This is a genomic window from Bacillus sp. Root920, from assembly GCF_001429445.1.
In the GTDB taxonomy this organism is placed as follows: domain Bacteria; phylum Bacillota; class Bacilli; order Bacillales; family Bacillaceae; genus Bacillus; species Bacillus safensis.
In genome coordinates, this window is record NZ_LMJV01000001.1 from 692,058 (window position 1) to 749,728 (window position 57,671).

At 40.4% G+C, this 57,671-nt stretch carries 58 protein-coding genes and 1 other annotated feature (2 of these 59 cut by a window edge); of the genes, 45 read left to right on the top strand and 13 right to left on the bottom strand.

Going from position 1 to position 57,671, the window contains the following annotated elements; translation table 11 throughout:
- The 11 genes from ASE42_RS03125 to ASE42_RS03175 all read left to right on the top strand — a co-directional run.
- Window positions 1-172: the 3' portion of a hypothetical protein gene (locus ASE42_RS03125; protein WP_056765647.1), read on the top strand. It extends 416 nt beyond the left edge of the window; the window shows 172 of its 588 coding nt (coding positions 417-588); its start codon lies off the left edge, out of view; its stop codon occupies window positions 170-172.
- 199 nt (window positions 173-371) lie between these two features.
- Window positions 372-1,031 carry a sugar transferase gene (locus tag ASE42_RS03130; RefSeq protein ID WP_056765649.1) on the top strand — a complete coding sequence of 220 codons (660 nt, stop codon included), beginning with the start codon at window positions 372-374 and terminating at the stop codon, window positions 1,029-1,031.
- An 18-nt stretch (window positions 1,032-1,049) separates the two neighbouring features.
- Window positions 1,050-2,501 carry a teichuronic acid biosynthesis protein TuaB gene (gene tuaB, locus ASE42_RS03135; RefSeq protein ID WP_056765651.1) on the top strand — a complete coding sequence of 484 codons (1,452 nt, stop codon included), beginning with the start codon at window positions 1,050-1,052 and terminating at the stop codon, window positions 2,499-2,501.
- Window positions 2,498-3,682 carry a teichuronic acid biosynthesis protein TuaC gene (tuaC, locus tag ASE42_RS03140; RefSeq protein ID WP_056765653.1) on the top strand — a complete coding sequence of 395 codons (1,185 nt, stop codon included), beginning with the start codon at window positions 2,498-2,500 and terminating at the stop codon, window positions 3,680-3,682. The genes tuaB and tuaC overlap by 4 nt, the downstream gene beginning before the upstream one ends.
- 79 nt (window positions 3,683-3,761) lie before the next feature.
- Window positions 3,762-5,099 (top strand): UDP-glucose 6-dehydrogenase TuaD, encoded by a 1,338-nt coding sequence (tuaD, locus tag ASE42_RS03145; RefSeq protein ID WP_056765655.1) that lies wholly within the window; start codon window positions 3,762-3,764, stop codon window positions 5,097-5,099.
- Window positions 5,100-5,113: 14 nt separating this feature from the next.
- Window positions 5,114-6,043 (top strand): NAD-dependent epimerase/dehydratase family protein, encoded by a 930-nt coding sequence (locus ASE42_RS03150; protein WP_041108029.1) that lies wholly within the window; start codon window positions 5,114-5,116, stop codon window positions 6,041-6,043.
- A 39-nt stretch (window positions 6,044-6,082) separates the two neighbouring features.
- The gene (gene tuaE, locus ASE42_RS03155) at window positions 6,083-7,543 is read left to right on the top strand and encodes a teichuronic acid biosynthesis protein TuaE (protein ID WP_056765657.1); all 1,461 of its coding nucleotides are present in this window, start codon (window positions 6,083-6,085) and stop codon (window positions 7,541-7,543) included.
- 61 nt (window positions 7,544-7,604) lie between these two features.
- Window positions 7,605-8,279, top strand: a complete 675-nt coding sequence (gene tuaF, locus ASE42_RS03160; RefSeq protein ID WP_056765659.1) for a teichuronic acid biosynthesis protein TuaF — start codon at window positions 7,605-7,607, stop codon at window positions 8,277-8,279.
- Window positions 8,280-8,303: 24 nt separating this feature from the next.
- Entirely contained in the window at window positions 8,304-9,059 is a 756-nt protein-coding gene (tuaG, locus tag ASE42_RS03165; protein WP_056765661.1) for a teichuronic acid biosynthesis protein TuaG, read from the top strand.
- 19 nt (window positions 9,060-9,078) lie between these two features.
- Window positions 9,079-10,275, top strand: a complete 1,197-nt coding sequence (gene tuaH / locus ASE42_RS03170) for a teichuronic acid biosynthesis protein TuaH (RefSeq protein WP_056766837.1) — start codon at window positions 9,079-9,081, stop codon at window positions 10,273-10,275.
- 134 nt (window positions 10,276-10,409) lie between these two features.
- Window positions 10,410-11,477: a glycosyltransferase family 4 protein gene (locus tag ASE42_RS03175; protein ID WP_024423627.1), complete on the top strand. Its 1,068-nt coding sequence runs from the start codon at window positions 10,410-10,412 to the stop codon at window positions 11,475-11,477.
- Between the two features lie 35 nt (window positions 11,478-11,512).
- Here ASE42_RS03175 and ASE42_RS03180 read toward each other — a convergent pair whose 3' ends face one another.
- Window positions 11,513-12,604, bottom strand: a complete 1,092-nt coding sequence (locus ASE42_RS03180) for an LCP family protein (RefSeq protein WP_024423626.1) — start codon at window positions 12,602-12,604, stop codon at window positions 11,513-11,515.
- Window positions 12,589-13,257 (bottom strand): YigZ family protein, encoded by a 669-nt coding sequence (locus tag ASE42_RS03185; protein ID WP_012011434.1) that lies wholly within the window; start codon window positions 13,255-13,257, stop codon window positions 12,589-12,591. Before ASE42_RS03185 ends, ASE42_RS03180 begins: the two co-directional genes overlap by 16 nt.
- Before the next feature lie 220 nt (window positions 13,258-13,477).
- On the opposite strand from ASE42_RS03185, the gene ASE42_RS03190 reads away from it, so the two are divergent.
- The 24 genes from ASE42_RS03190 (at window position 13,478) to ASE42_RS03305 (ending at window position 35,577) form a co-directional block, all read left to right on the top strand.
- Window positions 13,478-14,653, top strand: a complete 1,176-nt coding sequence (locus tag ASE42_RS03190; protein WP_003213166.1) for a sensor histidine kinase — start codon at window positions 13,478-13,480, stop codon at window positions 14,651-14,653.
- A 64-nt stretch (window positions 14,654-14,717) separates the two neighbouring features.
- Window positions 14,718-15,407, top strand: coding sequence for a two-component system response regulator DegU (gene degU, locus ASE42_RS03195; RefSeq protein ID WP_008348273.1), 690 nt, complete (start codon window positions 14,718-14,720; stop codon window positions 15,405-15,407).
- A gap of 215 nt (window positions 15,408-15,622) precedes the next feature.
- Window positions 15,623-16,465 carry a DegV family protein gene (locus ASE42_RS03200; RefSeq protein WP_024423625.1) on the top strand — a complete coding sequence of 281 codons (843 nt, stop codon included), beginning with the start codon at window positions 15,623-15,625 and terminating at the stop codon, window positions 16,463-16,465.
- 120 nt (window positions 16,466-16,585) lie between these two features.
- Entirely contained in the window at window positions 16,586-17,983 is a 1,398-nt protein-coding gene (locus tag ASE42_RS03205; RefSeq protein WP_321164567.1) for a DEAD/DEAH box helicase, read from the top strand.
- 48 nt (window positions 17,984-18,031) lie between these two features.
- The gene (locus ASE42_RS03210) at window positions 18,032-18,325 is read left to right on the top strand and encodes a late competence development ComFB family protein (RefSeq protein WP_025093967.1); all 294 of its coding nucleotides are present in this window, start codon (window positions 18,032-18,034) and stop codon (window positions 18,323-18,325) included.
- Between the two features lie 26 nt (window positions 18,326-18,351).
- On the top strand, window positions 18,352-19,008 hold the full coding sequence (locus tag ASE42_RS19025) for a ComF family protein (protein WP_235566668.1): 657 nt from the start codon (window positions 18,352-18,354) through the stop codon (window positions 19,006-19,008).
- Between the two features lie 56 nt (window positions 19,009-19,064).
- Window positions 19,065-19,484: a TIGR03826 family flagellar region protein gene (locus ASE42_RS03220; RefSeq protein WP_024423621.1), complete on the top strand. Its 420-nt coding sequence runs from the start codon at window positions 19,065-19,067 to the stop codon at window positions 19,482-19,484.
- 79 nt (window positions 19,485-19,563) lie between these two features.
- Window positions 19,564-19,827, top strand: a complete 264-nt coding sequence (gene flgM / locus ASE42_RS03225; RefSeq protein ID WP_024423620.1) for a flagellar biosynthesis anti-sigma factor FlgM — start codon at window positions 19,564-19,566, stop codon at window positions 19,825-19,827.
- 18 nt (window positions 19,828-19,845) lie between these two features.
- Window positions 19,846-20,328: a flagellar protein FlgN gene (locus ASE42_RS03230; RefSeq protein ID WP_024423619.1), complete on the top strand. Its 483-nt coding sequence runs from the start codon at window positions 19,846-19,848 to the stop codon at window positions 20,326-20,328.
- A gap of 15 nt (window positions 20,329-20,343) precedes the next feature.
- Window positions 20,344-21,864 (top strand): flagellar hook-associated protein FlgK, encoded by a 1,521-nt coding sequence (gene flgK / locus ASE42_RS03235; RefSeq protein ID WP_024423618.1) that lies wholly within the window; start codon window positions 20,344-20,346, stop codon window positions 21,862-21,864.
- Between the two features lie 9 nt (window positions 21,865-21,873).
- Window positions 21,874-22,782, top strand: coding sequence for a flagellar hook-associated protein FlgL (flgL, locus tag ASE42_RS03240; RefSeq protein ID WP_024423617.1), 909 nt, complete (start codon window positions 21,874-21,876; stop codon window positions 22,780-22,782).
- A gap of 46 nt (window positions 22,783-22,828) precedes the next feature.
- The gene (locus ASE42_RS03245) at window positions 22,829-23,407 is read left to right on the top strand and encodes a DUF6470 family protein (protein WP_024426253.1); all 579 of its coding nucleotides are present in this window, start codon (window positions 22,829-22,831) and stop codon (window positions 23,405-23,407) included.
- 28 nt (window positions 23,408-23,435) lie between these two features.
- On the top strand, window positions 23,436-23,870 hold the full coding sequence (fliW, locus tag ASE42_RS03250) for a flagellar assembly protein FliW (RefSeq protein ID WP_056765665.1): 435 nt from the start codon (window positions 23,436-23,438) through the stop codon (window positions 23,868-23,870).
- Complete coding sequence (csrA, locus tag ASE42_RS03255; protein ID WP_008360181.1) at window positions 23,864-24,088, top strand: carbon storage regulator CsrA; 225 nt, start codon at window positions 23,864-23,866, stop codon at window positions 24,086-24,088. The genes fliW and csrA overlap by 7 nt, the downstream gene beginning before the upstream one ends.
- A 161-nt stretch (window positions 24,089-24,249) precedes the next feature.
- Window positions 24,250-24,591 (top strand): flagellar protein FlaG, encoded by a 342-nt coding sequence (gene flaG / locus ASE42_RS03260; RefSeq protein WP_024426252.1) that lies wholly within the window; start codon window positions 24,250-24,252, stop codon window positions 24,589-24,591.
- A 20-nt stretch (window positions 24,592-24,611) separates the two neighbouring features.
- On the top strand, window positions 24,612-26,141 hold the full coding sequence (locus tag ASE42_RS03265) for a flagellar hook-associated protein 2 (RefSeq protein ID WP_056765667.1): 1,530 nt from the start codon (window positions 24,612-24,614) through the stop codon (window positions 26,139-26,141).
- Between the two features lie 17 nt (window positions 26,142-26,158).
- A complete protein-coding gene (gene fliS, locus ASE42_RS03270; protein ID WP_056765669.1) occupies window positions 26,159-26,563 on the top strand; it encodes a flagellar export chaperone FliS in 405 nt (134 codons plus the stop codon).
- Window positions 26,560-26,901 (top strand): flagella biosynthesis regulatory protein FliT, encoded by a 342-nt coding sequence (gene fliT / locus ASE42_RS03275; RefSeq protein ID WP_056765671.1) that lies wholly within the window; start codon window positions 26,560-26,562, stop codon window positions 26,899-26,901. Before fliS ends, fliT begins: the two co-directional genes overlap by 4 nt.
- Before the next feature lie 13 nt (window positions 26,902-26,914).
- Window positions 26,915-27,295: a hypothetical protein gene (locus ASE42_RS03280; protein ID WP_024426250.1), complete on the top strand. Its 381-nt coding sequence runs from the start codon at window positions 26,915-26,917 to the stop codon at window positions 27,293-27,295.
- Between the two features lie 33 nt (window positions 27,296-27,328).
- Window positions 27,329-29,014: a methyl-accepting chemotaxis protein gene (locus ASE42_RS03285; RefSeq protein ID WP_056765672.1), complete on the top strand. Its 1,686-nt coding sequence runs from the start codon at window positions 27,329-27,331 to the stop codon at window positions 29,012-29,014.
- A gap of 188 nt (window positions 29,015-29,202) precedes the next feature.
- Window positions 29,203-29,766 (top strand): ribosome hibernation-promoting factor, HPF/YfiA family, encoded by a 564-nt coding sequence (gene hpf / locus ASE42_RS03290; protein ID WP_024423608.1) that lies wholly within the window; start codon window positions 29,203-29,205, stop codon window positions 29,764-29,766.
- Between the two features lie 198 nt (window positions 29,767-29,964).
- Window positions 29,965-32,490 carry a preprotein translocase subunit SecA gene (secA, locus tag ASE42_RS03295; RefSeq protein ID WP_056765673.1) on the top strand — a complete coding sequence of 842 codons (2,526 nt, stop codon included), beginning with the start codon at window positions 29,965-29,967 and terminating at the stop codon, window positions 32,488-32,490.
- A gap of 67 nt (window positions 32,491-32,557) precedes the next feature.
- Window positions 32,558-33,659, top strand: a protein-coding gene (gene prfB, locus ASE42_RS03300; RefSeq protein ID WP_098677688.1) for a peptide chain release factor 2 whose coding sequence is annotated in 2 segments (ribosomal slippage) — window positions 32,558-32,629 and window positions 32,631-33,659 — 1,101 coding nt in all. Because the reading frame shifts where the segments join, the coding sequence is not laid out codon by codon here.
- A 124-nt stretch (window positions 33,660-33,783) separates the two neighbouring features.
- Window positions 33,784-35,577: a M3 family oligoendopeptidase gene (locus ASE42_RS03305; RefSeq protein WP_025093973.1), complete on the top strand. Its 1,794-nt coding sequence runs from the start codon at window positions 33,784-33,786 to the stop codon at window positions 35,575-35,577.
- A gap of 212 nt (window positions 35,578-35,789) precedes the next feature.
- Here ASE42_RS03305 and ASE42_RS03310 read toward each other — a convergent pair whose 3' ends face one another.
- Window positions 35,790-36,524, bottom strand: a complete 735-nt coding sequence (locus ASE42_RS03310) for an alpha/beta family hydrolase (protein ID WP_056765674.1) — start codon at window positions 36,522-36,524, stop codon at window positions 35,790-35,792.
- Between the two features lie 189 nt (window positions 36,525-36,713).
- On the opposite strand from ASE42_RS03310, the gene ASE42_RS03315 reads away from it, so the two are divergent.
- The 5 genes from ASE42_RS03315 to ASE42_RS03335 all read left to right on the top strand — a co-directional run bounded on the left by ASE42_RS03315 (window position 36,714) and on the right by ASE42_RS03335 (window position 41,276).
- Window positions 36,714-37,562 (top strand): YitT family protein, encoded by an 849-nt coding sequence (locus tag ASE42_RS03315; protein WP_056765676.1) that lies wholly within the window; start codon window positions 36,714-36,716, stop codon window positions 37,560-37,562.
- A 48-nt stretch (window positions 37,563-37,610) separates the two neighbouring features.
- Window positions 37,611-37,940 carry a cytochrome c551 gene (gene cccB, locus ASE42_RS03320; protein ID WP_024423602.1) on the top strand — a complete coding sequence of 110 codons (330 nt, stop codon included), beginning with the start codon at window positions 37,611-37,613 and terminating at the stop codon, window positions 37,938-37,940.
- A 392-nt stretch (window positions 37,941-38,332) separates the two neighbouring features.
- Window positions 38,333-39,019 (top strand): cell division ATP-binding protein FtsE, encoded by a 687-nt coding sequence (ftsE, locus tag ASE42_RS03325; RefSeq protein WP_024423601.1) that lies wholly within the window; start codon window positions 38,333-38,335, stop codon window positions 39,017-39,019.
- A complete protein-coding gene (ftsX, locus tag ASE42_RS03330; RefSeq protein WP_024423600.1) occupies window positions 39,012-39,902 on the top strand; it encodes a permease-like cell division protein FtsX in 891 nt (296 codons plus the stop codon). Before ftsE ends, ftsX begins: the two co-directional genes overlap by 8 nt.
- Before the next feature lie 111 nt (window positions 39,903-40,013).
- Window positions 40,014-41,276 (top strand): murein hydrolase activator EnvC family protein, encoded by a 1,263-nt coding sequence (locus tag ASE42_RS03335; protein WP_034623763.1) that lies wholly within the window; start codon window positions 40,014-40,016, stop codon window positions 41,274-41,276.
- Between the two features lie 49 nt (window positions 41,277-41,325).
- Here the strand turns inward: ASE42_RS03335 and ASE42_RS03340 are convergent, their stop codons facing one another.
- Complete coding sequence (locus ASE42_RS03340; protein ID WP_024423598.1) at window positions 41,326-42,066, bottom strand: sulfite exporter TauE/SafE family protein; 741 nt, start codon at window positions 42,064-42,066, stop codon at window positions 41,326-41,328.
- A gap of 153 nt (window positions 42,067-42,219) precedes the next feature.
- On the opposite strand from ASE42_RS03340, the gene ASE42_RS03345 reads away from it, so the two are divergent.
- The 3 genes from ASE42_RS03345 (at window position 42,220) to ASE42_RS03355 (ending at window position 45,622) form a co-directional block, all read left to right on the top strand.
- Entirely contained in the window at window positions 42,220-43,668 is a 1,449-nt protein-coding gene (locus tag ASE42_RS03345) for a S41 family peptidase (protein WP_056765677.1), read from the top strand.
- Between the two features lie 344 nt (window positions 43,669-44,012).
- Window positions 44,013-44,366 (top strand): swarming motility protein SwrAA, encoded by a 354-nt coding sequence (locus ASE42_RS03350; RefSeq protein WP_007500014.1) that lies wholly within the window; start codon window positions 44,013-44,015, stop codon window positions 44,364-44,366.
- Window positions 44,367-44,434: 68 nt separating this feature from the next.
- Complete coding sequence (locus ASE42_RS03355) at window positions 44,435-45,622, top strand: PDZ domain-containing protein (RefSeq protein ID WP_056765680.1); 1,188 nt, start codon at window positions 44,435-44,437, stop codon at window positions 45,620-45,622.
- A 9-nt stretch (window positions 45,623-45,631) separates the two neighbouring features.
- On the opposite strand, the gene ASE42_RS03360 is transcribed toward ASE42_RS03355, so the two are convergent.
- Window positions 45,632-45,997 (bottom strand): winged helix-turn-helix transcriptional regulator, encoded by a 366-nt coding sequence (locus ASE42_RS03360; RefSeq protein ID WP_041115582.1) that lies wholly within the window; start codon window positions 45,995-45,997, stop codon window positions 45,632-45,634.
- 227 nt (window positions 45,998-46,224) lie between these two features.
- Here ASE42_RS03360 and ASE42_RS03365 point away from each other — a divergent pair, with 227 nt between their 5' ends.
- Together ASE42_RS03365 and ASE42_RS03370 are read left to right on the top strand one after the other, a co-directional pair.
- A complete protein-coding gene (locus ASE42_RS03365; protein WP_041115583.1) occupies window positions 46,225-46,899 on the top strand; it encodes an NAD(P)H-dependent oxidoreductase in 675 nt (224 codons plus the stop codon).
- Window positions 46,900-46,988: 89 nt separating this feature from the next.
- Window positions 46,989-47,215 (top strand) — a binding site (T-box leader).
- A gap of 75 nt (window positions 47,216-47,290) precedes the next feature.
- Entirely contained in the window at window positions 47,291-48,640 is a 1,350-nt protein-coding gene (locus ASE42_RS03370) for an amino acid permease (protein ID WP_056765682.1), read from the top strand.
- A gap of 44 nt (window positions 48,641-48,684) precedes the next feature.
- On the opposite strand, the gene ASE42_RS03375 is transcribed toward ASE42_RS03370, so the two are convergent.
- The 8 genes from ASE42_RS03375 to ASE42_RS03410 all read right to left on the bottom strand — a co-directional run.
- Complete coding sequence (locus tag ASE42_RS03375; RefSeq protein WP_056765686.1) at window positions 48,685-49,677, bottom strand: glycosyltransferase family 2 protein; 993 nt, start codon at window positions 49,675-49,677, stop codon at window positions 48,685-48,687.
- Window positions 49,678-49,708: 31 nt separating this feature from the next.
- A complete protein-coding gene (locus ASE42_RS03380; protein ID WP_056765687.1) occupies window positions 49,709-51,817 on the bottom strand; it encodes an ArnT family glycosyltransferase in 2,109 nt (702 codons plus the stop codon).
- 207 nt (window positions 51,818-52,024) lie between these two features.
- A complete protein-coding gene (locus ASE42_RS03385; RefSeq protein WP_056765689.1) occupies window positions 52,025-53,440 on the bottom strand; it encodes a HAMP domain-containing sensor histidine kinase in 1,416 nt (471 codons plus the stop codon).
- Window positions 53,437-54,123 (bottom strand): response regulator transcription factor, encoded by a 687-nt coding sequence (locus tag ASE42_RS03390; RefSeq protein ID WP_024426235.1) that lies wholly within the window; start codon window positions 54,121-54,123, stop codon window positions 53,437-53,439. Before ASE42_RS03390 ends, ASE42_RS03385 begins: the two co-directional genes overlap by 4 nt.
- Window positions 54,120-55,103 (bottom strand): hypothetical protein, encoded by a 984-nt coding sequence (locus tag ASE42_RS03395; RefSeq protein ID WP_056765693.1) that lies wholly within the window; start codon window positions 55,101-55,103, stop codon window positions 54,120-54,122. Before ASE42_RS03395 ends, ASE42_RS03390 begins: the two co-directional genes overlap by 4 nt.
- A 272-nt stretch (window positions 55,104-55,375) precedes the next feature.
- Complete coding sequence (locus ASE42_RS03400; RefSeq protein ID WP_024426233.1) at window positions 55,376-56,710, bottom strand: MFS transporter; 1,335 nt, start codon at window positions 56,708-56,710, stop codon at window positions 55,376-55,378.
- 40 nt (window positions 56,711-56,750) lie between these two features.
- A complete protein-coding gene (locus tag ASE42_RS03405; RefSeq protein WP_025093985.1) occupies window positions 56,751-57,323 on the bottom strand; it encodes a TetR/AcrR family transcriptional regulator in 573 nt (190 codons plus the stop codon).
- Between the two features lie 90 nt (window positions 57,324-57,413).
- On the bottom strand, window positions 57,414-57,671 hold the 3' portion of the coding sequence (locus ASE42_RS03410) for a PEP/pyruvate-binding domain-containing protein (RefSeq protein WP_056765694.1). Its footprint extends 2,274 nt past the window's final position; the window shows 258 of its 2,532 coding nt (coding positions 2,275-2,532); its start codon lies off the right edge, out of view — the gene reads right to left on this strand; it ends in the stop codon at window positions 57,414-57,416.

Consider the following 57,671-nt stretch of genomic DNA (forward strand, 5'->3'; position numbering starts at 1 on the left):
ACATACAATTGCTGTCAACATTGATGGAAAAGAAGTTGCTATTCAATTCGGAAATACATTTTCTAAACAAGTGAACAGCTTAAAAGAAGAATCAAAAGTAAAAGTAACCTATACAAAAGATGCAAACGGAACACTTCGATTAAAAACGATCGAATCTGTAAAAGCAAAATAAAGAAAAGACCCGGAGACCCGCAGAATTGCGGGTCTTTTTTACGTTCAAAAGGGCATAACTTGATATAAGTGCACATTCTTAACACAGTTTTACAAGACTTAACAGCGCATTTACATTTGCTTAATGTTGCTCTGCTAAACTGACTTTCATAGAACATCTCTTTACACAACAACTACTTTGAATGGTGAGGTGCAGGTCAGTGAGTGCAGAGAAAGCGATGAATCTTTACAGAGAATATGAAGTGAGACGAAATCACTCTTTTGCCTTAACAGAACATATGGTTCGTTATTTATTTGCAAAACGTTTCATAGATTTAATGTTCTCGTTCATCGGATTGATGTTGAGTACGCCAATCATTTTGCTGTTTGCTCTTTTGATTAAGCTGGAAACACCAGGGCCGGCCTTTTATATGCAGGAAAGGGTCGGGAAAGACGGTGTTTACTTTAAATTATGGAAGCTCAGATCGATGAGAATTGACGCAGAAAGCGGAGGAGCGAAATGGGCGCAAAAAAATGACCCGCGTATCACCAAAGTGGGGGCATTCATCCGTAAAACAAGAATTGATGAACTTCCGCAATTTATCAACGTGTTAAAAGGAGAAATGAGTATCGTAGGTCCTCGTCCAGAAAGACCGATGTTTACCGCAGAATTTAATCGGACGATTCCAGGCTTCACAAAAAGGTTGGCGGTAAAGCCAGGGCTGACAGGTCTTGCTCAAGTAAATGGCGGATATGACATGAGTCCAAGTGAAAAATTAACACACGACTTACAGTATATTCAAAACTTGACATTTTCTCTCGACACGAAGATTATGGTAAAAACGTTAAAAGTCATCATGACTGGTGACGGAGCCAGATAAGTAAAGTAGGGAAGAGAAATGGCAAGTATGAAAAAACGCATGCTAGGCGGGGCAAAATGGACAAGCTTGTCCGCATTGATCATCACCATCATCCAAATTGCACAGTTCGCCTTTTTAGGGAACGTGATGTCACTCAAGGAGTTTGGACTCGTTGGCATGATAACAACTATCACAATATTTACGCAGATTTTGCTTGATCTAGGAATTGGGGCAGCGATCATTCAAAAGGAACAAACGACAGAACGTCAATTATCTACATTATATTGGATCAACTTGCTTACAGGGATTCTCTTGTTTTGTCTGCTCATCCTGCTAAGCCCAATGATAGCCGCTTTTTATAACCGGCCAGAGCTAGAGGGTCTGCTCAAGCTATTATCGATCATGTTTCTAATCGCACCGATTGGCCAGCAGTACCAGTATATGATGCAAAAAGACTTAGCCTTTAAAACATTAAGCACCATTGAAGCCATTGCGACCATCATATCGCTGCTCGTTTTACTCGTTTTCGCCTTCTTCATGAATCCGATTGTCGCCTATGTCATTTCTCAAGTGCTGCTGCAATCAGGAAAAGGTCTCATGTATGCAGCAGCTTATTGGAAGAAGTGGCGTCCAGCACCTGTTTTTGCATTAGGAGAAGTGAAGGAATTTTTCTCATTCGGTGCATTCCAGCTCGCATCCAGACTGGTCAACCGAGCAGGATCGAACATCGACATGATTTTAATCGGCCGGTTTCTTGGAGCGGAAGCATTAGGTATTTACAGCTTGGCGTATCAAATTGTGACTATACCCGTGCTGAAGATAAATCCGATTGTGACGAGAGTGGCTTTCCCGGTTTTCGCAAAAAGTCAGCGGGATCACTCCATGCTGCGAGAGGGCTTCCTAAGTATGACGAATATGCTCGCATTGGTTAGTTTTCCATTATTAATCGGCCTTGCTGCCGTATCAGACAGCTTTATAGAAGTCGTGTTTGGAGAGAAATGGCTAGTAGCGGTTCCGGTTCTAAATATATTGTGCATTGTCGGCCTGCTGCGTGTGCTGATGAATCCAAACGGTTCAATACTTCTTGCAAAAGGGAGAGCGGACTTAGCCTTTTATTGGGATACGGGGATGCTCATCGTGTATGGCTGCGCATTATATGCAGGTGTCACGACAGGCAGTCTGCTCACAGTAGCTTGGATCTACTCAGGTGTCAGCCTGCTCAACTTTATTGTCGGCAGATGGCTTATGGCATATGTTATTCAGCTTGATATGAAGGTGTATTTAAAATCACTTGGAAAGCCTGCTGTCATGACGCTGCTCATGGCGGTCTGTGCGGTAGCTTTACATCAAGGGATGAAGCTGACGTCAGCAGATATTTCACTTCAATTACTACTAACTGTTTGTGTCAGTGCTGCATTGTATAGCTTGCTGCTCATCAAAATGTATCCGCAGGCTGCAGGCAAATTATTGAGAAGAGGTCGTTCGTCATGAAGGTACTATGGCTGACAAGTGTATATCCTAGTGAAAAACATCCGAGTGAGGGCGTATTTCATGAAACGCAAGTACAGGAGCTGCTCAAACAAGGAATAGAAGTGACTGTCATTTGTCCTAATCCAGTGAATCCGCCGGTTTTACGGATGCTCAAGGCATCCTATCGGCAGAAAAGGGATCTGCCTGAACAGGAAGTGAGAAGCGGAGTGACGGTTTACAGACCGCCTTATCCAGCGCTCCCTGGACAGCTGAAATGGGCGCAGCCGAGTAAACGAATAGCGGCTTCCGTTCTCAGAGCAATGCAGCATTATCAGCTGTCACCAGATTTTATCCATGCGCACTTTGCCATGCCGTCTGGCGGAGCGGCGGCTGTCATTCAGAATGAAACGCAAATCCCTTATCTTCTGACCTTGCACGGCAGTGATGTGAACGTATATCCGAACTATAGCAAAGGGGCGAAGGCAGCCTTTGAAACGGCGGTGAAGCAGGCATCTGCTGTTCTGACAGTGAGTGAGGAGCTGGCTAAAAAGACAAATGAGATGACGAAGGTAGAAGCAAAATGTCTTCCGCTTGGTATTCCGCTCGAATCATTTTCCAGAACGGAAGAAGATCAAAAAAGCATCAGAAAGCACTTAAGTTTACCGCTTCAAGATAAGCTCGTTGTTTTCGTCGGGCGTTTAGTGAAAGAGAAGGGCTTGCTTGAATTAGCTGATGCTGTCAGCAGCATGGATGGAGTGAAAGCAGTCTTTGTTGGAAAAGGTCCCCTTGCAAAGGAGCTCACGGAACGGGCGGGAGCATCTATTATACTCCCAGGGCAGGTACCGAATGAGCAGGTGAGAGATTACTTAATGGCAGCTGATCTGTTTGCACTTCCTTCCTACAGTGAAGGAATGCCAACCGTCGTTCTAGAAGCGCTCGCTTTAAAAGTACCTGTCATTGCAACACGGGTTGGTGGTCTCCCATCCTTATTTTCAACCTATCAACACCTGCTCGTTGAACCACGTTCGACGCGTCAGCTGAAAGAGGCAATTCACGCCTGCCTTTATGAAAACAGATGGAATGAAGCAGTGAAGAACGATCTTCATGAAATGGTTCATACAGAATATTCATCAGAACATAATGCGAAGCATCTCATTCAGCAATATGAGAAGGTGCTCAATCAATCAACACCCATCGTTTAAACAAGATGAAATGTGCAAAGAATGATAGATAGATAAACGGCTTGGAACGGACAATATGCTTTTATTGAGAGGATGAAAAATGTTGAAGAAAATTGCTGTGATTGGAACAGGTTATGTCGGGTTAGTATCGGGTACTTGTTTTGCTGATATCGGAAATCGTGTCATCTGCTGTGACATCGATGAATCAAAAATCAACAGCTTAAAAAGTGGTGTCGTTCCCATTTATGAACCAGGTTTAAAGGAATTGATTGAAAAGAATACAGAAGAAGGAAGACTGTTTTTTACAACGAATATTCCTGCCGCTATTAGGGAATCAGAGATTATCTATATTGCCGTAGGGACACCGATGACACCACAGGGGGAAGCAGATTTAACGTATGTGAAGGCTGTCGCTCAAACGATCGGTGAACACATGAATGGCTATAAAATCATCGTCAATAAAAGCACAGTGCCCGTTGGAACAGGCCGTCTCGTTCAAGCCATTGTGGAAAAGGCATCGCGCAGCAAATATCCTTTTGATGTCGTATCCAATCCAGAGTTTCTCCGAGAAGGCTCAGCGATTCAAGATACGATGAATATGGAGCGGGCGGTCATTGGGGCGACTAGCACTCATGCCTCTAGCATCATCAAAAGGCTGCATGATCCGTTTCAAACAGAGGTTGTAGAGACCAACTTAGAAAGTGCTGAAATGATTAAGTATGCTGCAAATGCCATGCTTGCCACAAAAATCTCATTTATTAATGACATTGCAAATATTTGCGAGCGTGTAGGCGCTGACGTTGAAAAAGTCAGTGAAGGAGTTGGATTAGACAGCCGCATCGGGCATAAATTTTTAAAAGCAGGCATTGGATTTGGAGGTTCTTGTTTCCCGAAAGACACGATGGCTCTTCTCAAAATTGCCGAAACATCCGGGTACCGGTTCAAGCTGATCGAATCTGTCATTGAAACGAACAACAACCAAAGAGCCCACCTGGTCAGCAAATTGATGAGTGTGTTCGGTGATATTAAAGGAAAAACCATTTCTGTCTTAGGGCTCGCCTTTAAACCGAATACAAATGATATGCGTTCAGCGCCTGCATTAGATATTATCCCAATGCTGAGAGAGCTGGGGGCTTTTGTGAAAGCCTATGATCCGATTGCTTATGTAGAAGCTGAACGTGAGCTTGGCCCACAGGCGGTTTTCAGCAACGACCTGTATGAAACAGTAAAAGATACGGATGCCTGTCTCATCCTAACAGAATGGGATGACGTACAGAAGATGGATAAAGACCAAATCAAGCAGCTGCTTCGTTCGCCGATTGTAATTGATGGAAGGAATTTGTTTGATCCAGCAGAAATGAAAGAGAGAGGATTTATTTACCAGTCGATCGGCCGCCCAAGTGTATGGGAAGCAGAATTGGTATCGAAGGCACAATAACAGGGGGAGCTTGGATGAAGAAAGTATTGGTTACTGGGGGAAGCGGATTTATTGGATCACATACGGTAGAGGCTTTACTAGAAAAAGGCTATGAGCCCATCGTTCTTGATAACTTTTCAACTGGATCTCGAGAAAATATTGCTCATCTTTCCGTGCAATGCATGGAGGCAGATGTCACAAAGCCAGCGACGATTGATTTGATCAAACAAATCGCACCGGATTATATCATTCATCTTGCAGCACAAGTAAGTGTAGCCGTTTCCGTTCAGGATTTCGTATATGACGAAGAGGTCAATATAAAAGGATCTCTGCACGTCATGAAAGCTGCGGCTGAAGCAGGAGTGGAAAAAGTCATCTTTGCCTCATCAGCAGCTGTCTATGGAGACCCGGTGTATTTGCCAGTAGACACCGCTCACCGGCTAAAGCCTGGTTCACCTTATGGCTTAGCAAAACTGACAGTAGAGCGGTATTTAGAAATGGCAAAATCACTCTATGATGTGGACTATTGTATTCTCAGGTACAGCAATGTATATGGTCCGCGCCAAGATGCACTTGGCGAAGGCGGTGTTGTCTCTATTTTCTCTGATAAGTTTGCAAAGGATGAGGCTCCTTTTATCTTTGGAGATGGAGAACAAACAAGAGACTTTATCTATGTGGGTGATCTAGCAGCAGCGAATGTTGCGGCTTTAACAGCCCAATCAAACGTTTGTTTAAATATTTCGTGTGGTGATTCCATCACTGTGAATGAACTGTTTCAAACGATGAAACGGGTAACGAGATCACAGCTTGAACCGATTTACAAGCCGCAGCGTGCAGGAGATATCGTGCATAGTACATTGGCAAATGAGGAAACGAAAAAAGTCTTAGCATGGGAGCCTGTTGTGAGTTTACAGGAAGGTTTGGCTCGTACCATTTCCTACTATAAACAGGAAGTCAAGGCTTAATCCCTCAAATCGGATGGGTTGCTTAGGAGGAAAATGGGTATGAGTGTGAAACAAACAGCATGGCAAATCATGATTGGTTGTATATTATTTGCAGCAGGGCTAGGACTTGTACAATTGGCGTCTGCGCAGCCCGCCGGGTTAAAAAAGATTGTCGCCATTCCGGTCCTGCTTTTAGTCCTGACGGCTTTTCTCGTGTTAATGAAGCTATACATGAACGGTGAGCAAGTGTTCATGTCAGCCATATATCTTTTAATTGCATTGACCTTTCTCAATAACGCTTTCTTTTCAATTAGTGCCGGGTTCTTTAGTCTTTTTCTCTACCGTATCATGCTCATTGCCGCCTTTGCTTTATTCATATGGCGGATGAGAGATAAGGGGACGTACATATCGCAGTGGCAGCAGATTCGTGTCAAAGGGATTCTTGGTTTTTTCGCTGCATGGTTTCTTTACGGGCTCATCTCACTGCTGTGGGCTCATTCGGTCACAGACGGTCTCAAATATATGTCCCTGCTTGCTATGGGGATGGGATTTGTCTTTCTTGTGGTTATGTACATTCAGCGAATCGATCAAGTGGTCACCTTTTATAGCATTTGGCTCGTCATGACTGTATTTGTCATGGGGATAGGGTTTTATAATCACTTTACTTTGAACCATTTACCGAATACTTCATTGTATCTTGGGCCGGCGTATAAACAGCACTATCCTACAGCTGTCTTTTTTAACCAAAATGACTTTGCGACGTTTTTATCGATTAGCTTTTTCTTGTATTTAGCGTGTATGCGGCAAATGAAAAATGGTTATATCAAAGCATTTGGATTATTTGGCGCCATCGCAGCACTGTATCTCATTTTGTTAACAGAATCCCGCGCCAGCCTGCTTGGCATATTTGCAGGAGCGTCCATCTATGTGTGGCTTCTCATGCCGCGCTTTCTCAAAAAGTGGTCACTCATCACAGCAGGTGGACTTGGTGTCATCTGTATCGCTGTTTTTTCAGCCAAGATTTATTCAGTCTTTTATGACTTGTTTCTCGCTTCTCAGGTGGCGCATTCTTTTAGTGAACCACTCCCATCCAACATTGCGAGAGCGAATTTGATCAAAAATGCATGGCATTTCTTTACGGATTCATACGGGTTTGGTGTCGGAGCGGGGAATGTGTCTTACTACTTAGCCCACTTTTCGATCTTTGATACAGATCAAGTCGTTGAAGTGCACAATTGGCTGCTGGAAGTGATGACGAACTTTGGATTTGCGGTCATGCTGGGCTATATCTCCGTCTACGCTTATCTCATGTTCACGCTGTATAAACAATACCAATGGGCTGACACAAGAACAGCAAAAATGATCATTGAAGGTTTGTTTGCTGCCATGCTGAGCTTTCTCGTTTCAAGTATCAGTCCTAGTTCTGTCTCGAATTTATATTTCCACTGGGTCTTTTTAGGACTCGTGATCGCAGCGGTGAATATGTTGAAAAACAAACAGCGCTTGGTAAACCATGTGTGATGCTGCGCTGGTATGGCTACACTAATGAAAAAGCAAATACGTCAATGTTGGGAGAATGAACATGTCTAGTTTCATATCTAGAATAGGGAAGCGAATCAAAAAGTATATTGTATGGCTTGTGCTGCTGCCTGTCGTATTAGGCGCTTTTGGATTCTTTTTTGCCAAAGGAACAGTGCAGCAGTCTAGTTACACAGCTGCCGTTACGCTTACACTTGGTAAATATGATGACGGAGTGTATAACAATATCGCAGAAGTGACATCTCTATTAAAAAGCGATGCATTTTTGAACGAAGCGCTCAGTGATGTGAAAGAAGAAAGGCAGGATGTGAAAAGCCGCCTCATCCTCACCAATCAATCAGATACACAATTACAGCTGTCCTTCACAGATGCTGATAAGGATCATGCTTTAGCTGTCGTGAAGCAGGTGTCGGATACATTTCTGAAGCAAGACAAAGCATTATTTACAAAAAGGCAGCAGGTGATTGAAAGTAGATTATCTGCTCTAGAAGACGAATCTGTCAGCAACGATTCCAAAGTAGATAAAGAGCGATTTTTATATGAATTGGAGTCTACAAAGCTTGGAATGAAGCAGGCGAAGATTGTTGATCCTGCTCAAGTTCTTGATGAAGGCAATAAAGGCATGTCAGCGAAAAAGCGGGCACTGCTTGGACTTGTCATTGGCTTTAGTATCTCGCTCATGTTTGTGGTCTTACCCGAAGTGTTCAAAGAATCTTAATGATGAACTGGAGATGAGTCTTAGGTGAACAATCAACCGTTAGTATCAATCATTACACCGGCCTATAATGCGGAACGTTATTTAACGGATACAGTTCATTCCGTCCTTGCCCAAACCTATTCTAATTGGGAACTGATCATCGCAGATGATTGTTCAACAGATGGAACAAGGAAGCTGCTTGGGGACTTAAGTGAAGCAGACGACAGAATCAACGTCATTTATTTAGAGCAAAATGGGGGAGCCGCCATCGCTAGAAACGCAGCCATCAAACAGGCAAAAGGCCGCTTTATTGCTTTTTTAGACAGCGATGATAAGTGGAAAGAGACGAAGCTTGAACAGCAGGTAGACTTCATGCTGACAAACGATTATGCCTTTACATTCACGGCATATGACATCATTGCAGAAAATGGAGAACCGTTAGAAAAAACCGTCACTGCACCAGCAAGATTAACTTATGATGAAGCTTTGAAAAATACCATTATCGGCTGTTTAACGGTGATGCTTGATGTACAGAAGATAGGACATATAGAAATGCCGAACATCCGCACAAGACAGGATTTAGCTACATGGCTGTCCATATTAAAAAGAGGATTTACAGCCTATGGAATGAGTAAACCGCTCAGTGAATACCGCATCGTTGGAAACTCGATCTCTAGTAACAAGTGGAAAGCAGCGAAAAAAACGTGGTTCGTCTACAGAGAAATTGAGCAGCTTCATTTTGTCAAAGCATCTTGGTGTTTTATGCACTATGCGACAAATGCTGTGAAGAAGCGCTTATAAACAGAAGGGAAAAAAGGTGATAAAGGTGAAAGCAGACTCGATCATACATGTTATCGTAGCGACGGGAGAATGGGGACAGGACGGCTTGAGGTACAGACGGCATCGACTGGCGGAATTTCTAGCATCTGATCCAGAAACGAAAGAGGTCATCTGGGTATGCCCATCTGCATCCCGTCATACAGCTCCCTTTCAACCCATAACCGATCGAATGAAGCAATTGACCATTCCTGATGTGCTCAAGAGCAAATTTTTTCGCTTTGGCCGATATCAAGACATGTTCTATATTCATAAATTGTCCCCTCTTCTTGAGCATTTGCGGCAGGAAGAAAAAAAGGGAATCGCTGTTTGCTTATGGTATACGTTTCCGGGTTTTCCGCTCTTATCTTCTTTATTTGAATGGAAACATATTGTCTATGACTGCAGTGACCTGTGGGGAGAGCCGATAAGCGGCAAAAATAATTTGCTTTCTTATATGAGACAGCGTGTCATTGTGAAAGCAGAAAATCGAATCATCAAATACGCACACAGCATTACATGCTCTTCTCAATACTTACACGATCAAATCAAAAAGCGTCTGATGGGCGAACCAAAAGATGTGTTTACAGTTGAAAATGGCGTCGAGTACGATGTGTTTGCAAAAAGCAATCTTCCATGTAAGGAGGATGTGCTGCAAGGAAGAGAAGGAACTGTTCTTGGTTTTATTGGAGGCATCAAGCCGAAGCTGGATTTTGACATGATAGCAGAAGCTGCCCGCGTGAAGCCTGATTGGACATTTTTATTTGTCGGTCCGGATGGAACAAATGGTGATCCATCTTTTCAGCATGCACTTAAACTGCCGAATGTGATTTGGACAGGTGCTGTTGCACCAGAAGAAGTGCCTGCGTATATGAAGCTGATTGATGTAGGCATGATGCCATACAAACAATCTCCTTACAATCAAGCCGTGTTTCCGCTCAAGCTATATGAATTTTTAGCCGCAGGAATACCGGTTGTTGGTTTAAATCTTCCGTCAACGGAAAGGCTAAAAGAGAATGATGTGTATGAATATTTAGAAGGCGAGGATCCTGCGCTCTTCGTAGAAGCCTGCCAAAAAGTGATCAGCAAAAAAGACGACATGACCTATAGACATCTAAGACAAAGCCGTGCGAAGAAAAAAGATTGGCACGCGCTGTTCACAAATATGGTGGAACTAACGAATATTAAAGAAAACGCATAATTCATCAGGGATTGTGCGTTTTTATTTGTTTCTTCTTCACAGGGGGAGCTTGTGATCATCCTCTATTCAATTGTATAATGGAAAGAGCGGCCAATATACAAAATACAGATTTCAATTTAGAAGGAGACTGACCTATGGATTACGAACGCGCCTTATTAGCGTTTTTTGTCTCTCTGGCTACAGTTTTAATTGTGACACCAATCGTCAAAAAGTTTGCAATTAAGATTGGTGCAGTGGACCAGCCGAATAAACGAAAAGTTCATGATAAAGTAATGCCTCGAATGGGCGGTTTGGCAATTTTTATTGGGGTAGCGGCTGGAGCATTAGCAGGCGGGCTGTTTCTACATAATAAAATTACAGCAATTTCAGTTGGTGCCGTACTTATCGTCATTCTAGGTATATTTGATGATAAATATAATTTAAGTGCAAGATTTAAATTTCTCGTACAAGTTCTTGTTGCTTGTCTGATTGTAAGCACAGGCTTAAAAATGGACTTTTTCTCTGTTCCTTTCTTAACAGATCGAATTGAGTTAGGCTGGATGGCATATCCCCTAACCGTGTTATGGATTGTCGGAATCACAAATGCCATTAATTTAATTGACGGCCTTGATGGACTGGCTGCCGGTATTTCTGTCATCGGTTTATCAACTATTGCCGTGATGGCATTTTCAGCTGATAAAATTTTGATTCTTTCTTTATCACTTGTTGTCATTGGCAGTACCATCGGCTTTCTCTTTTACAACTTTCATCCGGCGAAGATTTTTATGGGTGACACCGGCTCGCTTTTTTTAGGCTATATGATTTCGGTGTTGTCACTATTAGGGCTGTACAAAAGTGTCACTTTGTTTAGTGTTGTTGTCCCAGTGATCATCTTAGGTGTCCCAATTTTCGATACCACCTTTGCCATCATTAGACGAATATTAAACAAACAGCCGATTTCAGCACCTGACAAGTCTCATATTCATCATAGACTGATGGCCTTTGGCTTGTCACATCGCATGGCTGTTATCGTGATTTATATGATTGGTTTAGTCTTTAGCTTAAGTGCGATTTTGCTGACAAGCGCCACCATTTGGTTATCACTGATTATTATCTTTTTACTGGTCATGTTCATGCAGGTGATTGCAGAAGTCACAGGCTTGGTGAATGAAGAGTTTAAACCATTTACGAAATTTTATAAACGAATGGTCAAAAGACAGTAAAAAACAGCCCGTTCCTAGGAACTGGGCTGTTTTTATTATTGTCCAGGTGTGCTGGTCGATGAGTTAGTTGTATCAGTTGACCCTGTTTCACCAGAGGACGGATTGGTTTGTGAATCTGTTTCAGTTGAAGATTCAGTAGGAAGCTTTAAATGCGTCCGTAATTCATTTTGTACGTTAGCTAAATTGGTCGGATCTGGCTCAAAGTAATACGTGCGATTTGGCCCTAAATAAAGGTCTGATCCCTTAATAGAAAGAGTTTCTGTGTCGTCTCCTTTAAATCCGCTGTAGATTTGCTGAAGCGCAAGACCTTCTGTGATACGGAAATTGGTCGTAATGTGATCACTGACTTCTTTAGCAATGTTATCGACGTTCGCAATGTTATTTGGCTTTGCCATTTGATCAATCATTGCACGTAAAATTTGTTTCTGACGATCGTTACGTCCGAAATCACCGCGTGGATCTTGTTTTCTCATCCGTGCGTAAGCAAGTGCTTCTTCCCCGTTTAAATGCATATTGCCTTTTTTGAAGTAAATCTTTTTCGATTTTTTAACATCACTTTTTTCATTGAAGTCAAATGGAACATCGATATCAATTCCGCCGACTTCATCAATGACATCCTTGAATCCGTCAAAATCAACGGTTGCATACTTATCAATCGGAATATGCAAGAATTGTTCGACAGTTTCAATCGTTTCATCTTTACCACCTTTAGCAAATGCTGCATTGATCTTTTCTTTACTTCCTGTTGTATCACTTGCAAGCTGTACGCGTGTGTCACGAGGAATACTAACCATTTTCATCGTTTTGTCTTGAGGGTTAATCGTTGCGACAATGAGTGAATCTGAACGGCCATGATCACCCTTTGTGGCATAATCCTCAATTCCGACAAATAATACAGAGAAAGGTTTTTTCTTAATATCAATGACAGCATCACGAAGATTCGATTTCTCTCCACGGTTTAGTTCATCATATGTTTTGTCAGCAGCTTGAAGAGTATTGACGATTTTATATACTGCAAATCCGCCCATGCAGATGATAAGAAGCAAAAATAAGACCAGAATACGTTTGATAATTCTCTTCTTTTTACTTTTTTTCTTTCGTACACGCACTTTTACTCGTTGTGCCATTCATCTGTCTCCTTTATCGGACCAATGTCCTTTTCTAAATAAATCAGTTCGCCTTCTTTTGTAACACTCTTTCCATTTGTCAGCTCAGTCATCCACTCAATGAACTGCTCTGTTTGTGTTTCTTCGACATATGTCTCAAAAATAACATCTTCTGCATAATGGATTTCTTTTAGCTGAAAAGATGAGGCTCTAAGCTCATTCTCTACCTTTCCAAGCCATGTATAATCTATTGTTGTGTGCATTGTACGCATTAAACAGCGCTCTACCATTCCAACATGGTTGATAGCTTCTGATACAGATTTTCCGTAGGCACGAATCAATCCACCGGCACCTAGCTTGATACCGCCGAAATAACGAGTGACCACAACGACTGTATCTTTCAGCTTCCGTTTTTTTAGCACTTCAAGCATTGGCACACCTGCTGTACCGCTTGGTTCACCATCATCATTCGCTTTTTGAATCAGGTCATGTTCACCAATGAGATAGGCTGAACAATTATGTGTGGCATTCCAATGTTGTTTTTTAATGGATTGTATAAATGCTTGTGCTTCTTCTTCTGAGACAGCACGCTGTATATGACAAATAAAACGTGATTTTTCAATGACGATCTCATGCTCGCCACGACTTTTTACTGTAAGATAGCGATTCAGCAAAAGACATACCCTCCTGACAAGCAAATTGTAAGACTAGTGAAAATTTGCATTGGTTTTAGAATTTTACAGCGTATTTTGTTATGATGATAGGAGCGGAAAAAGGGTCGTCATAAAAACTTCATGATTATACGCATTCTTTCATTATAATTCGACATAAAATGCAGATCAATGACATTTATAATAAAAAAAGATGACATCACTGTTACGGGAGGGAAAAGCCATGACAACACCCAAAATGGATCCGAAATTATTGGATTCAATCATCATGAAAATGCTAAGTACAGTTGATGGCAGCAAGGACGAAGTATTTAGAATAGGCGAACAGTCCCGTCAACAATATGAAAGCCTAGTAGAAGAGCTGAAGCAAATCAAACAGCAAGTAAACGAAGTAATTGATTTTGGGGATAAGCTGGAAGTCCATACAAGACATGCTAGAAACCGCTTATCTGAGGTCAGCAGAAACTTCAACAAATTCAGCGAAGAAGAAATACGTGAGGCCTACGAAAAAGCACATAACTTGCAAGTGGAACTCACCATGATTCAGCAGCGCGAGAAGCAGCTGAGAGAAAGAAGAGACGATCTGGAAAGACGATTGTTAAGCTTACAAGACGTCATTGAACGCTCTGAAACGCTTGTGAGTCAGATTACAGTTGTTCTCAACTATCTCAACCAGGATTTACGCCAGGTTGGCGTTTTACTTGAAGATGCTCAGGCAAAACAAGATTTTGGGCTGAGAATTATTGAAGCCCAAGAAGAAGAACGCAAAAGAGTGTCTCGGGAAATTCATGACGGCCCTGCTCAAATGCTGGCAAACGTGATGATGCGTTCCGAATTAATTGAACGGATTTTTAGAGACCGCGGTACAGAAGAAGGTTTTAAAGAAATTAGAAGTCTCAGACAGAATGTGCGAAATGCACTGTACGAAGTGAGAAGAATCATTTATGATTTAAGACCGATGGCTTTAGATGATTTGGGTCTGATTCCGACACTGAGAAAATACTTAAACACAATTGAAGAATATGATGGGAAAACCAAAATTACGTTTCAATGCCTAGGTGATACAGAAAGCGAAAGAATTGCTTCTCAATTTGAAGTAGCACTGTTTAGACTAGCCCAAGAAGCTGTCACAAATTCATTAAAACATTCTGAAGCTGAAGAAATCTCTGTCAAAGTAGAAGTAACGAAAGACTTTGTGACCTTAATTATTAAAGACGATGGAAAAGGCTTTGATATGAAAGATGTGAAAACAAACAAAAACAAATCCTTCGGTTTACTTGGCATGAAAGAACGCGTAGACTTACTGGAAGGTAAAATGACCATAGACTCAAAAATAGGTCTAGGGACATTCATCATGATTCGCGTGCCACTAACATTGCAAAATAAAATTGTAAAATAGAGTCAAAAGACATATTGACCATAAAGTTCAGGTGTAGAACAATAAACATGGGGAGGCGTAGCTTGTGACTAAAGTAAATATTGTAATTATTGATGACCACCAATTATTCCGTGAAGGTGTCAAACGGATTTTAGATTTTGAACCTACTTTTGAAGTAGTTGCAGAAGGAGACGACGGTGACGAAGCTGCACGTATCGTAGAACACTATCATCCGGATGTTGTCATTATGGACATTAATATGCCGAATGTAAATGGTGTTGAGGCTACAAAGCAGCTTGTTGAGCTTTATCCCGAATCAAAAGTCATTATTCTATCTATTCATGACGATGAAAACTATGTAACACATGCATTGAAAACAGGGGCGAGAGGCTACCTGCTAAAAGAAATGGATGCAGACACACTTATCGAAGCAGTGAAAGTTGTAGCTGACGGAGGCTCTTATTTACATCCGAAAGTCACTCATAATTTAGTAAATGAATTCCGACGCTTGGCAACCAGCGGCGTTTCAGCACATCCACAGCATGAGGTATATCCTGAAATTCGTAGACCACTTCATATCTTAACTAGACGTGAATGTGAAGTTCTTCAAATGTTAGCTGACGGAAAGAGCAACAGAGGAATCGGTGAATCGCTCTTTATTAGTGAGAAAACAGTTAAAAACCACGTGAGTAACATTTTGCAAAAAATGAATGTAAACGACCGTACACAAGCTGTTGTTGTAGCTATTAAAAACGGCTGGGTAGAAATGAGATAATGTTCCGGACAAGTACTCCTTTTTCGCCTGTTTTTATTCTCTCACATTTTAGGTGGAGAGAAATGATAGACAGGGTAAGGAGTCTTTTTCGGATATAGCAGGCTTGCCTATTGATTAGGCAGGCTTTTTTGATTACTATTATAAATCTAATGAAAAAATGATCATTCTTTTAAAATAAAAAAGAGTAACTTAACGAATAAGGAAGGTATTTAAGAATGAAAATAGCCGTTGTAACAGACAGTACTGCTTATCTACCACAAGAGCTGCGTGATAAACATAATATTCATATGATCCCCCTTAACGTCATCTTTGGCAGTGAATCATACCGTGAAGAAATAGAAATGGACTGGAAGACATATTATGAAGAAATCAAAAAACACAAAGATCTTCCAACAACCTCTCAGCCTGCTTTCGGTGAATTAATAGCCTTATATGAAAAACTAAGTGAAACATACGACGCCGTGATTAGTATCCACCTTTCAAGTGGAATTAGCGGAACGTATAATAGTGCGGTCTCAGCGAATGATCTAGTTGACGGGATTGATATTTACCCGTTTGATACAGAAACAAGCTGTATGGCACAAGGTTTTTATGTGTTAGAAGCTGCTGAAAAAATCCAAGAAGGTGCTTCTTTAGAAGAAGTGTTAGCACATCTAAATTACCTGAAAGAAAGTCAGCGGGCGTATTTTATGGTAGACGATTTAACTCATTTGCAAAGAGGCGGCAGATTAAATGGTGCTCAGGCTTTTATTGGAAGCCTCTTAAAGGTAAAGCCTATTTTGCATTTTGACAACAAGCTAATTGTTCCTTTTGAGAAGATTCGCACACGTAAAAAAGCCATTTCACGTATTTTTGAATTATTTGATGAAGATGCATCACGTGGTGTTCCGATGAGAGCAACACTGATACATGGTAATAGAGAAGAAGAAGCAGAAGAATTAATTGCGCACTTATCAGAAAAATACCCTCATGTTGAATTTTATAAAAGCTACTTTGGTGCCGTAATCGGCACCCATCTAGGTGAAGGTTCTTTAGCCCTTGGCTGGGTGATTAGATAATTCCTAAAAAACCTCTTTTCTTATGGAAAAGGGGTTTTGTTTTTCTATTTTACCTGTTGGACGAAATGTCATGTCTTTGTGCATAATAGCCGAACATCAATTGAAAGGTGTTTGGTAATGTTGAATATGGACAAAGCAATGGAACTAATGCGGCAGCTGCATTCACGTCATCTGCTCACCGTTGAAACAAAGTGCCCACAGTCCAATTTAGATTGGCTGGAGGAGAAGGGCTTAGTCAATCGGTCTCCAGCCATTGAGAGGAAAGCAAATGGTTTTACATGCTGCCGGTGCGGTGTATCACACAAGCGGTATTTCGCTCATTCTCCATGTGAAGTGTGTCAAAAGGATTGTGTGTACTGTAGATCATGCATCATGATGGGAAAAGCAACGGAATGTGGGTTTCTTTATGAATGGACAGGTCCACAAATGGTAGAAACATGTCGAGCCGAATTAACATGGCAGGGAGAGCTGTCTAAAGGACAAAAAAGAGCGTCAGAAAGAATGATTGAAGCTATTAAAAACAAATTTGATCTACTTGTTTGGGCGGTTTGCGGAGCAGGGAAAACGGAAGTGCTTTTTCACGGAATCGAATATGCGTTAAATCAAGGAATGAGTGTCTGTATTGCGACACCTAGAACAGATGTAGTGCTTGAACTCGAACCACGGCTTACAAAAGCATTTCAAGGGGTGACAATTACCGTACTTTACGGAGGCAGTTCTCAAAGGTTTCAAATAACACCGCTTGTGATCACCACAACCCACCAGCTGATGAGATACAAAAATGCTTTTGATGTGCTCATTGTAGATGAAGTCGATGCCTTCCCTTATTCAATGGATGAGCGTCTCCAATTTGCTGTTCTAAAGGCGATGAGAAAGAACAGAGGGGTTAGGATTTATTTAAGTGCGACACCCTCTAAAAAAATGACGAGAGAGGTTGCTCGTGGAAAACTGGAAGCGATAAAAATTCCTTTGCGTTTTCACGAGCAACCATTACCCGTACCGACCTTTCATTGGATCGGTCATTGGAAAAAGAAATTAAAAAAGAACCAGCTGCCCCCTAAAGTGATGAATTGGATGCAGAGACATATTGCAAATAAGAGAAGAATATTACTTTTTGTTCCTTCAATTGCTACCATGAAGAAGGTAACGAAGATTCTTCGAGAACAATCCTTAAACGTGGAGGGGGTATCTGCCGATGATCCGGATAGGAAACAAAAGGTTCAGCACTTTAGAGATTACGTATACGATGTACTAGTTACAACCACTATTCTAGAAAGAGGCGTAACAATTCCAAATGTTCAAGTGGGGGTACTAGGTTCGGAATCTACTATTTTTACAGAGAGTGCACTTGTCCAGATATCTGGACGGGTAGGCAGACACCCGGATTATTGTACAGGAGATGTTTTCCTTTTTCATTTTGGTTTAACGAGAAGTATGAAACAAGCAAAGAAGCATATCGCAAAAATGAATGATACGGCTGCAAAAGAGTTTTCTGAAAAACGGTGTGGGTTCAACTAAATCATGGTACATTATATTCACAATACACAAATGGCAGGAGAGACAAATATGCTACTCAATGCAAAAGAAATACTACTCAAGGAAATTCTCAATCAATATCTCAACCAATTAAACATGATTTGTCATTGTGAAAAGTGTATGGAAGATGTATTAGCGATTTCACTGAATCAAGTGAAACCACAATATATAACAGATATCGATAAAATATCCTACAGTAAATCTGAGATGGTGGATAAACAGAAGAATACTGCGATGCTGGTCATTCTGACAGAAGCAACTTCCAAGGTCTCTGCATTTCCAAGGTGCGAAAATCGTCTGTTGCTGAATAAGGAATCCTATTGATTTGCCAAATTTGCGAGGGACATTTTGTGCCTGCTTTTACATGGAAATCATTCCTACTATTAAATGATGATCGCCTTTGTGTAGCATGTAAGAATCACTTAGTAAAGATTGAGCGTCCTATTTGTCCAACATGCGGAAGGGCGCAGTCAAATGGCCAATTGTGCCAGGACTGTAACAGATGGAATGAACGCTCTGATTCTATTAAAATCCTTGTAAAAAATAGGTCAGTTTATACTTACAACGAGTTGATGAAAGATGTCCTTGCCCGCTTTAAATTTCGGGGTGATACGGCTTTAGCTGAGCTGTTTAAAAAAGATGTACAAGCAGCATTTAAACATTCCTTCTGCATAAAAGACCCATTGCTGATACCGATTCCTTTAAGTCATGAAAGACTAAAAGAAAGAGGATTTAATCAGTCCGTGATAATCGCTTCTTTGCTAGATAAGCCAATATTGCAGCCACTCGTGAAAATACATCAAAGTAAGCAGTCTAAAAAAAAGAAAAATGAACGCCTAGATCAAAAAGGATTGTTTCAAATAAAGCAAACAGATGCGATTGTTCAAAGGGATATTATATTAGTTGATGATATCTATACAACGGGAGCAACCATCTATGATGCGGCAAGAATTTTGAAAGACGCAGGTGCTAAAAGTGTTTCTTCTTTTACGTTGATACGTAGTTAAAAATCATGATAATTAACCGATAATAAGAAAAGAAAATAACGTAAGGGGTTTTGGTTATGAATCAATTGGCAAACTGTCCACAATGTAATCAGCTATTTTTAAAAACCACCATCCAAACGGTTTGTAACAAATGCTTTGAAGAAGAAGAACGTTCTTTTGATATCGTATATAAATTCTTGAGAAAACAAAGCAATAGACAATCAACCATCGCTGAAATAGTAGAAGCAACAGAAGTTGATGAAGAATTAATCTTGAAATTTATTCGTTTGAAAAGACTGCAAATTAGTCAATTTCCAAATATTAATTATCCTTGTGAAAGATGTGGCAAAGCGATCAGGAAAAACAAGCTATGCAGCCAATGTGAACAGGATATTCATTCGCAAATCAGCCAAATGAACCAAGAAGAGGAGCGTAAAAGGGAGATTGAATCTAGGAAAAAAGACACCTATTATGCCATTAATCCTAAAAACGACTGATTCCCTAAACTAAGTTGCAGTTTGGTCGATAAAATGGATAGAATCAAGACAGACTGTAACGGAAAGCGAGAGGAATCCCGTGAAAATTAATCGATATGGAACACAACCAGTAAATCCTTACAAGAAAACATATGAGAAACAAACGTTGCAATCGAATCAAGCTAAATCAACTGATAAAGTCGAAATTTCTAAAAAGGCAATCGAAATGCAAAAGGTGCCGAATATTATGAGAGAACGCCAAGATAAAATTGACCAAATTAAAAAAAGCATTGAAGCCGGAACATATCAAGTAGATACAAAAGGTATTGCAGATAAAATGCTGAATTTTTATAAACAACAATAACAAAAGGGAGCAGCGTGAATGTCAGTTAAAATAATTATTGAAGAACTGCATCGTCTCTATGGATTGCATGAACAGCTTTTAAAGTTGTCTAAGGATAAAACAGAAATGCTGAAAAGCAATGAGATTGATGCTCTTTCAGAGGTCCTGAATTTAGAGCAAAAGTATATTCAGGCCATTTCTCAATTAGAAGAAAAACGAATTGAAGCGACCGTTCAATTTTTACAAAGTGATCAATCACCAACCATCACTGCATGTATCGAAAAGGCTGAAGGTACAGATCAAGAAGAGCTCATTTCATTATATGAGAAACTAAATGACATCATGGTGGAACTAAAAGATGTAAATGAACTGAACAAGCAGCTTATTCAGCAGTCACTTCAATTTATTTCACTGACATTCGATCTCGTTAACCCTAATAAAGAAAATATGAATTACGGACAAAATGGTCTTGAGAGTTCAAAGCCTAAACAGCAAAGGGCTTTGTTTGATTCAAAGGCGTAAACAAGGAGGATACCAATGGGTTCTACATTCATGGGACTAGAAACGGCAAAAAGAGGAATCACAGCCCAGCGTGCAGGGCTTTATGTCACATCAAACAACGTCTCCAATGCAAATACGGAGGGCTACTCAAGACAAAGAGTGACCTTTAAAGCAGAAAATCCTTATCCAGTCATTTCGGTTTATGACGGCAAGACGTATGGCCAAATGGGGACTGGCGTACAAGTTGGAACGGTTGAAAGAATTCGAGACAGCTTTTTAGATCTACAATACAGAGATCATAATAATAACTTATCTTACTACTCAACGAAGTCAGATGCTCTTTCACAGATGGAAGGGGTTATGAATGATTTGACGGATGAAGGCTTGAACAGAGCTTTTGATAATCTATGGAAATCATTACAGGTCTTATCGGAATCAAAAAATGCTGATACAGCTTCTGCACGTACAGTTGTTAAAACAAGTGCACAGGCTTTAGTTGACCAATTCCGTCTGCTCAACTCCTCTTTAACAACGATACAAAAGAATTTAAAAACGGAACTCGATTCAACAGCCAAAGATGTAAACACTCTTTTATCTCAAATAGATGAAGTGAACAAACAGATTGCAGCAGTTGAGCCAAATGGATATCTTCCAAATGATCTTTATGATACACGTGATACTTTGGTCGATCAATTATCCTCACTTGTTGATATTAAGGTCAGCTACAATCCTCCTGGCGGTAATGCACTCAAAATTGCTGAAGGAACTGTCAACATCGACATTATCGGTGCAAATGGACAATCTGCTGGAAACATTTTGAATGGTATTACGAACGAAAAGTCTGAACTGCAAATCTCTTATGATAATACAACGGGACTTGTTAACTCACTACAATTTGGAACAACAACAATTGCAGCGGATCAATTACAAGTGAACGGTAAAGTAAAAGCACTTGTTGAGGCTTATGGCTACATGTCAAACGGTGCTGAAAAAGGCATGTATCCAGATATGCTTGCAGAGCTGGATGAAGTAGCAAAAGTATTCATGGATACATTTAACGATGTACATAAGCAGGGGTACACGTTAAATGGTGCAAGTGGACAAGACTTTTTTGATATCGAAAATAACAATGAATTGAATAAAGGTTTGGCAGCTCGTATTAAAGTGAGCGATGTCATTTTAGCATCAACAGATAATATTGCTGCATCTCTCAATCAAACTCAAGGTGACGGTTCGAATGCTACGAAATTAGCTAATATACAAGACTTAAAGTTACCAATCGGCGGCAATACAACGACAATTCAGGATTATTACCAAAATGTTATTGCTGAGATGGGGGTACAAGGGAAAAAGAACATGACGCTTGAAAGCAGTTCAGCTGCTCTTGTCAATTCAGCCAATGAACGTAGAATGTCGACTAGCGCTGTCTCCATTGATGAAGAAATGACGAATATGATCCAATTCCAGCATGCATATAATGCGGCTGCGAGAATTATGACATTACAAGATGAAGTATTGGATAAGGTCATAAACGGCATGGGTGTCGTAGGAAGGTAGGGATAACGGATGCGAGTCACACAAGGTATGATTTCTCAAAACTCACTTCGAAATATTAGTAAAAGTTATGAAAAACTTTCTAAAATTAATGAACAGGCACAAACAGGCAAACGTTTTACAAAAACGTCTGATGATCCTGTTGCAGCAGTAAAAAGCCTTCAATATAGTACTGCCTTGTTTCGAAATGAACAATATAAAAATAACTTAAATGAAGCACAAAACTGGATTGATACATCTGAAACAAGTGTCACTGAAATCATTGATATTATGTCAAATATACGAGATAAAGTGCTTGATGCGGCAAATGGAACAAAGCAGCCCGAAGATTTAGCAGCTATCGGAGTGGAAATTGGCCAGATGAAGAATCAAATCATTGATGCAATGAACACTCAAATGCTAGGTAAGTTCGTATTTAATGGGACAAATACAAATGTTAAACCAGTTGTTGAGAATGCAGACGGAACGTATACATTTAACTTCGAAAATTATACAGATGCGAATGCTGTTCAAGCGAATATTTCTGATGGTATCACTTTAAATGTAAACTCAAATCCAATCTCAGCGTTTGGCGGACAGGCTAACGGTCAAAATGTCATTGAAATGCTGACTGATTTAGAAAACTCATTGAAAAATGGAACGTTTGCGAATTCTGATGATGCACTAGGAAGTATCGATCAGTTCAAAGAAGTGATGAGTGCTGAGCGATCCGACCTAGGAGCGCGTTCGAATCGTGTTGACTTAGTAGGAAGTCGTTTGACTTCACAATACCAAGTACTGAAAAATGCTAAATCAGATAATGAAGATGTTGAAAGTGAAAAGGCAATTCTTGATCTTCTTCAACAAGAGACGGTGAATAGAGCTGCTTTAGCGACAACAGCTAAAGTCATTCAGCCATCCCTTGTAGATTTCTTAAGATAATAAAAAGCATCCGATGGGTGCTTTTTTGCATCATGGAGGTGAACATATGCAAATCCCTAGATTGTTAATGCAGCAAACCTATGCAAAGCTTCAAATGTCGACAACTCCTTCACGGCAAGAAGTAGAGCAGCCACAAGCTGATCTTGAGATTCAGCAGCCACGAGCTGTCATGAATATCAAAAGGACACCGTCGAAATTAACCATTGATCAAACCGAGGCGTTTGCCGATATGGACATCAAGTCAATTTTTAGACGTTCTGAGGAATGGGCAGCTGAGGGGAAGCGTGCTGTTGGAGAAGGAATGGGTCGCAGAGCGGAAGAAGGAAGTGAACTCATCAAGATCGAGAATGGTGGGAATGCGATTGCTGAGTTTGCCAAAATCAATGGCAGTCCCCCAGCAAAACAATTCACCATTGGTGTGATACCTTCATTCTTTAGTGTGAAAATTCACTATCAGCCTTCTGAGCTTCAAATTGATGTGGAGCCGCAAAAAGCTATCATAGAGGCCACACCTCATAAACCAATCGTTAACTACCAGCCAGGTAAGGTCAATATTGATATGTTACAATATCCAGAATTAAAAATAGAAGTTGACGAAACGGGCCAAAATGGTGATAAGGTATAGTTAAGAAAAACGAAAAAGGTCGTGAATTATGATCATTCAAACAAAATACCATGGTGAAGTGACAATCAAAGAGGAGCAAATCATTCACTTCTCTAACGGGATACCAGGATTTCTGGATCAAAAACAGTTTGTCATTTTGCCTTTATCAGAAGAGTCTCCATTTTTAGTTCTTCAATCATTAAATAACTCGGCATTAGGTTTTATCGTCAGCAGCCCGTTTTTATTCTTCAATCAATACGAATTTGATTTAGACGAAACGGTTGTAGACATTCTGGAAGTAGAAGAAGCCAATGATGTGGAAGTAATGGTTATTTTAACAATGGAATCTTCTATTGAAAAAACAACAGCCAATTTAAGAGCGCCTATTATTGTGAACCGGAAAAACATGAAAGCCAAGCAGGTGATTTTGCATGATTCAGCCTATCATACAAAACATTTGTTAGAGGTGGCATCCTCATGTTAGTGCTGTCTCGTAAATTAAACCAGTCGATTCAAATAGGCGATGATATTGAAGTCAAGATTATTTCAATCGAAGGCGATCAAGTGAAAGTCGGGATTGAGGCTCCTAAGCACATCGATATTCACAGGAAAGAAGTGTACCTGTCTATTCAAGAAGAGAACAATCGTGCAGCGAGTTTATCCTTAGATCTTCTCTCTCAATTATCCTCACAAAAAAAGTGAGGATTTTTTTATCGCATTCAGCTGTCCTTCTCCGTGTGAAAGCGTTTCGATACAGATGTTCATGATCTATAGGAAACTTTAACAAATCGGTCCATCTATATTTAATTTACAAATTCAAAGCCGATATAAAAGATAGATTAAAGCACAGGAGCTGAATAACTATGTCTGTTGGTAAGTTGACATCATTAGAGCCAATTATCGATGCATTTCAAACCCGTGTTTCTAATAACCAGAATGACAATGTAAACTCTGACTCACAAGCAAATGGTAGGACTGTTTCAAAAGAAGAAATTGAAAAAACGCTTCAAGGCGCAAACAAGCTGATTGAACCTACTCAATTTCATCTTCAATTTGAATTACATGAAAAACTCAATGAATATTATGTCAAAGTCGTAGATAACCAAACAGAAGAAGTGATTAGAGAAATTCCTTCCAAGGAATGGCTTGATTTCTATGCAGCAATGACAGAAATTGTCGGTTTATTTGTAGATAAAAGAATGTAAATGAAGGGAGAACATAAATAATGGTCAATCGTATTACTGGATTTTCAAATGTGTTCGATATTGATGAAATCGTATCAAAGCTGATGAAAACGGAGCAAGCACCACTTGATACAATGACGCGTCAGAAACAAACACTTGAATGGCAAAGAGACAGCTATCGCGAGGTTAACTCGAAAATTAAAGAATTAGATGATTTGATCAACAGTTTAAACTTAACGCGTCCAAGTACATATGGCGCCAAAAAGGTGACAAGCTCTAATGAATCTGCTGTCACAGCAACTGGATCAACAAATGCGACCTCTGGCTCTATTCATGTCACTCAACTAGCGACAGCTTCTGTCTTCAAATCCTCTGGTACATCTGGATTTACACCAGCAAATGGCACGTTTACGTTTGAAGTGACGACACCAGATTCAACAAAACCGAAAATGGTGACGATCAATACTTCTGATTCCGATACAATCGATGACATCGTGAAAAAGCTAAACAACGCTCAATTAGGTGTGACGGCTTACAAAGGCCAAATCTCTGATGGCACTAACTACGTGGATACAATTGCTCTTACTTCTCGGACAACGGGTGAAGGCGTCAGTATTAAAGCAGCTGATGGCAATTCGGCTTCATTTTTAACGCAATTAGGCTTCCAAGTAGATGGAGATAACAAATTAGTTGCGACTACTCAAGGAAAGAAGGCGCAATACGAGATTAATGGTCTGAAAATGGAAAATAACAACAATACTTTCACACAGGCTGATATTACGTACGAGCTTAAAGCAACAACGGATCAGCCCGTCAGCTTAAACGTTTCAACAGATGTGGATGCAATATATGATAAAATTAAGCAATTTGTTGATAAATACAATGAGCTCGTTGAACAGATTAATGGTAAAGTCAATGAAAAGAAAAACAGAGACTATCATCCATTAACGGCTGAAGAGAAAAAAGCGATGTCTGAAAAAGAAATAGAGCTATGGGAAACGACCGCGAAGTCTGGCTTGCTGAGAAGTGATTCCATTTTACGATCTGGTGCCTCTAAAATAAGAAGTGATTTGTATGCTAATATTACGACAAGTGATGGGAATAAAATTCAACTCACACAAATCGGTATTTCGACATCATCCAGCTATAAAGATGGCGGAAAGCTTGAATTTATTAAGGATAGTAATGGAGTAGAGAAATTAAAGAAAGCCATTGAAGAAGACCCGGAGAAGGTCAGACAAATGTTTATATCGGGTAGTTTAAATGTGGATTCAAAGGATAAAGACAAAGCGAAGCAGCAATATCAAGAACAAGGAATTATCTATCGTGTCAAAAATTCCTTATCAGACTTTTCGAAGAGCATTCAAAAAAAGGCTGGCAGCACAACAATGGAATTAAAGGAATACGGACTTGGTAAGGACCTTGACTCTTTGACCAAACGAATGAGTACGTTCCAAGACCGTTTGAAGATGGTTGAAGCCCGTTACTATACGAAGTTTAACGCCATGGATAGTGCAATTCAAAAGCTAAACAACCAATCTGGCTACCTTTCTCAACTGCTTGGACAATAATTGGAGGTTTATAACATATGGCAATACAGAACCCTTATGCCGCCTATCAGAAAAATTCTATTGAGACCGCAACATCTGCCGAGTTGACGCTTATGCTTTATGAAGGCTGCTTAAAGTTCATCAGAATAGCGAAGCATGCCATTCAAAAAGAGGATGCAGAAACGAGAAACTTGAACCTAAAAAAGGCTCAAAACATCATTCAAGAATTAAATGTCACCTTAAATCGTTCCTATGACGTATCAAAGAGTATGGCAAGTATGTATGATTACATTTATCGCAGACTGATAGAAGCCAATCTTCAAAATGACGAAGAGATATTGAATGAAGTAGAAGAGTACGTAACTGATTTCCGTGATGCGTGGAAGGAAGTCATTCAAACCGATCGTAAAGGCCGTCACCACTCTATCGGGGGTTCTCTATGAGTATTGTGGACCAGCTGCATGATCAAACATTAAAAATGGCAACCGAAATAGCGGAAAATCCGCAAAGTGAGACACTTGTTGAAGACTTTGATGCCTTTTTAATTGAGAGAGACGAATTAATGAGAGATATACAGCATGAATTGACGGATCAAGAAAAAGAGAAAATCCGAGAAATCATCCAAACAGATCAACAGATGGCGAAACAATTAACGGTTATCCAAAATGGGATAAAAGCAGATATTCAAGCCATTCAAAAAAAGAAAACAAAACAGCTGAATTATCAAAATCCATACCAGCCCATAACGAGTGACGGCGTATACTACGATAAACGGAAATAAATAGGTGAGACCTGTGGCGTATCGTTCAAATGACTATATTTTATTAACCACATATTATGAACTTCTATACACGATAGAAGAGAGTCTAAACTATTTAGATGAAATTGAGAAGGATTTTGACAAAACAGAAGGGGATCGGATCTTTAATGATCTGATCCATGCCTTCTTTCATTTAGACACAACACATCCTCTTCTGCTTTCAATTATTGAAAATGAACACTTTGCCAAAACGATTCGTTCGTTTGATCAAATATTTTTAAGTTTTGATATACTAGCTTTCTATACATTCCCTTCAAATCACTTCCAATCATTCCTGAAAACATACTTTATACCTGAATATAGAAAGTGGATGGATGAAATACATGCCTGTATGAGGCCGTATGTCATTCATTAATTTTTGTCCAATTCAGACCATTCGGAGGAAATTATGAGACTAAAAAATCAATTTTTATTTGGGCTTATTGTCATATGTGTATTGTTTGTCAGTATGTTAGGATTCTCAAGCTTTCTCTATTACAAAACAGATCAATCCTATAAAGCGCTATTAAGCAAGGAAGTGAAGCTTTATCAGACCTCGCTGGAATTAGAAGCGCTTCTTCAAAAGCAGGAAGCACAGATTAAAACATATGTCGTCGTGCAAGATGCTGAAAATTTGCAGAAAATTGAGCAAACATATGAAGATATTAATAAGAAAACAGCAGAAGCTTCGAAAATGAGTACGGTCAAACAAGCAAAAAATCTATTAGATCAAATCTCAGAAAAAAATTATCTCTACTACACCTCAACAAATCGATTATTTAATTCATTAAATATGCAAAATCAAAAAGAATTCAACACCCGCCTCAGTCAAGAATTACAACCTATCGAACAAGAAATACATACCTTTACAAAAGAGTTCGCTCAAAATCAGCTAAAACAACGTGATCAAAAAATCAATCAGCTCAATCAAGATAGTAATCAATTATTGCTTACACTCATTTTGGTCAGTGCAGCGATTATTGTTGGCCTTTTGGTGATTGGGATCAGATTTGTTCATCGCATGACAAAACCAATTGTTTCTGTCACAAATGCCGCAAAAAGGATGGCAGATGGTGATCTAACCCTTGAAGAGATTGAAGTGACCTCTAAAAATGAGATTGGTCAACTCGGCACAGCCTTTAATCAAATGACGGCTCATTTGCGTCAGCTTATTTTGCAGGTGCAAAGCGGATCAAGACAGCTTGCTGATTCTGCTGCTCAATTTGAGGAAACCATCAGTCAAACGATATCGGCTAGTGAGCAGACATCTAGCTCGATTGAACAGGTCAGTGAAGCTTCACGTGAACAATCAGATGCGGTCGGAAAAGTAGCATCCGCCATTCAGGAAGTGTCGACTGGCATGCAAAATGCAGCTGTACACACATCCGATGTTTCGGGTCACTCAATTTCAGTGACTGAAAAGGCTGAAGAGGGCGCGGCCCTTATTCAACAGTTTGTGAAACAAATGAGTTCTATAAAAGAGTCTGTGAATGAACACCATTCTACAATGACCCATGTGCAAGCGCAGTTTACAGGCATTCAAGATCTGTTAGGTCATATCCATGCCATTGCTGACCAGACGAATTTGCTTGCTTTAAACGCAGCTATAGAAGCAGCAAGGGCAGGAGAGCATGGAAGAGGCTTTGCAGTTGTAGCAGATGAAGTGAGAAAACTGGCAGAAGAATCTAGTCAGCTGACAGATCAAATTAGTCAATTACTCGAAAACGTGAACAAAGATACAGAAAAGTCATCACAATCGATGACGAAGGTCGAGCGGGATGTAGCAGAGGGTGTAAAGGTATCACAATTATCTGAACAGAGCTTCCATGAAATCTTGGAATCTATTCGTGATATTTCAATGAAAGCAGAAGAGCTGTCAGCCACTGCAGAACAAATTTCTGCTAGTACAGAGGAAATTTCTCAAACAGTTGGTGTCATTGAAGAAGGTGCGAAACGAAACTCAGAAGAAACAGAGTACATGTCTGCTGCTGTTGAAGAATCATTAGCTGCCAATGAAGAGATGAAAGCCGCTGCGGAGGATTTAAAATCCTTATCTCAATCGCTGAAAACATCGATTTCATCTTTTACCATTTAATGTGCGCTGGTCTTTTTCAAGAATCAGCCGAATATATATTCATCACCTATCAAGCAACAGTTGAAGCACCGCAAAATTCGACAAATTTCAATAAATATTCACATTTTTTTTACGTTTGAGCAGGAGAAAAGGAGGGAAAAGTAGAAATAGGTTTACATATCCTTAATTTTAAAGGAGGCGTTCTTTACATGAATTACAATGTCAGAGGAGAAAACATCGACGTAACACCTGCACTAAGAGATCATGTCGAGAAAAAAATTGGAAAGCTGGAGCGTTATTTTGAGACAGATGTAGATGCTTCAGTCAACGTGAACTTGAAGTTTTACAACGATCAAGAATCTAAAGTTGAGGTTACCATTCCAATGACTGATCTAGCACTTCGAGCTGAGGTGCATAATGAGGATATGTACAATGCAGTAGACCTAGCAGCCAGTAAATTAGAACGTCAAATTAGAAAGCACAAAACAAAAGTAAACCGTAAATTCCGCGAGCAAGGTGCCAAAAAGCACTTATTTGCTGGAGGAAATGGTACGGCTGAAGTAGCAGTTCAAGATGACGAAGAGATTGATGAAACAGAAATCGTCAGACAAAAACGTTTCAACTTAAAGCCGATGGATAGTGAAGAGGCCATTCTCCAAATGAACATGTTAGGTCATAGTTTCTTCGTTTTCACAAATGCTGAGACAAATTTGACCAATGTGGTTTATCGCCGAAATGACGGTAAATATGGACTCATTGAGCCAAACGCTTAAATATCAGTTGATGCTGATTTAAAAACAACCTAAATAAAGTAAACCCGTTCCCTTCATTAGGGGCGGGTTTTTTGTGCGAAATTATGGCAAATTCTTTGGAAATGAAAGAAGGTATGGTATGATAAATGCAGGTAAATATGGACCTGTCAAACTTTTGGACATGCCGAAAAATTGCATGAAATAGAGGAGCGTTATTATATGCTTGGAATCTTAAACAAAGTGTTTGATCCTACGAAACGTACGATCAGCCGATATGAAAAAAAGGCAAATGAAATCGAAGCTCTCGCTCAAGATTTTGAAAAATTATCTGACGAGGCTTTACGAAATAAAACGATTGAATTTAAAGAAAAACTTGAAAAAGGACAATCCGTGGATGACCTGCTGATTGAAGCATTTGCAACGGTTCGCGAAGCATCCCGCCGCGTAACAGGAATGTTCCCGTTTAAGGTGCAGCTCATGGGGGGCATCGCGCTTCACGAAGGTAACATCGCTGAAATGAAAACAGGTGAAGGTAAAACATTGACATCAACAATGCCTGTTTATTTAAATGCTCTTTCTGGAAAAGGCGTCCACATCGTGACAGTCAACGAATACTTGGCAAGCCGTGATGCGCAGGAAATGGGCAAAATTTTTGAGTTTCTTGGTTTAACAGTCGGCTTAAACTTAAACAGCTTAGACAAAGATGAAAAAAGAGAAGCGTACGCCGCTGATATCACGTATTCAACAAACAATGAACTCGGCTTTGACTATTTACGAGATAACATGGTGCTTTACAAAGAGCAAATGGTTCAGAGACCGCTTCATTATGCCGTGATCGATGAGGTTGACTCCATTTTAATTGATGAAGCGAGAACACCTCTTATTATTTCAGGACAAGCTGCGAAATCAACAAAGCTTTATGTACAAGCCAATGCATTTGTCCGCACATTAAAAATCGAAGATGATTTCACGTATGATATTAAAACAAAAAGTGTGCAGCTGACTGAAAGCGGAATGACGAAGGCGGAAAAAGCATTCGGCATTGAGAACCTGTTTGATGTCAAACATGTCGCGCTGAACCATCACATCGCTCAGGCGCTGAAGGCACATGTTGCGATGCAAAAAGACGTGGATTATGTGGTAGAAGAAGGCCAAGTAGTCATCGTTGACTCCTTCACAGGACGTTTAATGAAAGGACGCCGTTATAGTGAAGGTCTGCATCAAGCCATCGAGGCAAAAGAAGGTCTTGAAGTGCAGAACGAAAGCATGACACTAGCAACAATTACGTTCCAGAACTACTTCCGTATGTATGAAAAATTATCTGGTATGACTGGTACAGCAAAAACGGAAGAAGAAGAATTCCGTAACATATACAACATGCAGGTTGTGTCAATCCCGACCAACCAACCAGTGGTTCGTGATGACAGACCTGATTTAATTTACCGCACAATGGATGGTAAATTTAAAGCAGTGGCTGAGGATGTTGCGCAGCGCTATATGACAGGGCAGCCAGTTCTTGTCGGAACAGTAGCAGTTGAGACATCTGAGCTTATTTCTAAGCTGCTTAAAAATAAAGGCATTCCTCATCAAGTGTTAAACGCAAAAAACCATGAGCGTGAAGCACAAATTATTGAAGAGGCTGGTCAAAAAGGTGCTGTGACCATTGCAACAAACATGGCAGGACGTGGTACAGACATCAAGCTTGGAGAAGGTGTAAAAGAACTTGGAGGTCTGGCTGTTATCGGGACAGAGCGTCATGAATCCCGTCGTATTGATAACCAGCTTCGCGGACGTTCTGGACGTCAAGGAGACCCAGGGATTACCCAATTCTATCTCTCCATGGAAGATGAATTGATGCGCCGATTTGGTGCAGAGCGGACGATGGCGATGCTTGACCGCTTTGGCATGGATGACTCTACACCAATCCAAAGTAAAATGGTGTCTAAAGCCGTTGAATCATCTCAAAAACGTGTAGAGGGGAACAACTTTGATTCCCGTAAGCAGCTTCTGCAATACGACGATGTGCTTCGTCAACAGCGTGAAGTAATCTACAAACAGCGTTTTGAAGTCATCGATTCTGACAACTTAAAATCAATTGTCATCAATATGATCCAATCTTCAATTGAGCGTGCTGTGGGATCTTATACGCCAAAAGAAGAGCTGCCTGAAGAATGGAAACTAGATGGTCTTGTTGAATTAATCAACACGAACTATTTAGACGAAGGTGCCATTACGGTCAAAGATATCTTCGGTAAAGAAGCAGATGAAATCACAAGCTTCATCATGGATCGTATTAAAGAAAAATACGATGCAAAAGAAGAAACATTTGGCGAAGAACAAATGCGTGAATTTGAAAAAGTCATCGTTCTTCGTGCGGTGGATTCGAAGTGGATGGACCATATCGATGCAATGGATCAGCTGCGTCAAGGTATTCATTTACGTGCGTACGCACAAACGAATCCGCTTCGTGAATACCAAATGGAAGGATTTGCGATGTTTGAGCATATGGTTGCTTCAATTGAAGATGATGTGGCCAAGTATGTCTTGAAATCAGAAATCCAAAACAACCTAGAACGTGAAGAAGTGGTTCAAGGTCAAACAACGGCTCATCAGCCGCAAGAGGGCGATGAGGAGAAGACAGTGAAGAAGAAGCCGGTACGTAAAGTCGTAGACATTGGACGAAACTCCCCATGTCACTGCGGAAGCGGCAAGAAATATAAAAATTGTCATGGGAAGACAGAATAAGTAATGGAAAGAGGTGAAAACCTCTTTCTATTCATGTCAGCCCCCATACATCTATGAGGTGAAGGATATGGAATTAGTAGAAATTAGACAAGAGCTTGAAAATATGGCTAGCAGGCTAGCTGATTTTAGGGGGTCTCTTTGACTTAGAAACAAAAGAGGCCAAAATCGCAGAGCTTGAAGCGACGATGTCAGAGGCTGATTTTTGGAATGATCAGCAAAAGGCTCAAGGCGTTATCAATGAAGCCAATGCACTGAAGGATTCTGTGAATTCCTATCATGAGCTCAGTGAATCGCATGAAGAGCTGCAAATGACGCATGACTTATTAAAGGAAGATTATGACGAGGAGCTTCATGCAGAGCTTGAAAAAGAGCTGAAGAACTTAACGAAGCAGTTTAACGAATTTGAGCTGCAGCTTCTTTTAAGCGAACCTTATGATAAAAACAATGCCATTCTGGAGCTTCACCCAGGTGCAGGCGGTACTGAATCACAGGACTGGGGTTCTATGCTTCTGCGAATGTACACTCGCTGGGCAGAGCGCAGAGGCTTTAAGGTCGAAACGCTTGATTACCTTCCAGGTGATGAGGCAGGAATTAAGTCTGTGACTTTGCTCATCAAAGGGCATAACGCGTACGGTTACTTAAAAGCTGAAAAAGGTGTCCATCGTTTGGTTCGTATTTCTCCTTTTGATTCTTCTGGCCGCCGACATACATCCTTCGTTTCCTGTGATGTCATGCCGGAATTCAATGAAGAAATTGATATTGATATTCGGACAGAGGATATCAAGGTAGATACGTATCGTGCAAGTGGAGCTGGCGGGCAGCACGTGAATACGACGGACTCTGCCGTTCGTATCACACATATTCCAACGAATGTCGTCGTGACATGCCAAACAGAAAGATCACAAATTAAAAACAGAGAACGTGCGATGAAAATGCTGAAATCGAAACTTTATCAAAAACGGATCGAAGAACAGCAGGCAGAATTGGATGAAATCAGAGGAGAGCAGAAAGAAATTGGCTGGGGAAGCCAAATCCGCTCTTATGTATTCCACCCTTATTCTCTTGTGAAAGACCATCGAACCAATACGGAGATGGGAAATGTTCAAGCGGTGATGGATGGAGATTTAGATTCATTTATCGATGCGTACCTGCGTTCGAAATTATCATAAAAACTCGGCTTCTTGCCGGGTTTTTTTAATTGTGAGAAAATATAATGAATATAAAGGAATACATACGACATACTGATTCTATATCCTTTGTATGATGAAATTAGCAAATAAAGGGGGAAATATTTTGGGATTAACACCATTGCAAGAAACGTGGGATTTAGATACCTTTTTTAAAGGAGGCAGTTCTTCACCAGAATTTAAGACATACCTGCAAAATATTCAGCAGCTATTAGATGAATTACGACAAAAGGTGAATGCCTTTTCAAAAGAAGATACACACATTGAAAGCAAATTAACGTCTGTCCTTGACACGTATGAAACTACATATAAAAAATTATCTCAAGCAGGTTCATTTGTAACCTGCCTCCAAGCTCAAAATACGAAGGATATGAAAGCAGGCAGCCTTCGAGGTACGATTGCCAAGCTGGAAGCTGATTTAGGAACCATCCTTGCACTGTTTGATCAAGCGCTTGCTGCTATCCCAGCAAACAAGTGGGAAGAACTGATGAATTCAACCGCCTTTTCAGATGTCCGCTACATATTAAATGAGCGGAGAGACCGTGTGAAGGATCAATTACCTGTTGAACAAGAAACGCTGATTCAAAAGCTGGCTGTAGATGGGTACCATGCGTGGGATGAGCTTTATTCCAGCTTAGTGAATAAAATTACCATTCCGTTTGAACAGCATGGAGAAACACAGATGATCTCTGTAGGCCAAGCAGAAAATGCGATGGATGATTCAGATCGTGAAGTCAGAAAGGCTGTTTACCACAACCTAGAGCATGCATGGACGCAGGATGAACATTTATTTGCTAGTACGCTCAATCACCTTGCTGGCTTTCGTTTGCAAGTGTATGAAGCAAGAGGCTGGGAGCACATTTTAAAAGAGCCGCTTGAAATTTGCCGTATGAAACAAGAAACCCTTGATGCAATGTGGTCTGTGATTGATGAACATAAGCAGCCATTCATTGATTATTTACACCGAAAAGCTGACATGCTTGGAGTTGATAAGCTGAGCTGGTTCGATGTTGGGGCTCCTATCGGGAGTGAGACCAAAATCTATCCTTATCAAGAAGCAGCTGCTTTTATTGTGAAACATTTCGCTGGATTTGGAGAAGAGCTCGCTGCTTTTACAGAAAAAGCCTTTAATGAACGCTGGGTAGAAGCTGAGGATCGTCCAAACAAACGGGTAGGCGGCTTTTGTACAAATTTCCCTGACAGCGGAGAATCACGTATTTTTATGACTTTCTCAGGAAGTCCATCCAATGTGGCGACACTAGCACATGAGCTTGGTCATTCGTTCCATCAGGAAGTGATGCAGGATGTTCGCATTCTGAATCGCAAATACGCAATGAATGTAGCTGAAACAGCGTCGACCTTTGCAGAAATGATTGTAGCTGATGCTTCATTAAAAGAAGCGGCAAATGAAGAGGAGCGTCTCAGCCTGTTAGAGGATAAGCTGCAGCGCAGTGTAGCATTCTTCATGAACATTCAATCTCGTTTCTTATTTGAACAGCGCTTTTATGAAGAGCGTAAAAAAGGAGAAGTGCCGGCTGATCGGTTGAATGAATTGATGGTCGAAGCGCAGAAGGAAGCGTTCGGTGACTCATTAGATGAATACCATCCGCATTTCTGGGCGTCTAAGCTGCATTTTCATATCACGAATGTTCCATTTTATAATTTCCCATACACCTTTGGATACATGTTCTCGTTAGGAATTTATGCAAAAGCATTGCAGGCTGGTACATCGTTTGAGGAGAAATACATTGCATTATTAAAAGATACTGCTTCAATGACAGTAGAAGATTTAGCCAAAAAGCATCTAGGTGTTGATCTTACTCAAAAAGCATTTTGGGAAGAAGCCATTCGTTTGGCTGTAGCAGATGCTGAAGAATTTTTAGAAGTGACGAAAAGATAATAATAAAAGCTCCCATTACGGGAGCTTTCAGACTGTTGACAAAGGGCTAAAATGATCTTTATTTTAGCTCTTTGTCTTCTTTTCAGCGTGATAGAAAACCTTTGAAGTCTAGGAAAGACGAGCATTGGCGCGGAGCGAATTGAACATTCGTGAGCACCAACGCGCAGGACTGACAAAGAATGCGAGGGTTTGTCTACACGCTGAAGCTCCCGTTATGGGAGCTTTTTTGCTGGCTTCAGCCAGTCAAGCATTGTCTGGATGAGATCATTTTGCTGCGACAGGGCTGGAATGTCCGCTGGCTGATCCCCTTTTTGTTTGCCATACATGCCAAACTGCGCATGATTCCCGCCTTTTATTTCATGATAAACAGTTTGAGACGGCAGATTTGCTTTCGATTTCTTGATTTTCTCTTGTGTGGCCAGCCCATCCTTTTCACCTGAAATAGAAAGGACTTTCAATGAAGATTGTTTCAGGTCATCTGATGCTGGATAAGATGCTAGGAAAAAGAGTCCATCGAGCTTGCTCTGATTTTTTTCTGCAAACATAGCGGCAGCTGCCCCGCCAAGTGAATGTCCGCCAATATACCAGTGTTTGATCGTTTGGTGATCTTTGATGATGTCCTGCGCTTTGTTTGGATTGAAAATCGCAAAGGAAAATGGCATGTCAGGGATAAAGACAGAGTAGCCTTTTTTCATCAGCGTATCCCCGATATAGGCATACGCAAGTGGTTCCACCTTTGCCCCAGGATAGAGAATGATGCCAGTATCACTTTTTGTTGCTTCAAATGTATAAACATTGTTTTTATGTTCCACTTGCTCAATGTTGACCTGTTTTTTTAATGCTTCTGATGGTCCATATGTAAAGCGGCTCCATGTATAGAAAGCACCAAAAGCTAAGATGATCAGTGCAAGTAATGTCATACCTGTTATCTTCAGTATTTTCTTCATCGCATGCCCCTTCTTTCTCATGTACATATTAAATATACCATCATTTACTCCTATGCCAACCGGCAAGTGCGCTGATCCGTCTGTGTGATAAAGTATTAATCCATTAGCACTGCATTTGGCTGTTATTTACAATCGTTTTAAGAGGGCTTAAAATAGGTGTGCATTCAGAAGTAACGGAGGAAGAAAGACATGAAGCAGAGACATTCACAATTTTGGATCGAAGTGAAAAATTATTTGTTCATTTTAATCGGATCAGCCATCGTGGCGATTGGATTTAATACGTTATTATTACCGAATCAGATCGCAGCAGGCGGTGTGAGCGGTATTAGTACCATCATGCAGTCATTCGGCTTTGAAGCGGCGTATGTGCAATGGGGGCTCAATATTCCACTGTTTATCGCTGGCTTTTATTTATTAGGCGGTACATTTGGAGTGAAAACACTCGTTGGCTCGATTTTTTTACCTTTCATGGTGTTTGTCACAAGACATATTGCACCTGTCACACACGAAGCACTGCTGGCGGCTATTTTTGGCGGTGTGGTCATTGGGATCGGAATAGGGCTCGTGTTCCTTGGGAATGGATCAACGGGTGGAACGGCACTCGCTGCTAAAATCATCAATAAGTACACAGGACTCACGCTAGGCACCTGTTTAGCGATGATGGATGGCTTGATTGTTCTGGCTGCGATGACGGTCTTTGGAATTGAAGAGGGGCTGTACGCGGTCATTGGTGTGTTTATTTCTAGTAAAACGATCGATGTGGTACAGGCTGGCTTCAGTCATTCAAAAATGGCAATGATCATTACAGGGCATGAAGATGAGGTCAGACAGGCGGTTTTTGATCAAATTGACCGCGGTGTGACAAAGATCTCAGCAGTCGGAGGATATACCGATCATGACCGCCCGATTTTGATGTGTGTCGTTGGGCAGTCACAATTCACAAAGTTGAAACAAGTGGTGAAAGCAATCGATGCATCAGCATTTGTCATCGTGATGGATGCAAAAGAGGTGCTTGGTGAGGGTTTTAAAAGGGCTTAAACAAGGATATAATAGCGTTGACCAAATGATTGTAAGGGAGGGAAATAGATGAAAAAAAGCGGATTAACGATGCTATTTGCAGCGATGCTTCTTGTTCTCGCGGCTTGTGGAGGAAATTCAAGCAGCAGTGACAAAGAAGGCAGCAAAAGTGCTTCATCTGTGAGCAGTGGTGAGGAGATCTATCAGCAAAACTGTATTGGCTGTCATGGGAAAGACCTATCTGGCGGAGGCGGACCAAGCCTGAAAGAAGTAGGGAAGAAATATAATGAAAGCCAAATCGCAGATATTGCGCAAAACGGTAAAGGCTCTATGCCAAGCGGTATGGTAGATGAGAAGCAAGCAAAAGAAGTAGCAAAATGGCTTGCAGAGAAAAAATAAAACCTTTGAAACCTTTGTCTAATCGACAAGGTTTTTTTGTTTTTTTATATGTAGAAAAAGACTTTTAGATAGTATGAAAACGCATTATATTAAATTTTATTTAAAAAATAAGGGTATAAAGGCACGTTTTTCGGTTTTGATTGTTCTATTTACCTTTTATTTATAAGTTTTGAAATATAAATGTAATACCATTGCGTCGATTCATGACGTATAATTGGAGTTGTTGAAATTTAGACGATTCAATTTTTTCATCTTTTTGGATGAAAAGGACATAAATTGTTAGTAAGTATCGAAGGGTATGTGCGTGACCATACATAACGTTTTTTGACGAGAAGTGTCAAAACATCATGATAAGCTGTTAGTCAGCGAATAAGAAAAGATTAGGTGATTACATGATTCAAATGAAGGAAGTCTACAAGATCTATCCTAATGGCGTAAAGGCGATCAATGGAATCAATGTCTCTATCCATCCAGGAGAGTTTGTGTATGTTGTTGGTCCCAGTGGTGCTGGTAAATCCACTTTCATCAAAATGATGTATCGTGAAGAGAAGCCAACCAAAGGGCAAATCTTAATTAATAACAAAGATTTAGGATCAATGAAGGAAAAAGAAATTCCTTACGTAAGAAGAGAAATTGGCGTAGTATTCCAAGATTTCAAGCTGCTTCCAACTCTTACTGTGTTTGAGAACGTAGCATTTGCTCTTGAAGTGATTGGTGAACAGCCTCATATCATTAAGAAAAAAGTGCTTGATGTTCTCGATCTGGTTCAGCTAAAGCACAGAGCGCGTCAATTTCCTGACCAGTTGTCCGGCGGTGAACAGCAGCGTGTGTCTATTGCCCGCTCGATTGTCAATAGCCCTGAGGTCGTCATTGCAGATGAGCCGACAGGAAACCTTGATCCAGACACTTCTTGGGAAATCATGAAGACGCTCGAAGAGATTAATAACCGCGGGACAACAGTGGTTATGGCGACACACAACAAAGAAATTGTAAACACCATGAAGAAACGCGTCATTGCAATCGAAGATGGAATGATTGTACGTGACGAAGCAAGAGGGGAGTACGGAATTTATGATTAAAACTCTCTCGCGGCATTTACGTGAGAGCTTCCGTTCACTTGGAAGAAACACGTGGATGACATTTGCATCAATTAGTGCGGTTACTGTCACATTGATTTTAGTTGGGGTTTTCCTTGTGATTATGCTCAACTTGAATAACATGGCATCGAACGCTGAAAAAGAAGTAGAAGTAAAAGTATTAATCGAATTAACGGCGAATCAAAAGCAGCAGGATGAATTAAAAGCAGAAATTGAAAAGATTCCTGAAATCAGTGATGTGAAGTACTCATCTAAGGATGACGAACTGAAAGCACTGATTAAAAGCTTTGGAGAAAATGGACAATCCATGGGGCTTGTTGATCAAGAAAATCCATTAAACGATGCGTTTATTGTGAAAACAACAGATCCCCACGATACACCAAAAGTAGCGAAGAAATTAGAAAAACTAAAGGGTACATATAAAGTAACCTATGGAAAAGAAGAGGTCAGCCGACTCTTTAATGTAGTCGGAGTAGCGCGTAATGTCGGTATTGTGCTCATTATCGGGCTGTTATTTACAGCTATGTTCTTAATCTCCAATACGATCAAAATTACGATTTTTGCTAGACGTAAAGAAATTGAGATTATGAAGCTGGTAGGTGCAACGAACTGGTTTATCCGCTGGCCATTCTTCATTGAAGGATTATTGCTTGGTGTATTTGGTTCCATTATACCAATTGCCCTATTGCTTGGCACGTATCAATATGCAGTAGGCTGGGTCGCACCGAGAGTACAAGGCTCATTTATTTCAATGCTTCCATACAACCCGTTTGTCTATCAAGTATCACTGATCCTGCTAGTGATCGGTGCAATCATTGGTGTATGGGGAAGCTTAACGTCTATCCGTAAATTCTTAAAAGTATAAATATATTTTGATGGCAGCATTCGAGGATTCTATAGAAGATGTGACCGGTTGATCTGATTCATCCGGTCGGCTCTTCATGTCGACAAGTTGTCATGGGAGGGGAATATCGTTTTGAAAAGAAAGCTGATGATGGCTGGAATGGCAGCGTTTATTGGAACAACGTGGCTATACATTCCAGGGAACGAGAATCGTGCATTCGCATACGAAGACCTAGATCAAAAACGTCAACAAATCGAAGAGAAAACATCGAAGACTGAATCAAGCTTGAAGAAGAAGAAGTCAGAGCTAGCAAAGCTTGAAAAGAAAGAATCAAAGCTCAAGAAAGAAATTGAACAAATTGACCAAAAGGTAAGTACTGCAACTGAAAAAGTCGCTGAAAAAGAGAAAGAAGTTAAAAAAACGAAGCAAGAGATCAAGAAGCTAAAAAAAGACATTCAAGTCATCAATGAGCGAATTGAAAAAAGAAAAGCCATTTTCAAAGACCGAATTCGTTCAATGCAAAAAAGCGGCGGTACGATCAACTATTTAGATGTGCTGCTAGGTGCTCGCAGCTTTAGTGATTTTGTCGGTCGTGTTGGGGCTGTCACAACGATTGTCGAAGCAGACAAAGACATGATTACAGAACATGAAAATGATTTAAAGCTGGTGGAGCAAAAAGAAGCAGAGCTAAATAATCAGCTAAGCGGACTTGAAACATCTCTGAAAGAGCTAGAAGCACTGAAAAAAGATTTATCTAAGAAGCACAAAGAAAAAGAACACATTTTAGGTGATGTGACAGATAAAAAAAATCATGCACATGATGAACTAGGCAAGCTTGAGAATGAACAAGAAATCCTTGCGAATCAAAAAGCGGCAGTGAAATCTGAGGAAGCACACCGACAAAAGGAAGAAGCGGAGAAAGCAAAACAAGCAGCTGAAAAAAATGCACCTGCACCTCACAGCGGCGGCTCAGATCAAGTATCTGATACACCAGCAAGCAGCTCAGGCTTTATTAAACCAGCTGCAGGGCGTTTCTCATCTGGTTTTGGCGGACGTTCTGGCGGAAACCACTTCGGATTAGATATTGCAGCAAAGGGCACAGTTCCTGTCTATGCAGCAGCATCTGGAACCGTCACAAACTCAAGCTACTCATCGAGCTATGGAAATGTTGTGTTCATTACGCACAATATCAATGGACAGACGTATCAAACTGTATATGCCCATCTGTCTACAAGAAGTGTGTCAACAGGACAGAGAGTCGAACAAGGACAATTCCTTGGCTATATGGGAAATACCGGCCAATCGCATGGTCAGCACCTTCATTTTGAAATTCATAAAGGATTATGGAATGGCGCAAAATCAAATGCAGTCAATCCAGCGCAATATATCCGCTAATCAAAAAGCCGATAACATGATGTTATCGGCTTTTTTGGTCTAGATAGAATTAAAACAGCAGCAGTAATCCGGCAATAATAGGTGTTAACAGAACAGCTGATTTCAATAAGAGCTTCGGTGCAAGGCGTGTAAATTTCGCGCCGATAAATGCGCCTAATACGGTTCCAATTAATATTTGAATCAGCAAGATGAAATCAACATAGCCCTCTGAAATATACCCAATTCCACCGCCGATGGAAATCGGAATAATGACAAGCATGGTCGTGCCAACGGCTTGCCGAATCGACAGCTTCAGTAAAATCAAAAGCCCTACTTGAATAAATGGTGCAGACCCGATACCAAACATGCCTGACAGCATCCCAGATACAAGGCCTAAAATAATGCCTCTTGTCATCAGCTGACGTGAAGAAAGCGGCTGCTGTTCAGCCTCTTCATTAAGAACAAATAGTTTGATCATCATAAAAACAGCGGATAAAAAAAGCATTCCTGCTGTTAAATAGTGCAGACTCTCTTCTGGAATAAAAGGAGCAACCTTAGCCCCAGCAAAAGAAGCGATACAAGCAAGAGCCCCGACAATCAAACCAGATTTCAGCTGAATGTTCCCTTCCCGGTAGTGGCTGTATGCACCTGATAGTGTCGTAAATGCCATAGCGGCTAATGACGTCCCGAGTGCGGTATGGATAGGGATATCAAAAATTAATGTAAGCAATGCGATGACAAATCCCGCCCCGCCTGCTCCTACAAAACCTAATAAAATTCCTAATAAAAGCATCGTCAAGATAATATACATAGCGAAGACTCCTTCTCAATCATAACAAAATAAAAATTACACCTAATAAAATGATTCGTCAAGCCTTCAAGGGAGAATGTCTTTACATGAAATCCCTTCTTCTGGCATATAATAACTCAGGTCATCAGGAAGAGTTGAAGAAGGAGGCCAAATATGAAAAAACAAATCGCATCTATTATGGCAAGTGTCGTTCTCTTAATAAGTGCAGGTGTGATGACGCATAAAGAGGGAACTCATGCGGAGTCACCGCAAGCAGCCGCTGCAATGGCTGGACAAGCTCAATCAAGTGATAAGGCGAAAGAGAATGGGATGGAAAAGATCGAGAAAGCCTATGACCTTATTTCAAATGAATATGTAGAGGAAGTGGATCGGCAAAAGCTGCTTGAAGGCGCGATCCAAGGAATGCTATCGACGTTAAACGATCCGTATTCAGTATACATGGACAAGCAGACCGCAAAGCAATTTTCTGATTCGCTTGATTCTTCCTTTGAGGGGATTGGGGCAGAAGTGGGGATGGATGAAGGAAAGATCATTATCGTCTCCGCCTTTAAAAAATCCCCTGCGGCAAAAGCAGGTCTAAAGCCAAAAGATGAGGTCGTCAGCATTGACGGTGAGCCGATGAAAGAAAAAAGCTTAAACGATGCTGTACTGAAAATAAGAGGAAAAAAAGGGACGTCTGTCGCCTTAACAATCAAACGAAACGGGATTGAAAAAGAGCTGACGTTCCATATCAAACGAGAAGAAATCCCGCTTGAAACAGTGACTTCCTCTGTAAAAGAGGTCAATGGTCATAAAACAGGCTATATTGCGATCTCCAGCTTCTCTGAAGATACGGCGAAGGATTTCACGTCAAGCCTGAAACAGCTCGAGAAAAAGGGCATAGAAGGCCTTGTACTGGATGTGAGAGGAAACCCTGGCGGCTATCTGCAAAGTGTGGAAGATATTTTGAAACATTTTATTACGAAGGATCAGCCCTATATTCAAATCGCAGAACGGAATGGCGATCGGAAACGATATTTTTCAAAACTGAAAGAACAAAAGCCTTACCCAGTCAACGTCTTAATTGATAAAGGCAGTGCTTCCGCTTCGGAAATACTTGCTGGAGCCATGAAAGAAGCTGGAAAGTATGAAGTTGTCGGTGATGTCTCCTTTGGAAAAGGAACTGTGCAGCAGGCGGTTCCGATGGGAGATGGAAGTAATATTAAATTAACGCTGTATAAATGGCTCACGCCAAAAGGCAATTGGATTCACAAAAAAGGCGTCGTACCGACAATTGCGATTCATCAGCCGGATTACTTTACCGCAGGTCCGCTTCAGCTGAAAGAACCACTTCAGCTTGATATGAACAATGAAGAAGTAAGACAAGCGCAGACGCTGTTAAAGGGATTGTCATTTGACCCTGGCAGAGTAGATGGATACTTTGATGAAGAAACGAAAAAGGCCGTACTTGCCTTCCAAAGCACATACAATCTCGATAAATCAGGTGTCATTGATTTAAAAACAGCAGAAATGATGAACAAAATGGTGGATGAAGTGAAATCTTACGAAAAAAATGACCTTCAATTACAGACTGCACTAAAAGCACTATATCTTAAAAAATAAAGAGGCGAATAATAGCCTCTTTTTTTTGGTTCATAAGTGTCATGAACATGTAATAATTTATGATTAAAAATAAATTATATCGAGAAATATATTCATTTATTTTACAAAAAACATAACATTCCTTCAATTTTACCCGATAACATATGTATATAAGAGACTTTCTGTTGATTTAAACATGTCATGAAAATGAAACTTTTGAAAGTTGTATGTTACATAAATAATTCTTACAATAAAAAGTAGCACTCATTTTAAATATTTTATTTTTTGCGGATATTCAGCTTGAGCATTAAGCTGTACCGAGGTTTGCGCTTTTCTTAAAAGAACTAGTAAATGGGGGTACACAATTGAAAAGGGCAAGTATTGTGAGAGAGAAAAAATATTACGAGTTGGTAGAGGAACTTAAGAGTCGTACGAAAGATGTGACGTTTTCCGCTACAAAGGCATTAAGTCTGCTCATGCTGTTAAGCAGGTACTTGGTCAATTACACAACGGTAGAATCAGTCGACGAAATCGATGAAGACTGTGCTGAGATATACTTCAATTATTTAATGGATAATCATAAGAGACTTGGTATAAACTTAACCGACATCAAGAGGTCGATGCAGCTGCTCGGCGGCATACTAGATGTAGATGTCAATCACTACTTAAAAGATTTTTCACTGTCGAATGTCACACTTTGGATGAATCAGGAGAAATAAACCTGATGTCAAGCATCGATTTATTTGATAGAATAAGAGAAAATGCTTGACTTGGGCGGTGAACGATAATGAGCTCGGAGTGGATGGGAGCCGGATTAAAAGCGGTCGGTCTGTTTTTAATCCATCCTCTTTTTTATTTCATGATATTAATCAGCCTATTGCATGGCTACATCCGCGTAAAGCGGGAGAGAAAAGCGTTTCAAACAAGAATAGAAGATGTATACGATGAACTTAAATTTACATATTCAAAGGGATGGATTCTAGGGATTTGCCTATCCGTTATTTCAGTAGGCTTAGGGATTGCCCTCCCCCCTGGATTCATCGTGCTGATTGCAGCGATGACCATCGTTTTCTCTTTATTCTTTAAGGCGAGTGCGCTTTCGTCTGCATACACACTCGGTTTCAGTTTTATTGCGGCACTTGGACTGATGCATTTCCAAGTGAGTCATTCTTGGCTGCCGCAGTTCTCAATGATGAATGCATCAGCCGTTGTCATTCTGCTAGGACTTCTATTAATGACCGAGGGGATTCTAGCCTATCGAACGGCGCATTTACGTACATCGCCTGCTATGGTGATGAGTGCGAGAGGACTTTTAATTGGTCAGCAGCGGGCAAACCGTCTGTGGCTTTTACCGCTTGTTTTGCTGATGCCGGCAGGTGAATTCACTTCTTCTCTGCCATGGTGGCCGGTGCTTCAAGTGCATGATCAAAGCTTTTCATTTATTTTGATTCCATATATCATCGGATTTGGTCAGAGAATTCAAGGCTCACTGCCAATTGTTAGTATTCAAATTACAGCGCGGCGTATTCTTATGCTCGGACTCGCTGTCGCCTTATTAGGTGCTGCAAGTATTTGGTTTCAACCGATTGCTTGGGGAGCTGTATTGATTGCGGTGATAGGAAGAGCCTTTCTCTCATGGAAGCAGAGGGTCAATGACAATGCTGCCCCGTTCTACTTCTCTAAGCGTAATCAAGGGCTGATGGTGCTGGGGATTATTCCGAATACACCAGCGGCTGATTTAAAGCTTGAGATCGGAGAAGTCATCACAAAAGTGAATGGAATTGAAGTCAAAACCGTTTCGGAATTTTATGAAGCCCTTCAAACCAATCGTGCTCTAACAAAGCTCGAGATTATTGGCTTAAATGGTCAGACAAGATTTGAGAAACGTGCTTCTTACGAAGGGGAGCATCATCAGCTTGGCATCCTGTTTGTGAAGGATGATCCACAGCAAGAACCAACGGCAATTTCATCTTAAAAAAAGCTGCTAGAGATGGCAGCTTTTTTCTTTTGGACGCGCTTCTTTCCCGTAGGATTCGCCCCATTCACGCATGGCGAAGATGATAGGCTTTAATGTATTTCCGAGAGAAGTGAGGGAATATTCGACACGAGGGGGGACCTCCTCATAGACTTCTCTATGGACAACGCCGTCTTGTTCAAGCTCACGCAATTGCAGTGTGAGGACACGCTGAGAAATTCTTGGCAGCAGCCGGCGCAATTCATTGTAGCGTTTTGGTCCGCAAGTCAAATGATAAAGGATCACTCCTTTCCATTTCCCTCCGATGATACTTGTCGTCACTGAAACGGGACAGCCATGATTGACAATACTGACTGGGTTGGATGGTGCACTCATCTTAACACGCCTTTCTAAGATAAATTTGGTGATACACGAACAAGATGGTAACTAACGAACAAAAATGTGCGTACTTGAATCACTCGAAGCTTTTCTTATACCATAGAGATATCACATCACACATTCGGGCTGTTGTTTTTTTATCATAACAATTTCTATATGGGAATGGAAAGAAATTGGATTGATGAAACACACACCCTAATTGGTTAATAGAAAGGATGAAGACAATGCGAGACAAAGAGCAATTAAAAAAAGAAATCATTGAGGCGTATGAGTTCCGCCATGCGACAAAAGAGTTTGATCCAACGAAAAAAATACCAGAGGATGATTTTGCATTTATTTTAGAAACAGGAAGACTTTCCCCAAGCTCTGTAGGGTTTGAGCCTTGGAAGTTCCTCGTTGTTCAAAATGAAGCATTGAGAGAAAAATTAAAAGAGTATACATGGGGAGCGCAAAAGCAGCTTCCTACTGCCAGCCATTTTGTGATCATCTTGGCAAGAACAGACGCCCGTTATGATTCAGCATATGCAGAATATATCAACAAGCAAATCAAAGGAATGTCAGACGAAACGTTCGAGATGGTGAAGGGACGCTACCAAGAATTCCAAGAGAATGATCTTCATTTGTTAGAAAATGAACGCACGCTCTTTGATTGGGCTTCAAAACAAACGTACATTGCCCTTGGAAACATGATGACAGCCGCTGCACAAATTGGCATTGATTCATGCCCAGTTGAAGGATTCAGCTACGATGAGATTCATCGCATTCTAGATGAAGAAGGGCTGCTTGAGGATGGTCAGTATGATATTTCTGTCATGGCAGCCTTTGGTTATCGTGTGACTGAGCCGAAGCGCGGCAAAACGCGCCGTCCGATGGATGAAGTCGCTGTTTGGATTCGTTAAAAGAGAATGTCTGAAAAAGGATGTTGACAATTGCGTGGTTAGTCAGTATATTTAAAAAATAAAATCTTTGATGAATATACAAATTGACTATAAACGCTTTGACTTGAGAATAGTAGATGAACATCCGTTTTTTTAAGAGAGCTGCGGGTTGGTGCAACGCAGTAAAACGAATCATTGAACTCGCTCAAAGAGCGGTAAGACTGAATGAAATAGTAAGTCTTTACGTGTGACCTCCGTTAACGGGTTTTAAGTTGGATTTAGCTATGGCTGAATCAATTAGAGTGGTAACGCGGTTGCAAGGTCAGTCGTCTCTTCAAGGAGATGACTGGCCTTTTTATATGCTTTTATCCTATATTTGTCTGAAGATTCAAATTTAAAGGAGCTATAGAAAATGGAAAAGGAACATGTGCAGTTAAAACGAACAATGACGTCAAGGCATATTATGATGCTCGCACTTGGCGGTGCAATTGGTGCTGGTCTGTTTAAAGGAAGCAGCTCTGCTATTGATATCGCAGGTCCTGCTGTCATTTTGGCATATATGATTGGTGGTCTTATTTTATTATTTATTATGCAAGGACTTGCCGAAATGACGGTTGCACGACCTGGCGCAAGAACATTCCGTGATTTAATTGAACCGGTGTTAGGCAAATATCCGGCTTATTTCTTAGACTGGATATACTGGAAAATGTGGGTGCTGAACATTGCAGCAGAAGCAATCGTATCTGCGATCTTTATTCAGTACTGGTTCCCACAAGTGCCGATTTGGATACTTGTGTTAATCATTTCACTTGTTGTGACATTGATCAATGTTTGTTCTGTTAAAATGTTTGCTGAGACAGAGTACTGGTTAGCTTCTATTAAAATTGCTGTCATTCTTTTATTTATTATCATTGGGTTAACCATGTTGTTTGTCTCATTTGGTCAGCATGCAGCACCGGGATTATCCAACTTAACCGACCACGGAGGATTTTTCCCGAATGGAACAGGCGGCTTAATTGCGGCCATGCTTGTTGTGGTGTATTCATATGGCGGGACTGAAATGATCGGGGTCACATTAGCAGAAACAAAAAACCCTGAAAAAGTCATCCCAAAGGCCATTCAAAGTACATTTGTACGAATCATCGGCTTCTATGTACTGCCGTTCTTCATCATCGTCAGCTTGATTCCTTGGAATCAAGTAAACAATGAGCTAGTGAGTCCATTCGTCACCGTGTTTGCAACGATTGGCGTGCCATATGCAAGTGACATCATGAACGGTATCATTTTACTAGCGATCTTGTCTTCTATGAACTCTGGGCTGTACGCATCCTCAAGGGTACTTTATACGCAAGCGATGGATGGGCGTGTATGGAAGGGCTTCTCAAAGCTATCAAAACAGCAGGTGCCTGTTAGAGCGATCCTAGTGTGTACATCTACATTGTATGCCGCTGTATTGATTTCTCTTTTTGTAGGAAGTCAAACCTTTAATTATTTAATGGGTTCTTTAAGCTATACGGTCTTATTCATCTGGTTTATTATTGCTGTCGGTCATTTAAAATCTCGAAGTGTAGCAGAACCAGGAGGATATCGCGTGAAGCTGTATCCTTTCACAACATGGTTTTCTGTGATTGCGATCATTGCCATTTTCATCGGCGTTGTGTCAACAACTCCAATTGTTCAAACGATGGTCACAATGGGCATTTATCTGATGATTACTCTTTCTTTCTTCATCAACAGAAAGCGGTTTGAAACAGCCGCTTAATACAAAAAGCGTGCGGGACCTTTAAAGAGGTCTCACACGCTTTTTTAATGCTGTTTGTATTGCTTGAAATGAACAGGGGGTTGAACAGGATGTGGCTTTGACTGAAGCCCGTAACTCTCTCTTACGATGTAAAGTGGTCGATCTTTTGCCTCGTCGTAGATTCTGCCGATGTATTCCCCAATCATTCCCAGCATAAAGAGGATGATGCCGCTAAAGAACAGCTGTATGACAATTAATGAACTCCATCCTGTAATGGTGCTGTTTGTAAAAAGCTTTAAGTAAAGTACAAGAAACATTGAAATGAATCCGATAGCGGAAAGGGCAATTCCTGCTATACTCGCTAGCTTCAAAGGTTTATAGGAAAAGGACGTGATTCCATCCATCGAGAGCTTGAGCATCTTTTTGAGCGGGTATTTTGTTTCTCCTGCTAGACGTTCATCTCGAACGTACTCTACTGCAATTTGTTTGAAACCTACCCAGCTGACTAGGCCGCGAACAAATGGATTTTTTTCTCGTATTTTTCTCATTTCATGGCACACTCTACGATCCATTAACCTGAAGTCACCGGTGTCGATTGGGATATCTACTTCGGTGATTTGACGTAAAACGCGATAGAAAAGGGAAGCGGTTTGCTTTTTGAAAAAAGTTTCGCCTTTTCGTTTGGTGCGCACGGCGTATACGACTTCATAGCCTTCTTTCCATTTTGCGATCATCTCTAATATCAATTCAGGCGGATCTTGCAGGTCTGCATCTATCACGATGACCGCTTCTCCCTTTGCATAATCCATCCCAGCTGTAATGGCAATTTGGTGTCCGAAGTTACGTGAGAAATCAATGAGTCTTACCTTCGGATCGTTTTGGGAATACCCTTTAATTAGTTCAGCTGTTCGATCCATACTACCGTCATTGACGAAGAGAAGCTCGTATGCTTCTCCCGTCGAATCCATGACTGTTTTCAGTCGCTGATAGGATTCATGGATCACAAGTTCTTCATTATAGACTGGGACTACAATAGAATATCGTATGTTCTTTTCCATCAGTCATCCTTCCTCCCTTTTAATAGATGAATTAATCAACGGATAGTTCATAAAGAGTGCCGCTCTCCATTCCGCCCATTCTTCCATTTGACTGATCATTTTGTTCTGATTGTTGGCTGTCTGTTTGCTGGTTCGTTTTGGATGTAGAGCTGTTCTGCCATTTAGAAGCAGATACTTCTTTGCCATTTTTTTGAATCCAAGTGAGAATGTCAGAGCTGCCGCCTCTCATACCAGAAAGATAGAAGTACTTGATTTTGCCGTCTTTGACGAGCTGTTTGAATTCACTAAGCGTGAGAATGTTATCAGATCCACTAAATCCACCTAATGCCATAACAGCTTTTCCTGTTTTAATAATGTAAGGTGAAGCAGTGGTTGCATCTGTTGTCCCGAATAGGAATTCTTCTCCCGTATTGTTTTTCTCAAGATAGCTGATCAGCTTTTCATTGACTTGTGAACTCATGCTGCCACTTGAAGTTGCAAGCTGAGGACCAGCCTCTGGAAGCATACTGTTTCCCCCATAAAGAAGAGGTGTGCTTGCCCAGTATAGTGGTGCAATCAGCATGCCAAGGATGGCGATGAGAGACACGAATTGTTTTAGTTTTTCTTTTCTTTTTACCAAAAGCAGAGAAAGGATTGTTCCAACACCAATGATACCGACTGCAATGCTTAGTCCAAGACCGATCGTGCTTGTAAAAGTGGATAGAATAAAGATTTCAAATGCGGTTGTGACGAATATCGCAAATGGAAGCAGCCATTTTTTAAAGCCAGTTCCTGTTTGAAATAATTGTGTCATAGAAACCCATCCGGCTCCTGCTAATACAGCAATTGGCGGTGCCAGCATGATCAAATAATAGTGATGGAAAAATCCTGCTACACTGAAAAATGCAGCAACAGGTATAAGCCAAGCTAACCAAAATAGTGTTTCTTTTTGTTTTGTATTGAGACGTCTTCTTTCAAAGGCTGTTGAGAAGAAGATACCAATCGCACCGAATATCGCAAATGGAAGCAGCCAGCTGATTTGATCGGACAGTTCAGATTGGAACAGACGTAACGGTCCTTTGGTTCCTGTACCAAACATGCCGGAGCCATTTCCCATTTTTCCGCCTCCGCCATTTGGAGGTCCGTCACCATTACCGCCAGAAGGCATATCAGGTGGTGTTGTGCCGTTTGCACTGCTTGGTGGTCTTTGCATTGAAGGCTGTTCCTGACTGGATGATTGGTTTGAATTGTCTGAGTTGTTTTGATTTCCATGAGATGGCGGCTGAGGCATGGTGGATGAATCATTGTCATTTTGCTGATCACCCTGCTGTGAAGGAGGCTGCCCCTGATTTGTGCCGCCGCCCCCGCCAGACTGTTGACCAGTCAACCGCTGAAGACCGTTGTAACCAAAGGCTAATTCTAGTGCTGAGTTCGATTGACTAGATCCCATATAAGGACGATTGTCTTTGGAAGTGAGATCAACCGCTATAGACCAAGAAACAGATACACCTAAAAGAACAATCATTGAAATCATCAGTGATAACAATTTTTTCTTCCATGTCGTTCGGTAGGCAATGATGTAAAAAAGAATGAGTGCTGGTACGATCATATAGGCTTGCAGCATTTTTGTATTAAAGCCGACGCCAATCATCGCAAACGAAGCAATCGCCCAAAGCACCTTTTGCTGTTTTACAGCCTTGAACATCATTCCTGTTGCTAGTAAAAGTATAAAGACAAGTAAGCTGTCAATATTATTTGTGCGAGATACAGCAACTGCAATAGGTGTACACGCCATGATAAGTGCCGCTAATCTCGCCGCTGCTTGACCAAAAGTTGGTTTGACAAGACGGTAGATTAGATAAACAGATCCAATGCCTGCTAAAGCTTGAGGCAAGATGACGCTCCATCCATGCAGACCAAAAATTTTGGCACTGATCGTTTGCAGCCAGAAGGTGAGCGGGGGTTTATCCACCGTGACATATCCTGCTGGATCAAATGAAGCAAAGAAGAAATTATGCCAGCTTTGCATCATACTAGTGACAGCCGCAGTATAATACGCATTCACCGTATCATCTTCCCAAATGTTATAAATGTTTAAGATGGCAGATAAGATCAATATGAAAAATAAATAAATATCAAATTTCTGAAAACGTCTGATCAAAAGCATGTCACTCCTTTTTCTTCACTTGAAAAAAGTGTAACAAGCAAATATGAATAAAATGTTAATAAAAAAAGACCATTTTTTTATCTTTTAGAAATAAAAACAGCTCTTGATGAAAAGAGCTGTTCAAGTTGTAGAAAATCCTATGGATACTGAATTTATTGATAAAGTAGTAATTCCAAATGATATTTTAAAATATGTGAGTAGCTATAGAGTAGGTGAGCTCTCATTGAATGGAGCATTGGGAAGTTGAATGATGGCTGTCGTACCAAAGCCAGGTTCAGATTGAATGTCGAATGTTCCATGATGTTTTTTAATGATTTGATAGACAATGGCTAGTCCAAGGCCAGAACCGCCATCCTTTCTTGTTCGTGCTTTATTTACACGATAAAATCGCTCGGAAACATGTGGGAGATCTTCTTTTGGAATACCGCTGCCTTCGTCAGTCACTTTCAATTCAGCAACACCTTGGTGAACTTGTAATTCAATCGATATTGATTTTCCAGATGGCGTGTAATGAATGGCATTATCGAGTAAATTACGTATTACTTGTTGGAGACGGTCGCTATCACCATAAACAATACAATCCTCTTCAAGCGTTCGTTTGAAAGTAATGCTTTTTTTGTCAGCGATGAATGCCATTTGATCAAGAACATCGTGGATGAGCTGTGCAAAGACGATTGGCTCCATCGTAAGTGGATAAGAGTCACCTTCTAACTGTGCAAGATCTAAAAGGTCGTGCACAAGCCGGCTTAAACGTGTGGCCTCATCTTGGATGATTTGCATTCCCTTTTTTTGATCAATGATCCCTTCTTCAATTCCTTCTGCATAGCCTTTCATATAACTTAAAGGCGTTCTAAGTTCGTGAGAGACATTCGCAAGAAATTCCCTGCGGTGCTGTTCAACTTTTTCGAGGGTTGAAGACAGTTTATTAAAGGAGCGGCTGAGCTGGTTTAACTCATCTCCTTTTTTGGTTACGGCCATTCGTTTTGAGAAATCACCAGATTCCATTTCCATTGCAATTTCTTTCATTTTATTAATTGTCTGCACTACTTTATTGGAGCTCTTATATCCGATCACAAATATCAGGAGCAGAATCATTAAGATGGATATGCCAAGCGTCAATCTAATTTGGACAAAGGGTTCATATACATCTGATAAGGGCATGGAGAGGAAAATAGTTCCCGATAGATCATCATTGCTTGAGAAAACAGGGATGGCGATGCCAAGAATATCTTGGTGAAACTTTGGGTGTTCTCTAATTAACACGACGGTTTCACCTTGAAGGAGCTTTTGGCGTTCCTTGAACGTAATGAGATTATCATTTGTGTCCGTATCAAAAGGAAGTCCACTTGAAAGCTCCATTGGATCATCTGTAAAAATAATGCTTGCCTGACTTGAGTCATTTGCCCATTTCATTCTGTCGGTAAAATACTTGTCTTTCCCGTGTGTGTGATAGATTTCTGCCAGCTTCTTACCTTGCAAACTTAAGGAATCGATCTGTTTATCAATATATAAATGCTGGTATAAGTAAAAGGTAAGGGCAAGCGCTGAGGCTGCAACGATTCCGATCACTGCAAGGATTAAGAAGAGTACTTTCTTTTTAATCGATAATGGCTTCATTCTTCTTCCTCAAACTTATAGCCGACACCCCAAACGGTTTTAATATATCGTTCTGCTTCCTTTAATTTCAGTCGCAGCGTTTTGATATGTGTATCGACAGTTCTTAAAGAGCCGCTCGTTGAATGTGATTCCCACAATTTTTGATAAAGGTGTTCTCGTGAAAACACTTGTCCTTGGTTGAGCAAAAGAAACATGAGTAAATCAAATTCTCTTCTTGTTAAATTAACGGGCTGTTGATGGAGGTAAACTTGTCTGCCATCTTGATCAATCTCCATGTCACCAATCTGTATTCGGCTGCGCTTTAGCGAAAGACCTCTAATTCGTCTCAGAGTGGTTTCGATTCTTGCTGCAAGCTCACGCAGACTGAAAGGCTTCATGATGTAGTCATCCGCTCCAATTTCAAGTCCTCTAATTCGGTCCTCTTCATAACTCCTCGCTGTTAAAAATAAAATTGGTATTTGAGATGTTTGTCGAATACGCTGACAGACTTCAAATCCATCCATGTCAGGCATCATGATATCTAATACAACAAGATCAACAGCTTCCTTTTCAAGCTGATGCAGGGCATCTTTTCCATTATTCGCAGTGATAATGTGAAAGCCATGTCTCTTTAAAAAAGACCCGATTAACTCAAGCATATCAAGCTCATCATCTACGATTAAAATACGCATTTGTTCCTTCATTTCTTTTCCTCCAACACGATAGCATAAGGTCCTGATGGGACATTCAGTTGATTTTTCATGATAAGTGAGTGTTTATCGATGATGGATACTGAGTTGTCATCCAAGTTACTCACATAAATTGATGTCTTATCAGCAGTGATATAATTCGGATTTTGACCAGTTTCAACAGAAGCAAGCTGTTTATTTGTTTTGGTATCTACTTTGTATAGCGTATGATCTCCATGACATAGTACATATAAAGTAGAAGAATTTTTCTCTGGAAAAAATGCAACAGGCATAACGCCTAGCTTTATTTCTTGCTGTTTTTTTCCAGTTTTAGGGTCATAAGCAAAAATACTCTTATTTAAGGTGCCTTGTTTACCGTGGCCGCCGATCCAAATGAACTGTCCATCAAAATGAATTCCAGAAGGCCGTTCAAGTACAGAAAACGTACGTATATTTTTTTCCTTTTCAATATCTATGACGGAGACAGTATGACTTTCTGCATTTAAAACAAATAAAATACCTGATGAAGAAAGAGTCATAGAAGAAGGTAATTTTCCAGTTTTCACAGTCGATTTTATTTTTTTGCGCTCCGTATCAATAAAATAAACGACATTTTTCTGTGAGTTAGCAGCGATTAATGTATGAGAAGCTGCATCATATGTAAGGGAAGTCAGTCCTTTATCCACATTCATATAATCTGTTGCTGTACCGTGTTTTAGATTAATTTCGATAAGGGATTCTCCCTCTTTACTTGTAGCGATGATGACGTCTTTATTGATTTGAATAAGATCAGTGAGTGGGTGTTTTAAATCCACAGAAGAGAGCATTTTATTTTTTTGTATATCAACTATTGAAAAGGAGGCTTTTTTTAATTGAGAGATGACAGCGATGGATTGAGAGCTGCCTGGCGGCGTAAATTGCTGTTCTTTTCCACAGCCTGTCAGGAATAAAAGTAGAGCTGATAAACAGATCAAAACATATTTCACACGTTCCATTCTTCCGCTCCTTTGCGTTCTCTATTTTCAAAATCATACCACAAAAATTGTGAAAAAAAATTGAAGTTATCCATGCTGAAAGAATGAAAAAAAGCTTTTAGGTAAGTGAGGGAGACCATTTGTACCTGAAGTTCCTTTTTTGTCTGGACATATGCCATTTTTTCTTCTTTAAAAGATGATTTTCAGGATTTGATGGATGCACTCGCTATAGTTTACAGTGATACAAATGATGAAAACTCCCCGCTCTAACTAAACATAGAGCAAGGGAGTCATTAGGCGGAATGTTCAGATGATGCGGAGGTTGATTTGGTTTTTACACGTTGAGATAAAAGGAAACCAAGAATACCTGCACCCATTAATACAATAAATAAAGATTGGAAACCACTCATGATCCCAATCAATGTAGACGAAATGATACTGCCAAAATATCGAAAGGTAGAGAAAATACCAGATGCTGAACCAGATAAGCTTTGATCAACAGACGTTAAAGAAGCCATCTGCATACTGGTCATTCCAATACCTGATGAAATTCCACCTGCGACAAGTGTCACGATAAGCAGTGGTAAGGTAGGGAACTGACTGAGTGTGATTAACATGATGCCTGATAAAGTCAGACAGAGAAATGAAAAGCCAATCATTTTTTTCGCGCCTTTTTTCGGATGGAGTCTTGCCCCTAACAAGCCGCTAATAGACATGCAAAGAGAAAATACTGATAGAATAATACCGCTTTGTGTATGAGAAAGTGCAAGTTGTTGTTCCATAAACAGCGGCATAATTAGAAGAATGGCATACATCACAAAATTACTTAGCATGATCGACAGGTTTGCGTTTGTAAATGAACTGTTTTTAAAAAGCGACAAATCGATGATCGGATTCTTTACTTTTCGTACATGTTTAAAGAATAAAGGAATGACGATCAACGCTAGAATTCCATAGATCAAGTATTCATTTAGCAATTGGCTTTTAGTGCATAGAATGAGTGTGGCAATCCCGATGGTTAAGTATAGTGAACCAGTGATGTCTACATTTGCTTGTAAGCGTGTATGCTTTGTTTTTGGAATGAGTAATACGCCGGTAACAAGTGTAAGGAACAAGAATGGGATATTGACAAAGAATATAGAATGCCAATCAAAACTCTGAATAAGAATCGAACCAATAAAAGGTCCAAGTGCGGCACCAATACCGGCTCCAAACCCAAAATACCCCATTGTTTTAGACAATTTTTCGGGGGATACTGTTGCACGAATCAATGCAATGCTATTCGGTGTTAAAATAGCACCGCCAGCTGCTTGAATGGAACGAAAAGTGATGAGAAAAGCTAGATTAGGAGCTAAAGCACATCCAATTGATCCAATTAAAAAGAGCATGACCCCAATTAAATACATTCGCCTGTGTCCGTATATATCTCCTAACTTACCAGCGATAGGCTGAGTGACTGCCATGACAATTAGATAAATTGTGACAACCCAAGTGATGTTTGCAAGGGATTGATCATAATAAGTTGATATGGATGATAGAGCGACAGCGATCATCGTTGAATTGACTGGAACTAGTATAGCTCCAAGCAACAAAGAATAGATGACGAAACTCTCTTTTTTTAACCTCAATGTGTATACCACCTTTTGTAAAAAAGAAGAATTCCACCCTTTAAGCGGGAGAAATTCCTCTCATGAAAATGTGTGTGCATGTTTCAATAAAATCTTCTTTTTGTGTGAGAACGAGTTGAAAATCTTGCTCTAGCTGCTGAATGAAAAATCCGAAATACGTACTAATGAAAATGTCTGCATAAATGTCTTCATTTCCTTTTAATACATGATGCTGGGCACCCATCTTTTTGAAATATTGTATGAGCATTTCTCTCAATTCTTGAGGATAAATCTTTTCGTGACTGGTTAAATCCTTATACATAACCGGATCTCGCATGCTGATATAAATAAATTCTTTTTTGGAAGTCAAATCTTCAAGGAAATAGGTACCGAGAAACTTCAAATCGGTGTATAAATCGCCTTTGAATTCTGCTTCTAGGGTTTTTGTCGGTGTTGATTTCATTTTCATAATGGCAGCAATCACGCCGCGTTTGTTTTTAAAGTTGCGAAAAATAGTTGCTTCACTCACATTCGCTTTTGTCGCTATTTCTTTGGTTGTTGTTTTTTGATAGCCTTTTTCAGTTAATAAATCCATTGTTGCGCGAATGATTCGTTGATTTGTAGATTTTAACAAGCATACTCACCTCAGGTTATGAATGTGTTTGCAACAAAGTAAGTATACCGATAAAACCTATGACCGCCAATATCATCCAAAATGATAAGTTTATGCACGCGAATGCTGCTTTAAAATCTGAATGCGTCCATTGCTGCCATCTACTGTCACAAGGTCACCGGATTGAAGTGTTTCAGTTGCTATTCTAGTACCTAAGACAGCTGGCATCATATACTCTCTTGCGATAATAGCTGAATGAGATAAAATGCCTCCAGCATCGGTGATGACTGCTTTCGCATCTCTAAATAAGCTCGTCCATAAAGGTGTGGTCGTTTTACAAACTAAAATATCATCCTTTTGAAATTGTGA

Coding starts and splice junctions, on each gene's coding strand:
- tuaB (WP_056765651.1), top strand. CDS start 1,050: ATGGCAAGTATGAAAAAACGCATGCTAGGCGGGGCAAAATGGACAAGC.
- tuaC (WP_056765653.1), top strand. CDS start 2,498: ATGAAGGTACTATGGCTGACAAGTGTATATCCTAGTGAAAAACATCCG.
- tuaD (WP_056765655.1), top strand. CDS start 3,762: ATGTTGAAGAAAATTGCTGTGATTGGAACAGGTTATGTCGGGTTAGTA.
- ASE42_RS03150 (WP_041108029.1), top strand. CDS start 5,114: ATGAAGAAAGTATTGGTTACTGGGGGAAGCGGATTTATTGGATCACAT.
- tuaE (WP_056765657.1), top strand. CDS start 6,083: ATGAGTGTGAAACAAACAGCATGGCAAATCATGATTGGTTGTATATTA.
- tuaF (WP_056765659.1), top strand. CDS start 7,605: ATGTCTAGTTTCATATCTAGAATAGGGAAGCGAATCAAAAAGTATATT.
- ASE42_RS03175 (WP_024423627.1), top strand. CDS start 10,410: ATGGATTACGAACGCGCCTTATTAGCGTTTTTTGTCTCTCTGGCTACA.
- ASE42_RS03180 (WP_024423626.1), bottom strand. CDS start 12,604: ATGGCACAACGAGTAAAAGTGCGTGTACGAAAGAAAAAAAGTAAAAAG.
- ASE42_RS03190 (WP_003213166.1), top strand. CDS start 13,478: ATGACAACACCCAAAATGGATCCGAAATTATTGGATTCAATCATCATG.
- ASE42_RS03200 (WP_024423625.1), top strand. CDS start 15,623: ATGAAAATAGCCGTTGTAACAGACAGTACTGCTTATCTACCACAAGAG.
- ASE42_RS03210 (WP_025093967.1), top strand. CDS start 18,032: ATGCTACTCAATGCAAAAGAAATACTACTCAAGGAAATTCTCAATCAA.
- ASE42_RS03220 (WP_024423621.1), top strand. CDS start 19,065: ATGAATCAATTGGCAAACTGTCCACAATGTAATCAGCTATTTTTAAAA.
- ASE42_RS03230 (WP_024423619.1), top strand. CDS start 19,846: ATGTCAGTTAAAATAATTATTGAAGAACTGCATCGTCTCTATGGATTG.
- flgK (WP_024423618.1), top strand. CDS start 20,344: ATGGGTTCTACATTCATGGGACTAGAAACGGCAAAAAGAGGAATCACA.
- flgL (WP_024423617.1), top strand. CDS start 21,874: ATGCGAGTCACACAAGGTATGATTTCTCAAAACTCACTTCGAAATATT.
- ASE42_RS03245 (WP_024426253.1), top strand. CDS start 22,829: ATGCAAATCCCTAGATTGTTAATGCAGCAAACCTATGCAAAGCTTCAA.
- fliW (WP_056765665.1), top strand. CDS start 23,436: ATGATCATTCAAACAAAATACCATGGTGAAGTGACAATCAAAGAGGAG.
- csrA (WP_008360181.1), top strand. CDS start 23,864: ATGTTAGTGCTGTCTCGTAAATTAAACCAGTCGATTCAAATAGGCGAT.
- flaG (WP_024426252.1), top strand. CDS start 24,250: ATGTCTGTTGGTAAGTTGACATCATTAGAGCCAATTATCGATGCATTT.
- ASE42_RS03265 (WP_056765667.1), top strand. CDS start 24,612: ATGGTCAATCGTATTACTGGATTTTCAAATGTGTTCGATATTGATGAA.
- fliS (WP_056765669.1), top strand. CDS start 26,159: ATGGCAATACAGAACCCTTATGCCGCCTATCAGAAAAATTCTATTGAG.
- fliT (WP_056765671.1), top strand. CDS start 26,560: ATGAGTATTGTGGACCAGCTGCATGATCAAACATTAAAAATGGCAACC.
- ASE42_RS03285 (WP_056765672.1), top strand. CDS start 27,329: ATGAGACTAAAAAATCAATTTTTATTTGGGCTTATTGTCATATGTGTA.
- hpf (WP_024423608.1), top strand. CDS start 29,203: ATGAATTACAATGTCAGAGGAGAAAACATCGACGTAACACCTGCACTA.
- secA (WP_056765673.1), top strand. CDS start 29,965: ATGCTTGGAATCTTAAACAAAGTGTTTGATCCTACGAAACGTACGATC.
- ASE42_RS03310 (WP_056765674.1), bottom strand. CDS start 36,524: ATGAAGAAAATACTGAAGATAACAGGTATGACATTACTTGCACTGATC.
- ASE42_RS03315 (WP_056765676.1), top strand. CDS start 36,714: ATGAAGCAGAGACATTCACAATTTTGGATCGAAGTGAAAAATTATTTG.
- cccB (WP_024423602.1), top strand. CDS start 37,611: ATGAAAAAAAGCGGATTAACGATGCTATTTGCAGCGATGCTTCTTGTT.
- ftsE (WP_024423601.1), top strand. CDS start 38,333: ATGATTCAAATGAAGGAAGTCTACAAGATCTATCCTAATGGCGTAAAG.
- ftsX (WP_024423600.1), top strand. CDS start 39,012: ATGATTAAAACTCTCTCGCGGCATTTACGTGAGAGCTTCCGTTCACTT.
- ASE42_RS03340 (WP_024423598.1), bottom strand. CDS start 42,066: ATGTATATTATCTTGACGATGCTTTTATTAGGAATTTTATTAGGTTTT.
- ASE42_RS03345 (WP_056765677.1), top strand. CDS start 42,220: ATGAAAAAACAAATCGCATCTATTATGGCAAGTGTCGTTCTCTTAATA.
- ASE42_RS03355 (WP_056765680.1), top strand. CDS start 44,435: ATGAGCTCGGAGTGGATGGGAGCCGGATTAAAAGCGGTCGGTCTGTTT.
- ASE42_RS03360 (WP_041115582.1), bottom strand. CDS start 45,997: ATGAGTGCACCATCCAACCCAGTCAGTATTGTCAATCATGGCTGTCCC.
- ASE42_RS03365 (WP_041115583.1), top strand. CDS start 46,225: ATGCGAGACAAAGAGCAATTAAAAAAAGAAATCATTGAGGCGTATGAG.
- ASE42_RS03370 (WP_056765682.1), top strand. CDS start 47,291: ATGGAAAAGGAACATGTGCAGTTAAAACGAACAATGACGTCAAGGCAT.
- ASE42_RS03375 (WP_056765686.1), bottom strand. CDS start 49,677: ATGGAAAAGAACATACGATATTCTATTGTAGTCCCAGTCTATAATGAA.
- ASE42_RS03385 (WP_056765689.1), bottom strand. CDS start 53,440: ATGAAGCCATTATCGATTAAAAAGAAAGTACTCTTCTTAATCCTTGCA.
- ASE42_RS03390 (WP_024426235.1), bottom strand. CDS start 54,123: ATGAAGGAACAAATGCGTATTTTAATCGTAGATGATGAGCTTGATATG.
- ASE42_RS03395 (WP_056765693.1), bottom strand. CDS start 55,103: ATGGAACGTGTGAAATATGTTTTGATCTGTTTATCAGCTCTACTTTTA.